Below are 48,242 nucleotides of genomic sequence, written 5' to 3'. Positions count from 1 at the left end.
TCAAAAGTCCCCCCCCCGCCCCCCCCCCTCCGCCCCCCTCGCGCGCGGCGCCGGTCCGGGCCGGGCGAGGGGGTGTCAGCGGTCGACGGTGCCCAGGGTGACCGGCAGGGACAGCGGGCCGATCGTGAAGAAGGACGGCGAGTACGGAATGGCATCCGGGTCGATCGTCAGGCCGAGCTCCGGGAACCGCCGGTAGAGCGAGGCGAGCGCCAGCCGGCTCTCCAGCCGGGCCAGCGGCGCGCCGATGCAGTACCGCGGGCCGTGCCCGAACCCGAGGTGCCCGGCCTTCTGCTCCCGGGTGAGGTCGAACCGGTACGCGGTCTCGCCGTACTCCTCCGGGTCGAGGCCGGCCGCCTGAAAGACCACCCCGACCGCCTTGCCCTTGGGGATGTCCACCCCCGCGATGGTCACGTCCTCCGCGGTGAACCGGTAGCTGGTCATCATGACCGAGTGGCGGTAGCGCAGCGTCTCGTCGACCACGTCGGACCACCGGTCCCCGGCCTTGGCCAGCGCGAGCTGGTCGGGGTTCTGCGCGAGCGCCACGATGGCGTGCCCGAGGAGGTGGACGGTGGTCTCGTGGCCGGCGACCAGCATCAGCCACAGCAGGCCGACCAGTTCCTCGGTCGTGAGCCTGTCGCCCTCGTCACGGACCTGGACCAGGCCGGAGGTGAGGTCGTCACCCGGCTCCCGCTGCTTGCGCACCACCAGTTCGTGCAGGTAGGCCTGCAGGCTGTTCTGGGTCGCGAACGCCACGTCCGGCGGAGTGGTGTGCGCCAGCAGCGTGGCGGTCCAGTCCCGTAGGCGGTGCCGCTCGTCGGCCGGTATGCCGAACAGCTCGCAGATCACCCACATCGGCAGCGCCTCGGTGAAGGTGGGGACCAGGTCGACGCCGTCACCGGCGGCCGCGACGTCGTCCAGCAGGCTGTCGACGATCTGCTGGATCCGCGGCTCCAGCGCCTGCACCCGTGCCGGGGTGAACGCCTTGCCGACCAGGCCGCGCAGGCGCCGGTGGTCGCCGCCGTCCTTGGTCGACAGGTGACCGCCCTGAACGATGGCGCGCAGCGGCCAGTCCTCGGGGATCGTTCCGTCGTACAGGGCGGGCCAGTGCTCGGGCTCCCGGAGGAAGGTCTTGTTGTCCCCCGCGAGGATCTCCCGTACGGCGTCGTGGGTCAGGGCCAGGTAGGCGGCCACGCCTCCGGGGAACTCCACCTCGACCACGGGAGCGATCTCCCGGAGCCGGAGGCAGGTGTCGAGTGGCCTTTCGTCCGCGGCGGGGAACGAAGGGAGGGTTGTCGCCATGTAACGCCCTTTGTCAAAGAAGTCGGCCAGAGATCGTTACCGAGATACCCGTTCGGAACCCCGAGGGCACGGAGCCGAGCCATCGGTTCACCCGATCGTTACACGGCGCGCCGCGCCGGATCGGCCGCCGGCCACGGCCCGGACGGCCGGGCCGGCGGGAAACACGAAGGTCAGGAGCGGTGGAACACCTTCACCGAGTCCACCAGCATCTGAGCCGAGTCCACGTCCGGGGGCGGCGCGTCGTGATAGGCCCCGTCGGCGACGGCCAGGTCCACAATCAGGTACGCGCCGTCACTGGCGAAGCCGCGCTCGTCGGAGTAGACGAGCCTGCCGTCGTAGTACCAGTCCACGCTCGACGCGCCGAGGTAGGCGCCGAGGTGGTGCCAGCCCGCCGACACGTCGGAGCCGGTCTCGTAGTACTTGGCGGCGCCGCCTCCGGTGTGGTTGGTCAACTCCAGGAGCCCGGCGTGGTCCGGGTGGTACTCGAAGACGTCCACCTCGTTGCCGCCCGCGTTCCAGGTCCAGAACGCCGGCCACATGCCGAGCCGGCCCGGGAGCCTGGTGTGGATCTGGATGTAGTCCCCCTGCTTGACGAAGGCGCCCGCCGAGGGACCATGGCCGCACGAGTCCCCGGTCGCGATGAGACCCGACGTCCAGTCGTACGACGTGCCGTCCGGCGAGGTGTGCGACTGCCGCCGCGCCGTGATCGTCAGCCGGCCGTTCCCCACGGACAGGTTCCCGGGCAGGTTGTACTCGAGCTTGTGATCGGGCTTGTTCCCCCGGCAGGCGTCGGAGTACGACGCGCTCCAGGTGGTCCACTTCGACCCGTCCAGCGCGGAGCCGTCGAAGTCGTCCTGCCAGGTGGTCGACCAGTGTCCGGGGGGCAGCGGATCGGCGGCCCGCGCCGACGCGGGGGCGGCCGCCAGCGTCGCGCCCGCCAGGGCGATGACGCAGCCGGCGGCACGGAGAGTACGCGGCATTCAGTTGTCCTTTCCGACGAGTCGGGTCCGCTCCCCTGACCGGGTGTCCCGTGCCGACCATGATCGCAGCCCGTTGTGGTTCCGCGACTACTTTCCGCGAAGTTCCGGTCGGCGCGGTGCCGCGCACGGCCGCGTCGCCGATCGGAGAGGGCGACCTACCGGTGCGCCGCCGGGGGGACGCGCCAGTCCAGGACGGTGCCGCCGCCGTCGCGAGAGTGGATCTCGAAGGTGCCGCCGAGGGACTGGGCGCGTTCGGCCATGTTCCGCAGGCCGCTGCGGCGGCCGTCCTCGGAGATGCCGACGCCGTCGTCCTCGACGCGCAGCACGAGTTCGTCTCCCACCATGAGGGAGACGCCGACGTGCCGGGCCCCGGAATGCCGCGCCGCGTTGGACAGGGCCTCCTGCAGGACCGCGATGACCTGATCCCCCGTCGCCTCGTCGACCACGATGTCCAGCAGGCCGTCCAGCCGGACGGCGGGGGCGAAGCCCAGGGTCTCGGCGGCACTGTCGATGATGCCGTGCACGCGCGTCCGGAGGGTCTGCTCCATCGTGCTCTGCAACGCGAAGATCGTCGAGCGGATCTGCCGGATCGTGTTGTCGAGGTCGTCGACCGCCCGCTGGACGCGGTGGGCGACCTCCGGCTTCTCGGTGATCTTGATGGCGCTCATCAGCGTCATGGCGGTCGCGAACAACCGCTGGATGACCGTGTCGTGCAGGTCCTTGGCGATCCGGTCGCGGTCCTCCAGGACGACGAGACGCTCCGCGTCCCGGCGGCGGCCCGCCAGCTCCAGCCCGACGGCGGCCTGGGCCGCGAACGGCTCCAGCAGCCGGCGCGCCGGTTCGCCGAAGACGGGCTTGCCGGGGGCGTTCGCCACGGACAACACCCCCCGGGCGCCGCTGCCCACGCCCAGCGGCACGATGAGCGCCGGGCCGACCGGCACCGCCTCGGGAACGCCGACGCGGCGCTCCGCGCCGCTCGCGTCGGCGAGCACGAGCGGCTCACCGCTGCGGAACACCCGGCCGGCCAGGGACTCTTCGATGGGCACCCGGAGACCGTGCAGCTCCTCGGCGTGCTCACCGGCGACCGTCTCGACGACCAGTTCGCCGCCCGCGACGAGCGCGACCATGGCCATGTCCGCGTCGCAGATCTCGCGGGCGCGCTCGGCCACCAGCTCGATCACGTCGCCGGCCTCCGTGCCGGACAGCAGCGTCGTCGACACCTCCGCCGACGCCTGCAGCCACCGCTCCCGGCGCCGGGCCTCCTGGTAGAGCCGGGCGTTCTCGATCGCGACGCCGGCCGCGGTGGCGAGCGCGGTCACGACGCTCTCGTCGTCCTCGTCGAACTCCCCGCCGCCGGCCTTCTCGGTGAGGTACAGGTTTCCGAAGATCTCCTCGCGGACCCGGATCGGCACGCCCAGGAAGCGGCGCATCGGCGGGTGGCCGACCGGGAAGCCGGCCGACTCCGGGTGCGCGGCCAGGTCCGGCAGCCGCAGGGGATGCGGCTCCTTGATCAGCAGGCCGAGGATGCCCTCGCCGTGGGGCCAGTGGCCGATCTCGGCGATTCCCTCCTCGCCGACCCCGACGGTGATGAACTGCACGAGCCGGCCGCCGTCGCCGATGACGCCGAGCGCGCCGTACCGGGCCTCCACGAGCGTGGTCGCGGCCTCGACGATGCGGCGCAGGACCGTCTCCAGCTCCAGGTCACTGCCGATCGACACGACCGCCTCGAGCAGCGCGTGCACCCGGTCCCGCGTGGCCAGGACGGCGTCCAGCCGGGACTGCAGCTCGCCGAGGAGATCGTCCAGGCGAAGCTGCGGCAGCGACAGACGGGCGTGCTCTTCCTCGGGCGGATCCTGGGGCACGTGGACGTCCTCTCTCGAAGGAGCCGGCGGCTCTCTCCATCATCGGCGCCCTGCCGGCGACCCGCCACTCCGGTCCGGAAATGGCGAAGGTCCGCGGGAACGCCGCGAGCCCCGGCCGGGGCCGGGGCTCGCGCGGTCGGGGCGCCCAGGTGGCGCTTGAGGTCTCAGATGCTCCCGGAGAAGGTGTCGCAGCGCGGCGGCTCGCCGGTGTCGTACCCGGTGGAGAACCAGTGCCGGCGCTGCGCGGCCGTGCCGTGGGTGAAGCTCTCCGGGTCGACGCGTCCCCGCGCCCGCTGCTGGATGCGGTCGTCGCCGACCGCCCCGGCGGCGTCGAGGGCCTCGGCGATGTCGCCGTCGGTGAACGGCTTGCTGAAGAAGCCGGTCTGCACGGCGTGCTTGGCCCACACGCCGGCGTAACAGTCCGCCTGCAGCTCCAGGCGGACCGAGGCGCTGGTCGCGCCCTGACGGTCGTTCCCGACCCGGTCCATGGTGCCGAGCAGGTCCTGCACGTGGTGGCCGTACTCGTGCGCGACGACGTACGCCTGCGCGAAGGGCCCGCCCTTGGCCCCGAACTTGTCGTGCAGTTCCTGGAAGAAGCCCAGGTCGAGGTAGACCCGCTTGTCGCCGGGGCAGTAGAAGGGGCCGACCGCCGAGCTGGCGGTGCCGCACGCCGTGGCCGTCGAGCCGCTGAACAGCCGGGTGCGCGCCACCGTGTAGGTCTTGTCCCGGCCGGTGAACTCCTTCTTCCAGTACGCCTGGACGCTGTTGACGACGCCGACGATCCGGCAGTCGTCGGACTGGTCGGCGTCGGCGCCCGTACGGCACTTCGACGACAGGCTGCCGGCGGGCGGCGCGCCGCCGCCGCCGCTGCCGCCGCCACCACCGAGGATGTTGCCCGGGTTGACCCCGAAGAGCACGGCGGCGACCAGGGCGATCAGGCCGATCGCGCCACCGCCGATGGCCATGCCGCCGAAGGGCATGCCGCGCGCGTCCTCGACCTGGGACGCGTCGAGCCCGGCATCGTCGTCGAAGTCCACCAGAAACCTCCCGTGCGTGATCCGACGGGTCGATCCCCCGTGGAGAGAGAATTTAACAACGTTTCACCATGCCATTACGGCGGACGCGAGACGGCGCACGAGATCCTCGTTCACCTCGTGGCCCAGGCCGGGGCCCGGCGGCACCGGGACGAGCCCGTCGGCGGCCCGGATCGGCGGCTCGACGACGTCGCGCTCGTAGTACTTGTCCGAGCCGGACACGTCGCTCGGCAGGGTGAACCCGGGCAGTGACGCGATCGCGACGTTGGCGGCGCGCCCGACGCCGAACTCGTGCATGCCGCCGCACCAGACCTGCCAGCCGGCCGCGACGGCGCGGTCGTGCGCGGCGCGGGCCGGCCCGAGGCCGCCCATCCGCGAGACCTTGATGTTGAGGATCCGGCCGGCCTCGAGGGTGATCGCCGTGTCGAGCCGGTCCAGGTCCTCCACCGACTCGTCCAGGCACAGCGGGGTGGCGATCCGGGCCTGCAGCCGGGCGTGCGCGGCGAGGGCGCCGGGGGCGTACGGCTGTTCGATCATCGTCAGGCCGAAGTCGTCGAGTTCGGTGAACACCGCGCTCTGGTCCTCGGTGTACGCGCCGTTGGCGTCGACGTGCAGGGGCAGTCCGGGCCGTGCCGTGCGGACCGCGCGCACGGGTTCGACGTCCCATCCCGGCGCGATCTTCAGTTTGATCCTGCGATAGCCCTCGGCGGCGTACCGGTCGACCTGGGCCAGCAGGTCGTCGACCGTCCGCTCGATGCCGAGGCTGACGCCCGCCTCGATCGCCGGCCTGGTCCCGCCGAGCGCCCGCGCCAGCGGCAGGTCCGTCGCCCGGCACCACAGGTCCCAGCAGGCCATCTCCACGCCCGCCTTGGCGAACTCGTGGCCGCGGATCCGCGCCCAGGCCGCGCCGACGTCGGCGGGGTGCGCCCAGTCCGCGGAGAGGAGGGCGGGCGCGAGGTACCGGTCGACCATGAGCAGGCAGTCCTCCACGGTCTCCGGGCAGTAGTACGGGTCGCTCGGCGAGGCGATCTCCCCCCACCCGACCGCTCCGTCGCCGTCCTGCACCCGGACGAGGATGTGCTCCAGGTACGCCTTACGGTGTGAGCTGGTCTCGAAGACGCGCACGAGCGGTAGGCTCACCCGGAACACCTCGATCTTCGACACCTTCGGCACGATGCCTCACCTTCCCTCCGGGTCGTCCGGCCGCGCCCGGTCCGCGGGCCGGAACCGGTAGACCGCCGTGTCCGCCGTGCACGTGTTGCAGGAGGTCGCGACGTAGCCCTCGTCGATCAGCCGCCGCAGTTCGGCGGCGAGGTCGTCGCGGACCCGCAACGACGTTTCGCGGTCCCGGGCGACCAGGGCGTCCCAGTCGCGGGGCGCGCCCAGCAGCACGTCCTCGCCCTCCTGGTGGGCCTCTCCCCAGCCGGTGTCCGCGGGCATCGGGGCGGGCGACCCGGCCGGCCGGAGCAGGTCCCACTCGACGATCAGCCGGTCGGTGCGCATGCCCGGATCACGTCCGATGTCCTCGACGCCGTAGAAATCCCGTTCGAACCAGCGGCCCGTCGCACCGAGGACGTCGAGGTTGAAGTGGGCGTTGTGGGTGCGGACCGGGTCGAACGCCCAGCGCATCCGGGTGACGCCGCCGGCCAGGACGTAGTCGCGCTGGCTGAACTTGAGCGCCCGTCCCACACCGCGCCGCTGCCAGTCCGGCCGGACCGCCGCCACCTGCGAGTAGTGGTAGACGGTCCCGCCCTCCGAGCCAAGGAAGCCGTACGTGAACCCGACCAGCTCGTCCCCGGCGAAGGCGCCGATCACCGAGCCGGCGTTGCGCTGCAGCGCGGCGAGCAGGCGGGGGCTGACGGCCGGGTCCGTGGGAGTCAGCGCGAAGGCGGCGCGGTACACCTCCACCCCGGCCCGCATCTCGGCGGAGGTGGTGAGCGGCCGCACCGTCAACTGCGGCGAGAGGGGCTGCACGATGTGCTCATGGGTACGCTCAGTGCAGGGCTGCCACCTGCGGCTTCCTGACTTCATCCATTATCGACGGGCCGCTCACGGGAGGTGAGATGACCCCCGACCTGGCCACCGCCCTGGCCGACGAGACCGCCCGGCTGCTCGATTTCGGGCGCCGGCGGCTCCGGGAGTACGCGCTGGCCGAGTCGCCGTCCGGCGACTCCGCCGCGCTGGCCCGCTGCGCCGGGCTGATCGAGGCCGGCCACCGGGAGGCCGGCGGCACCGTGGCCCGCGAGGGCGAGCACCTGGTGTCGCGGTTCGGCCCGGAGGAGGGCCCGCATCTGCTCCTCGTCGGCCACTACGACACCGTCTGGCCGGTGGGCCGGCTCGACACCATGCCGTACACCGACGACGGCACGACGATCACCGGCCCCGGCACGTACGACATGAAGGGCGGCCTGGTCGCCGTCGAGATGGCGCTGCGCGCACTGCGGGCCGCCGGGACGGCGCCCGCCCGGCAGGTGCGCCTGGTCGTCGTCGCCGACGAGGAGGTCGGCAGTCCCACGGGACGCGCGGCCGTCGAACGTCACCTCGACGGCGCGGTGGCCGTCCTCGGCCTGGAGTCGCCGCACCCAGACGGCGCGCTGAAGAACGCGCGCCGGGGCAGCGTCCGCGTCCGGCTCGGCGTCCAGGGCCGCGAGGCACACGCCGCGCTGGATCCCGGCAAGGGCGTGTCCGCCATCGACGAGCTCATCGACCAGCTCGCCGTGGTCCGCGGCGTCGTGCCGGCCGACGGCACCACCCTCTGCAACGTCGGACGGATCGAGGGCGGCCGACGCGCCAACGTCATCGCCGGCGAGGCGTCCGCCGAGATCGGCCTGCGGTTCGCCTCGGCGGACGCCGAGCGTACGGTGCTGGACGCCCTGGCCGCGCTGCGCCCCGTACGGGCGGGCGCCGCCGTCGAGGCCTCCGTGCTGTCCGCGCGGCCGACCTGGCCGGAGCGGTCCGTGGATCCGCTGCTCGATCACATCGCCGGCCTCGGGGGGCTGCTGGGCCAGCGGATCACCGGCCGGCCCGCCGCCGGTGCCGGGGACACCAACCTGCCCGGGTCGCGCGGGCTGCCCACGCTGGACGGGTTCGGCCCGCCGGGCCGGGGGGCGCACGCCGCGGACGAGGCGATCAGCGTGGCCGGTCTCGCCGACCGGGCCGCTCTCCTCGCGGGGATCATGGCCTGGCCGCCGCCGACGGCGGCGGGTTCCGGAAGCGCCTCGGAGGATCTCCGGTGACCCCCCTACCGCCGCTATACGGCACTATTGCCGCATGTCGGCTCTAACCCGCGCGGAGGCGCAGGCGCGCGCTCGTCTGCTGGACATCCGCACCTACTCGATCCACCTCGATCTGACGCGTGGGGACGAGGTGTTCCACTCCGACGCCGTCGTCCGGTTCGGCGCGGAGCCCGGCAGCGAGACCTTCGTCGAGGTACGGCCCGCGCGCCTGCACCGGGCCCTGCTGAACGGGCGGGAGCTCGATCCGGCGTCCCTGCGGGACGGCCGGCTGCCGCTGACCGGCCTGGCGGCCGACAATGAGCTGCGCGTCGAGGCCGACATGCCGTACTCCCGGACCGGCGAGGGCCTGCACCGGTTCACCGATCCGGCCGACGGCGAGGCGTACGTCGCGTCACAGTGCGCTCCGGACGACGCCCCGCGGCTGTTCGCCTGCTTCGACCAGCCGGACCTGAAGGCGCCGATCGAGTTCGCCGTCACCGCTCCGCCGCACTGGACGGTGCTGAGCAACGGCGCGGGCGCGAAGGACGAGGACGGCCGCTGGCGCTTCGCCCCGACCGTGCCGATCAGCACCTACCTCGCCGCCGTCGTCGGCGGCCCCCTCCACTCGGTCCACGCCGAGCACGACGCGATCCCGCTCGGCGTCCACTGCCGGCGCTCCCTCGCCCCGTACCTGGACGCCGATGAGATCCTCGAGCTCACCCGGCGCTCCCTGGACCGGTACCACGAGCTGTTCGCGGACCGGTACCCGTTCGGGAAGTACGACCAGGTCTTCGTGCCCGAACTGAACTTCGGCGCGATGGAGAACCCCGGCTGCGTCACCTTCCGCGACGAGTTCCTCTTCCGCTCCGCCGTCACCGACGCCGAACGGGAGACCCGCGCCATCGTCATCGCGCACGAGATGGCGCACATGTGGTTCGGGAACCTCGTCACGATGCGCTGGTGGGACGACCTGTGGCTCAACGAGTCGTTCGCCGAGTACATGGGCTACCAGGTCGTGACCGAGACGACCCGCTTCACCACCGCATGGACCGGCTTCACGATCGCCCGCAAGCCGAGCGGCTACGACGCCGACCAGCGCCGTTCGACGCATCCCGTCGCGGCCGAGGGCATCGACGACACCGCCGCCGCGCAGACGAACTTCGACGGGATCTCCTACTCCAAGGGCGCGTCCGTGCTGCGGCAACTGGTCGCCTGGCTCGGTCCCGACGCGTTCTTCGCCGGGATCAACGCCCATTTCGCCGAGCACCGGTTCGGCAACGCCGCCATGGCCGACCTGCTGGACGCCCTCACCGCCGCGAGCGGCCGGGACGTGCACGGCTGGGCCGAACGCTGGCTGCGCACGAGCGGGGTGGACACGCTCCGCCTGGAGCTCACCGAGGCGGACGGCACGCTGACGTCCGCGACCGTCGTCCACACGGGGACGCCGGGTGATCCGTCGGCGCTGCGCCCGCACCGGATCACGGTCGCGACGTACGACCTGGTCGACCGTGCCGAGGGCGGCCGGCGGCTGACGCCGCGGGAGCGCTTCCCGATCGACCTGCCCGCGGACGCGGAGGCGGACGGCACCGCCCGCGTGCCGCTGGAGCGCCTGGCCGGGACGGCCCGGCCCGACCTCATCGTGCTGGACGACGGCGACCTCAGCTACGCCAAGCTCCGGCTGGACGAGCGATCCCGGCGGGCGGCCGCCGAGGCCCTGAACACGATCGACGACGGGCTCACCCGGGCCGTCATCTGGGACACCGCGCGCGACATGGTGCGCGACGGCGAGCTGCCCGCCGTCGAGTTCCTGGCCCTGGTCGAAGCCCATCTGCCCACCGAACCGGACGTCAGTGTGGTCGAGGCCATGCTCGCCTTCGGGCGGCGGCGGGTCGCCGACCGCTACACGCCGCCCACCGCACGGCCGGCGGCCGTGGCGACGCTCGCCGGCGCCTGCCGGGAGATCCTCGCGCGCACGGCGGACGGCTCCGCGCCGACCCTGCGCCTCGCCGCCGTCCGGGAACTCATCCACTGCGCCGAGACCCCGGAGGCGCTCGCCGAGCTCCAGGAGTGGCTGCGGGGCGGGCGCGTCCCGGGCGGCCCCGCGCTCGACCCGGACCTGCGCTGGAGCGTGCTGGCGCAGCTGTCCGCGCACGGCGCGGCGGGCGAGTCCGACATCGGGGCCGAGGTCGCCCGCGATCCCAGCGCCACGGGCCAGGAGGGTGCCGCCCGGTGCCGCGCCGCGCTCCCCGACCCGGCGGCGAAGGAAGCGGCGTGGCAGCGGCTCTTCACCGACGGCGCCCTGTCCAACCGCCTGCTGACCGCGACCGCCCAGGGCTTCTGGCGGCCGGCGCAGGCGGAGCTCACCGCCGGATTCGTCGAACGCTACTTCGCGGACGTGCCGGCGGCGGGCCCGCGCGGTCCGGCGGTGGCCAGGGCGCTCGGCCGGGAGCTGTTCCCCGCCCACGCCGCGACGCCGGCCACCGTACGAGCCGCCGAGGAGTGCCTGGAGCACGCGGACCTGACGACCGCGCTGCGCCGGGCACTCGATGACGAACTCGACGACCTGCGCCGCGCGCTGCGGGTACGCGGCGGCTGACCCGCGGCGCGGCGGATTCCCTACTCGTCCTTGGCGCCCGCGGTCTGCTTGGCCGTCGACCGCCGCGTGCCCGAGGAGGAGCCGGAACCGGACGAGGAGGAGCCGGAGGAGGAGCGTCCGGACGCCGAGGACTTCTTGGCGTCGGAGGACCGCCCGTTACCGGAGGACCGCCGGGTGCCCGAGGACTTCGTCCCGGAGGACTTGACCGACGACTTCGTCCCGGACGAGCTCGCGGACGACTTCGTCCCGGACGACTTGGTCTCGGACGACTTGGTCTCGGACGACTTGGTCGACGACTTCGCGGACGACGACTTCTCGTCGCCGGACTTGGCCACCTCGCCGTCGTGGATCTCGCCACGCCAGCCCTCGGCGTCATCATCCGGGTGGAGCAGCGCCTGCGACATCACGTGCCGCCGGAAGTGCTTGAGCTCGAGCCGGGCCCGCCGTCCCTGCGCGCGCCAGAGGTTGCCGGTCTTCTCCATGAAGCCCTGGGGGTGGTACTCGAGGACGAGCAGCACCCGGGTCAGGTCCGAGGCGAGCTCGTGGAAGGTCACCGCCCCGTCCACGTAGCCCTTCTGGCCGGTGGAGCGCCAGACGATCCGCTCGTCGGGGACCTGCTCGACGATGGTCGACTCCCAGGTGCGGGTGGACCAGAAGATCTTCGCCTTCCAGCGCAGCTTCTCGTCGCCGAGCTGGTCGGTGCCCTGGACCTTCTTCATGAAGGTCGGGAAGTCCTGGAACCGTGTCCACCGGTCGTAGACCAGCCGCCGGGGCGCGCCGATGTCGATCTCTTCGATGATGTTGGTGACCTTCACCTTGGCGGAACCGTCCTTGCCGTTCTTGTCGTTCTTGCCGAGCACCTGCCCACCGACCTCCTTCAACGCGGCGACCCCTCCGGCGACCGCCGCCTTCGCCGACGTCCCACCGGCCTTGCCGATGGACTTGGCCGCGCCGGACGCGACCTTCGGCCCCAGACCACCGCCGCGCCGGGCCTCCTTGGCGACCGTCTTGACGGTGCTCTCGATCTGCTTCGTCACCGGCTTGGCGATGCCCGTCGCATGTTTCACCAGAAAGTTCCCCGGCCGCTCGGCCATCTTCGTACCCTCTCGTTCGAATCCCTGCGTCTTTGCTTGCTTTGACCGGCTTGCTTACCCGGGAAAAGGCGACACATTCGCATTGGCCGCCGATCGTCGGTGAATCACGGCGAGCGCATCGCCGAACACGGCGCGTCAACGAATATCGGCAGCACGGCTACCTGCGGAGGAATAGGTCGCGCTGTCTGGGTAGGACGGTGTTACGTAACGGTTGTCCCCCGAATAGGAGAGGCGCTCCATGCGCAAGAACATTGCCGGTGCGGCGGTGCACAAGACCGCCGAGTCCCGTCCGGACAAGAAGGTCACGCAATCCGCCGGCGCGCTGAAGAACGCGCCGAAGAAAGCGGCTCAGGAAACGGTGATGAAGGGTCTGCGAGCCCCGATCGTCGGAAAGGTGCTGCAGTCGTTCGCGCTGGCCCGGCTGATGCGGGTGCTGGGCGCGGTCATCCGCTTCATCGGGCCGCGCGCCCTGCCGGTGGCCCTCGTGGTCCTCGCGGGCTGGTTCGTCCGCCGCCTGCGGAGGAAGTGACCCGCTCCGCCCGCCGGTGGGAGGGCGGCGCTCCCCGTCGCCGCCCTCCCACCGGCGGACGCTTGTCGCATGCGGCCCGGTCCGGTGTCGGACGGCCGGCGTCGGACCGCTCAGCCCTCGGGCAGGAGCGTCCCGAGCGGGCCCAGGTCGAGGTTGAGATCCTCGGCCGTCAGCCCGAAGTGGTCCTTCAGCCGTTCCATCGCCTCGTCGAGCCGCATCAGCGCCAGACCGAGCTGCTCGACCTGCTCGTCGGTGAGGTTCTCGTCCTCCTCGACCCGCCGCAGGGCCTGTTTCTCCATCAGTTGCCGGATCAGCTCGATCACGGTGAGGACCAGCGCCGCGAGGTCGTGCTCCACGGTCTCCGGGTCCGTCCGCAGTCGCTCAGTGAGGGACGATGTCATCGCATTCCTCTCGCACGGCGGTGATCAGGGCTCGCAGCGACACCCGGACGAGATCGATCTCCGCGATCGAGATGACGAGGTCACCGGCGATCACGACGCCGCCCGCCAGGAGCCGGTCGAGCAGGTCGACGAGGGCGACGCGCTCGGACGGCAGGACCCGCGGGTCCTGCCGTACCGCCACGGCGCGCTCGACGTCCGCGCCTACCGTCATGTCGCGTCCAGTTCGGTGAAGGAGTACGCGGGCCAGGGACCGGTGAGCTCGATCCGTACGCCGGGCATCCGGGTCGCCAGCTCGTCGGCCGCGGCGGCCAGGGCGTCGGTCCGATCCTCGTCGAGCAGGTACGCCACGTTGAGGATCATCGTGCCCTCGTGCCCGGACAGACGGGGGTCCTGCGGCGGATGCTGCCGGCTCGCCACCGCGTGATCGGACAGGGTGGTGTGGATCTCCTGGGCCTGCTCGGCCAGCCGCCGGGACGCGTCCTCCCGGCTCTGCCGCTGGACCCGCCGGCGTCGCAGGTAGGCCATGCCGGGACGCTCGTCCGCGGCGTCGTCCGCGTCGGGCGTCTCCCGCGCCGCAGAGTCCGCGGTCCCGTACGCCTTGACGCCCCACTCGACCCGGCCGACGACGCGCCCGAGGACCTCGGTGAGTTCGTCCCGCCGGTCCCGCAGCAGCTCCCGGACCCGGTCGTCGTCCCGGTAGACCGTCGCGATCCGCACGGGGGCGGTGGGCGCCGACCGCGCCACCGTGTCGACGACGTCGTGGTGGGCCCGCGCCGTCGCCTCCAGCCACCGCAGGTTCTCCAGGTTGCGCCGCAGCCCCGCCTCCCCGAACTCCTCCAGGTCGACGGTGCTCACGAGCGCCGTGAACGCGCCGTCCGCGACGGCGCGCACGGGTGTGCCGGCCACGCCGGAGAGGTCGCGGACGGCGTCGGGAGCAGGGTCCTGCGCCACTCCGTACAGGTAGACGCCGACGTCAGCCACGATCCGCCTCCGCGTCCTCGCCCGTCGTCCGGCTCCGGCCTCTCCTGGTCGTCTTGCGGCCGCCCGCCGTGGTCTTCCGCGAACCGCCGGTGGTCTTGCGACCGCCGGACGACTCCAGGGCGGGGGCCTCCTCCTCCGCGGACGCGCCGTCGCCGCCCTCGAGGGCGGCGAGGCGCTCACGCAGCCGGCGGTTCTCCTCGAGCACCTCGCTCTGCTTACCCGAGAGCGTCGGGTCGTGCTCCCACCAGTCGATCCCCATCTCCTTCGCACGGTCCACGGACGCGACCAGCAGCCGGATCTTGATCGTGAGCAGCTCGATGTCGAGCAGGTTCACGCGGATGTCGCCGACGACGACGATCCCCTTGTCGAGGATCCGCTCGAGGATGTCGGCGAGGTTGGCCGACGACGGCCCGCTCCCGCTCCGCTGGGGAGCGGCGGAGCGGGAGTCGCCGGCCCATGTGACTTCGGTCATCTCTTGTCCCTATCGAACCGACCGCGGAAGTAGCGGTCGGTCCTCCGGTATGAGAGCAGGTTGCCCTCGTCGTCGAGTTCCGCCTCGTACACGGCGAGGATGTCGTTGGTGTCCGGGATGCGGCCGGACTCCACGACCTCCACGCCGACCTTCCAGCCGTCGTCGGTCCGTTCCAGCGCGATCACGCCCTCGCTGTCCCGGCCCGTCATCTCGGCGACGTGCTCGACGGCCTTCCGGGCTATCTCCTCCGGGGAGAGGCCGTCCCTGCTCCGGCCGTTCTCACTCTGGCCGCCTCTCTTCTGGCCGCCTTCGTTCTGGGCGCTTCTACTCCGGGTGCTTCTGCTCTGGGCCACGGTCACCTACCTCCGGCGGGACCCCTCTGCCAGCAGGTTCACCAGTTCGTCCTCCTGGCGGGCGGCCTCTTCCTCGCTGATCTCGCCAGCGTCACGAGCCTCGGCCACCTCTTCCAGGAGGCGGACGATGCGCTGGGGGTCGTACAGCTGGCGTTCGGCCTGTTCCTGTACCTGTTCGGCGAGCCATACGACCCCCCGTACCGGAGCCAGCGGCAACAGCACCAGCCCGGTGAAGAGTCCCATGTCAGCTCTCCTGGCCCACGAAGTCGTAGGGCGGCAGGGGGCCGGCGACGCGGACGCGGATGCGTCCCTCGTTGTCCTTGCCGACCTCGTCGACGAGCTTCTGGAACGCCTCGCGCTCCTTCCGGTCGATCAGGAAGCCGGCGTCGAGCACGTCGTCCTCGCGGGACAGCTCGCGCTGCGCGACCGCCGTCGCCCGGGGCGCCAGGGCGTCGAGCAGGCCCTGCCCGTCATTCTGCCGGCGGCGGGTGAAGGCCTGCGCGATGAGCTCGCCGAGCCGTACCCGGTCGTAGTAGGCCGCGTCCTCGGGAAGCTCGCGGACCCGCTGGTTGAGCTCGGCGATCTCCGGCTCCTCCTGGACCATCTCGCGCAGCACGGCGTCCTCCTCGTACCGTGCCTTGATCCGCACCTCGATCTGCCCGCGCAGGGGTTCGAGCTGCTCGACGAACGTGTCCTCGTGGGGGCTCAGGAGCTCCTCGACGACCGCGTCCCGGTCCGCCAGGGCGCCGCCGAAGCGGAAGGGCAGGATGGTCCCGCCGGCCTCGACGATCGCCTGGAGGACACCCTGGTGGGCCATGAGGTCGTCACGCGTGCCGAGGGGCCGGTCGGCGGCCAGGTCGCTCACCAGGGCGGCGCAGCGTCCGTGGGAGACCAGGGACACCTCCTGGCCGTCGATCCCCTTCAGCGTCCCGGGGATCTCCACGTCGGCGTCGGTGACGCCGTAGACGTACTGCACGGTCACTGCTCCTCCTCGTCGTCTTCGTCCTTCTTCCTGCGGGATCCGGCCTTCTCCTTGTCCTGGCCCCGGCCGAGGGAGTCGCGGAGCGTCTCACCGGCGCCCTGCAGCGCGCCCCTCGTCTTGCGCTTGGCGCCGCTCTCCGTCATCTGGCCGATCATCTGGGGGAGGCCCGCGCTGGAGCCGTCGTTGGCGATGTCGAGGCGGTTGCAGGCCTCGGCGAAGCGCAGATAGGTGTCGACGCTGGCGATGACGACCCGCGCGTCGATGCGGAGGATCTCGATGCCGATGAGGGAGACCCGGACGAAGGCGTCGATGACCAGGCCCTTGTCGAGGATCAGCTCGACGACGTCGGCGAGACCGCCGCCGCCACCACCGGAGGACTGTTGTACCGGAGCGCCACGCTGGGCTATCTGCCCGCTGCCCATGGTTCATTCCTTTCTTCGACGGTCCGGCCGGAACCGGTACCCGCGGTTCGGCCGATGGTCCAGCGGCTACCCGCACAAATCGCCTCCAAACAGACATGGGCTCTGCGGCGTCCGTAACCAACGCCCGAGGTCACCGGCATATCCCCGCCGTGCTCGACGGAGCGAGAGCGACCCCGTACGAGGCGTAGGAAGGGAGGCCGGAAAACCGCAGAAATGTCACTCAGCGTTGACACGCGGGCACGATCCGGCAGATCTTCCGGTCCTCGTGAATACCGGTGGGTTCCGCTGCGGCGGCGGCTCGGGAGAAGATGTCGGACAGTGCTCGCCATTCTCGGATGGAGTGACGGATGACCGCCCTGCTGATCCTGCACCAGGACGACGACGTGGCACTGGCCACCGAGGATCTCGCGGCCGGCACGCCGGTCCGCGCCGGACTGGTCACCCGGGACGGCGTGCCGCGCGGCCACAAGGTCGCCCTGCGCGACCTGCCCGCCGAAGCCCAGGTGCGCAAGTACGGCCAGGTCATCGGCTTCACGACGCGTCCGGTGGCCGCCGGGGAGCACGTGCACACCCACAACCTCGGCTTCCAGATGTTCGACCGGGAGTACGAGCACGGCGTCGCCGTCCGGCCGCAGGAGACGCTGCCCGCCGCGGAGCGGGCGACCTTCGACGGGATCCTCCGGCCCGACGGCCGGGTCGCCACCCGCAACCACATCGGGATCCTCGCCACGGCGGACCACTCGGTCGCGACCGCCCGGCGGATCGCCGAGCGGTTCCGCCGGCAGGAGGGGCCGCCCGGCCCCCTGGACGCCTACCCGGCGGTGGACGGGGTGGTGGCGCTGCCCCACGGCCTCGGACGCGGGACGGCAGGTGCGGGCGGCGAAGAGGCCGCCGTGCTGCGGCGCACCCTCACCGGGTACGCGTGCCATCCGAACTTCGCCGGCTTCCTCGTGCTCGGCCTCGGCGGCGAGCTCGACGAGGTCCGGTCCCTCGCCGAGGAGTGGGGGATCGGCGCGGACACGCCCGTGGTGCCGATGGCGGTCCAGGCGCTCGGCGCCACCCGGGCGGCGGTCGCCGAAGGGGTCGCCCGGATCACGGAGCTGCTGCCCGCCGCGAACGCCGTGCGCCGGCGGCCCGTGCCCGCCTCCGAGCTCATCCTGGCGATGGAGTGCGGCGGCTCGGACGGCTACTCCGGCATCACCGCGAACCCGGCCCTCGGCGCGGCCGCGGACCTGCTCATCCGGCACGGCGGCACGGCGGTGTTCGGCGAGACGCCGGAGATCTACGGCGCCGAGCACCTGCTCGTCCGGCGGGCGGTCAGCCGGGAGGTCGGGGAAAAGCTTATCCGCCGGATCCGCTGGTGGGAGGAGTACACCGCCGGGCACGGCGGCTCCATGGACAACAACCCCTCCCCCGGCAACAAGGCCGGCGGCCTGACCACCATCCTGGAGAAGTCGCTGGGCGCGGCCGCCAAGGGCGGTCAGTCCAACCTGGCCGACGTCGTGGAGTACGCCGAGCCCGTCACCGCCAAGGGCCTGGTGTTCATGGACACGCCGGGCTACGACCCGGTCAACGCGACCGGGATGGTGGCCGGCGGCGCGCACGTCCTGTGCTTCACGACGGGCCGCGGGTCGGTGTTCGGGTGCAAGCCGACGCCCAGCCTCAAGCTCGCGACGAACACGCCGCTGTACGAGCGGATGACCGACGACATGGACATCAACTGCGGCCTGATCGCCGACGGCGAGTGCGACGTCGCCGAGATGGGCCGGCGGATCTTCGACCTCATCCTGGACACCGCGTCCGGCCGCCGCACGCGCAGCGAGGAGCTCGGCTTCGGCGACGAGGAGTTCGTGCCCTGGCAGCTCGGCGCGGTAGTGTGACGCGACCGAGGTCAGGTCTCGTTTTCGCCACTGATCGCGCGAGCGTCTTGGTGTGCTCTTTACCTTTTCTGTAGCTTTGCTCCCTCGATCGACCGTGTCACGAGACGGGGACAGATGGACTTCCAGACTTTCCAGGCGCAGCGGCGGCTGCTCATCCGCCAGCGCGTCCGGCTGATGGTGAACCAGTACGAGGTGCACGCCGAGAACCCGGACGGCTCCGAGGGCGAGCTCATCGCCTTCGCCCAGCAGAAGCGCCTGGCGTTCAAGGAGCAGGTCACCTTCTACAGCGACGACCGCAAGGAGCACCCGCTCTTCGGATTCAAGGCCCGCCAGCGCCTCGACCTCGGCGCGACCTACGACGTCACCGACCCGGGCGGGCAGCCGATCGGCAACTTCCGCAAGGACTTCAAGGCCTCGCTGCTGGCCTCCACCTGGCACCTGGAGCAGCCGGGCCTCGGCGTGACCACCGGGACGGAGCGCAGCAAGTTCGTCGCGATCCTGCGCCGCGTCTGGGACTTCATCCCCTACGTCGACAGCCTCCCGTTCGCCTGGCCGTACCACTTCGACTTCACCGCGAACGAGCAGGAGACGTTCTTGGTGGACAAGAAGTTCGCGCTGCGCGACAAGTACGTCGTCGACATCAAGGACCCGCGTCTGGACCGCCGGCTGGTCATCGCCCAGGCGGTCGCGCTGGACGCGCTGCAGCACCGCTGATCCGTTCGTCGAGCGGCCCGGAGGCCGCCGGGCCGCTCGACGTACGGGGTCCGGCCGGCCGGGCCCGCGGTCAGCGGACGCGGACCGGCGCCGACAGCGGCAGGTTCCGCGAGGAGTCCCCGACCGCGACGACGTGGCGGCCGCCGACGGTCGTCCACCGCTGCGACGCGGTGTCCCAGACGGAGAACGCCCGCGCGTCCAGCCGTACCGTCACCCGCCTGGTCTGTCCGGGCCGCAGCGTCACCTTCGCGAAGCCCTTGAGCTGCTTGGGCGGCTCACCGGCCGACGGCGGCGCCGTGACGTAGACCTGGGCGACCTCGGCACCCGTACGGGATCCGGTGTTGCGGACGTCCACGCTCACCGTCACCCGCCCGTGCCGGTCCGCCACCGGCGAGACCTTCAGCCGGCCGAACGCGAAACCCGTGTACGACAGGCCGTACCCGAAGGGGAACAACGGCTGCTCGCCCTGCGTGTCGTACCAGCGGTAGCCGACCTCCAGCCGCTCGGAGTAGTTCACGGTGCCGTTGACGCCCGGGTACCGGTCCGGCGTGCTCGTCGGCGTCTGCTCCTCGCCGCGCGGGAAGGTCACCGGCAGCTTGCCCGAGGGGTTCACGTCGCCGAACAGCAGCGCCGCGAGCGCGTTGCCGTCCTCCTCGCCCGGATACCAGGTCTCCAGCACGGCGGGGACGTCGTCGATCCACGGCATCAGCACGGGCGCGCCGCTGTTGAGGACGACGATCGTGCGCGGATTGGCGGCGACGACGGAGCGGACCAGCTGATCCTGGCCGGCGGACAGCGACAGGCTCGTACGGTCCGTGCCCTCCTTCTCCAGGTCGCCCACGATGACGACGGCGACGTCCGAGGAACCGGCCAGCTTCGCCGCCGCGGCCGCGTCGGAGCCGTCCGAGCTCTGGACGGTGACGCCCGCGCCGACCCGCTTCTGGATGCCCGCGACCGGGCTGACGGTGTACAGCGGGTCGACATGCGCGCTGCCGCCGCCGCCCGGGTGCGCGACCTGGGCGTACGGCCCGACCACCGCGATCGAGTGCAGGCCGGTCGCGGGGAGCGGCAGGGCCGCGCCGGAGTTCTTCAGCAGCACGGCGGTCTGCTCGGCCACCGACCGCGCCACCGCTCCCCCGGCCGCCGCGTCGATGGGCGTGACCGTCCGCGGGTGGTCGAACAGCCCGGCGCGGATCTCGATGGCGAGCCGGCGCACGATCATGGTGTCGAGCCGCGCCATGCTCACCTCGCCGTCGAGGACGGCCTGCTTGAGCTCCTGGTCGTACGGGCCGTTGTCCCGCAGTTCGAGGTCCTGCCCCGCGGCCGCGGCGCCGACCGCGGTGTGCGTGGCGCTGGCGTCGGACTGGACGAAGCCGCGGAAGCCCCACTGGCCGCGCAGCACGTCCGTGAGCAGGTGCGGGTTCTCGCACATGAACGAGCCGTTGACCGACGGGTAGGCGCACATCACCGAGGCGGCGTGGCCCTCCTTCACCGCCGCCTCGAACGCCGGCAGGTGGATCTCGTGGAGCGTACGGTCGTCGATCCGCTCGTCGATGGTCCGGCGGTTCGTCTCCTGGTCGTTGGCCGCGTAGTGCTTCACCTCGGCCAGCACGCCCTGGCTCTGGATCCCCTGGATGTCGGCCGCCGCGAGCCGCCCCGCGAGGTAGGGGTCCTCGCCGTAGTTCTCGAACGCCCGGCCGTTCCGGTAGACGCGGACCATGTTGACGTCGGGCGCCTCGAGCAGGCTGTGGCCGACGTTCGCCGTCTCCCGGCCCTCGACGACGCCGTACCGCCGGGCCAGCTCCGGGTCGAACCCGGCGGCGAGGGCGACGGGCGCGGGCAGTGCCGTGGCGTCGGGCTGGGTCCCCACCGCGCCGGTGCCGACGCCCGCGGGGCCGTTGCTGATGAGGAAGTCGGGGATGCCGAGCCGGGGAATGCCGGGCACCAGCCGCGAGACCCCGCCGGCGCCCTTCCCGGTGGTGTGCGTCTGGGTGATCTTCTCGTCCAGCGTCATCTGGGCGACGAGCGCCGCGGCACGCTGCTCCGGCGTCGGGGCGGGGGCCGGTCCGGCCACGGCGGCCGGTACGACGGCGAGCGGCCCGATCAGGGCGACGGCCGCCGCGATCGCGGTGGGCAGGCGTCTCAATGGTCCTCCTCGGAGGTCAGGGGCTCGGCAACACCAAAACACCCGGACATCCGATGGTCAAGGAACCTTACAATCGATGTTAGCCGGTCGACCGGCCGGAAATCGCCGCGTACCAGCGGATTCGTTGGATGTATTACTGTCTGCCGGTGCTCTCCAGGTAGCGCAGGACGGCGGCGACGCGGCGGTCGGTGTGCTCGGTCGGGCGCAGGTCGAGCTTGGCGAAGATGTTGCGGATGTGCTTGTGCACCGCGCCCTCGGTCACGACCAGGCGCTGGGCGATGGCGACGTTGCCGAGCCCCTCGGCCATGAGCGCCAGCACGTCGCGTTCGCGCGGCGTGAGCCGGTCCAGCGGATCGTCGGCGCGCCGGTGCGCGAACAACTGGGCCACGAGCTCCGGGTCGATGGCCGTTCCCCCTTCGGCGACCCGGCCCAGGGCCTCGAGGAACCGCTCGACCCGCCCGACCCGCTCCTTGAGCAGGTAGCCGATGCCGGCCGTGCCCTCGGCGAGCAGGTCGGTCGCGAAGCTCTCCTCGACGTACGCCGACAGCACGAGAACGGCGAGCTCCGGGTGACGCCGCCGGGCCGCCACCGCCGCCTTGATGCCCTCGTCGGTGTGGGTGGGCGGCATGCGCACGTCGACGATGGCGATGTCGGGCGGATCCTCGTCGACGGCGGCGAGGAAGGCGTCCGGCGTCGCGACCGCGGCGACGACCTCGAACCCCTCTCCGCGCAGCAGCAGCTCGAGCCCGGCGCGGAGCAGGGCGTCGTCCTCCGCGATCACAACACGCACGGCAACTCCACGTCGAGAATGGTCGGCCCGCCCGGCGGGCTGGACAGGGTCACGCGTCCGTCATGCGCCTCGACCCGGCGGCGGATGCCGACGAGGCCGCTCCCGGACTCCTCGTCGGCACCGCCGCGCCCGTCGTCCTCGATGCGCAGGCGCAGCCGGTCCCGGGTCTGGCGCACGTCGACGGTCGCGCGCCGGGCGTGACTGTGCTTGGAGATGTTGGTGAGCGCCTCGGCGACGACGAAGTAGGCGGTCGCGTCGACGGACGCCGGCCGGGAGCCCGGCACGTCGGCCGACACCCGGCAGGGCACGGCGCACCCGGCCGCCAGCGCGGCCAGCGCGCCGCCGAGACCGCGCTGCTCGAGCACGGGCGGGAGGATGGCGCGGACCACGGCGCGCAGTTCGGCGAGCGCCTGCTCGGCCGCCGACTGCGCCTGCTCCAGGGCACCGTCCGCGCCGGCCGGGTCGTTCCTCAGCGCCCGCCGCGCGGCGCCCAGCAGGACGACCACTCCGACGAGGCGGTTCTGCGTGCCGTCGTGCAGGGAGCGCTCGATCCGCCGCAGTTCGGCGGTGTGGGCGTCCAGGGCGGCGGCGCGCGTCGCGGTCAGCTCCGCGACCCGCGCGGACAGGTCGACGCCGGGATGCGGCCGGAGCAGGCGCCTCCCGGGCCGGGCCTGGAGCCGGGCCATCCTCGGGCCCAACCCGACGGCGATCGCCACCCAGCCGACGCCCAGGAGGACGCTCGCCGCCGCCCCGGTCCATCCGTCGGCCGGGAGACCGACCGAGGTGGTGGCCTCGCCCGGTGGCAGCGCCCACGAGTAGAGCGGGAAGGTGAGGTCCCGCACCGCGAGCAGCGGCAGCATCGAGCCGAACAGGCCGAGGACGAACCCGAACAGGGCGTGGGTGGCCAGCCACCGAAGGTCGCGCGCCGTCGCCGGGTCGGCCGCGGCGGCGCGGAGGCGCGCGGACCAGCCGCTCGGCCACGGCGCGTACGGGCTGATGACCTCCTCGCCCCACCGGCTCAGCCGCCCGCGCTCCCGGTCGGCGACCGCCCGCACGGTCGCGAGCGCCCCCGGCAGCAGCGGCAGCCCGACGCCGACGAGGCAGAGGACGCCGACGACGACCAGTCCCATCGCGGTGAGCAGGGCGAGGGTCGCGGTACCCAGACCGCCGACCAGCCGCCGGAGCGCGTCGATCGGGTCGCGCAGCGCGCGTCCGATCACGCCGTCGTTCCCGCCTCGCATCCGTTCCTCCCCCCGACCAGTGGCCACCTTATGGCGGATCGCGAGGGTCCGGGGCATATCGCGCGAAGAGTGGTGCCTGCTGTACCACGACTGGGTAGCACGCGGGATCGTCGCAGGTCACAGCCGTCCGTAGCGTCGGGGTCCTACCGAGGAGGACCCATGACGAACGACCCCTTTCAGCTCGGCCCGCCCGGAGCGGAGCCCGGCGACCCCGACCGGACCGGCGGCGGCCTGAACGCGCGCCGCGCGGTCCTCTGGACGGTCCTGGTGGTCAGCGCCGCCGGGAACGCGGTGACCTCGATGAGCGGACTCCCGATCGCGGTGAGCCTGTCGTGCGGCATCGTGACGGTGCTGTGCATCGCGGGGCTGCTCGCCGACTGGTTCCGGCGGGGGCGGGCATGAGGCGCCGTGGATCGGCCGACACGCGGCCCGCGCCGCCGGGTCAGGTCATCGGCCTCGACGGGGTCACCAAGGTGCACCGCACCGGCACTGTGGCGGTGACCGCGCTGGACGACGTGTCGCTCACCGTCCCCCGCGGGGCGTTCCTCGCGGTGATGGGGCCGTCGGGGTCGGGCAAGAGCACGTTGCTGCAGGTCGCGGCCGGGCTCGACACCCCGACGTCGGGAACGGTCACGGTCGGGGGCACGGACATCTCCCGGCTCGACGAGGCCCGGCGCACCGTGCTGCGCCGCGACCGGATCGGCTTCGTGTTCCAGGGCTACAACCTGCTCCCGGCGCTCACCGTCGAGCAGAACGTCACCCTCCCGCTGCGGCTCGCCGGCCGCGCCCCGGACCGGGAGTGGATCCGCGTGCTGGTCGACCGCACGGGCCTGGACGGGGTCCTGCACCGCCGCCCCGCGGAGCTGTCCGGCGGCCAGCAGCAGCGGGTCGCGATCGTCCGGGCGCTGGCCGCCCGGCCCGACATCGTGTTCGCCGACGAGCCGACCGGTGCGCTGGACGTCCGCAGTTCCGGGGACGTCCTCACGCTCCTGCGGCAGATCGTCGACGAACTGGGCCAGACCATCGTGATGGTGACCCATGACCCGGCCGCGGCGGCCCGCTCCCACGAGGCCCTCATCATGGCGGACGGCCGCATCGTCGACGCGATCCGTGAGCCCGACGCGTCGACGCTCGCCGCCCGGCTCACCTCGCTGGGAGGCCGATGATGCTCCGGATCTCGCTTCTGCTCACCCGCGGCCGGACCGGCGCGCTGGTCGCGATCGTCTGCGCGGTGCTGGGCGGGTCCGCGTTCCTGACCGCCACGGGCGTGCTGGCGGAGTCCGGCCTGCGCTCCCACCTGCCCGTCGAACGGCTCGCCGGAACGGACGTCGTCGTCGCCGCCCGGCAGTCGGTCGCGCAGGACGAGGACCTGGCCGAGCCGCTGCCGGAGCGGGCGCCGGTCCCCGCGCGGCTCGTCGCCCTGCTGGCCGCGCTGCCCGGCGTCGCCTCCTCGGCCGGCGACGTCGGCCTGCCCGCGGCCGTCATCGGACGGGACGGCACGGTGATCGATGCCGGGGATCCGCGGACCGCCGGGCACGGCTGGTCGTCCAGGACGCTGCCCGGCCCCGCCTCCGTCCACGGCGTTCCCCCGGCCGGTCCCGGGGACGTGGCGCTCGACGCGGCCACCGCCGCGCGCGCCGGCGTGCGTCCCGGTGACCGGGTGACGGTCGTGGCCGCCGGCCGGCGGGCCGGATACCGGGTGTCGGCCGTCGTCGGCGGCCGGCCCGGCGTCTACTTCGGCGACGCCGTCGCGGCCCGCCTGGCCGGCCGGGACACCGGCCCGAAGCGCGGGACGGTCGACCTGATCGCGCTGCGCGCCGCGCCGGGCACCGATCCGGGAGCCCTGGCCGGGCGCGTCCGCCGGGCACTCCGGGCGGACGGCCATGGAGACCTCACGGTGGCGACGGGCGGGGCGCGGGGCGACGTGGAGGAGCCGGGCGCGGCGACGGGCCGTACGGTGCTGTTCGCGCTGGCCGGGTCGATCGCCGGGGTCGTCCTGATGATCGTCGGTTTCGTCGTCGCGGGCGCGCTGTCGGTGTCGATCGCGGGACAGCGCCGCGACCTCGCGCTCCTGCGGGCCGTCGGCGCCACGCCGCGGCAGGTCCGCCGGCTCATCGCCGCCCAGACCGGCGTGGTGGCGCTGCTCCCCCTGCCCTTCGGCGTGGCGCTCGGCTACGTCCTCGCCGGCCGGTTCGGCGGCCTGCTGGCCGCCCACGGTGTGATCCCGGACGGCCTGCCGCTCTCCTGGAGCCCGCTCCCGGCCGTCGCGGCGTTCCTGCTGCTGTCGCTCGCGGTGCGCGTGTCCGCGCTGAGCGCCGCGTTCCGTATGTCACGGATGCCGGCGACCGAGGCCGTCGCCGAGTCGCGGGCCGAGCCGCGTGAGCCGTCGGCCGTGCGCAGCGGGATCGGGCTGCTGCTCATCGCCGCCGCGATGACGATGGGGGCGGTGCCGCTGTTCCTGCGCACCGCCGAGGCGACGGTCGCGACCGGCTCGGCCGGTCTCCTGGCGGTCATCGGGCTCGGCCTCGCGGGCCCGAACCTCGTCCGGCACGGCAGCGGCGCGCTGCTGCGGCGGCTGCCGCGCCGTACGTCGCCGACGACCTGGCTGGCCGTGAGCAACGGCCACGGCTACGCCCTCCGGGTCGGCGGCGCGGTGACGGCGCTCGGGATGGCCGTCGCGTTCACGCTGAGCTACGCGCTGACGCAGACGACGCTGATGGCCGCCACCACCCGTCAGGCGAAGGATGCGACGCGCGCCGACGCCACGGTCACCGCGCCCGCCCTCGGCGGGGTCTCATCGGGCCTGGCCGACGAGATCCGTGCGACACCCGGCGTCGCCGCCGCCGTGCCGGTGGACACGACGACCGTCCTGTGGCCGCACCTGGAGGACGGCGCGAAGACGGTCGCCTCGTACCGGGCGCTCGTCACCGGGCCGGACGCCCCGGCCGTCCTGGACCTGGGGCGGCGCGGCGGCGACCTGAGCCGCCTGACCGGTGCGGCGATCGCGGTGAGCACGATCACCGCCCGGGTGCGGGGCGCCGGGGTCGGCGACCGCGTCACCGTGATCCTGGGTGACGGGACGCGGGCCGCCGCCCAGGTGGTGGCCACGTACGACCGCAGCCTCGGCTTCGGGGACGTCGTCGTCTCGCGCGACCTGGCCGCCGGCCACACGACGACCGGCCTGGCGGGCCGGGTGCTGGTCCGCGCCGCGCCGGGGCAGGACGCGACGGTACGGCGCTCGCTCGCCGCGCTCGCCGCGCGGGAACCGGGCGTCCAGGTGGACGACGTGCGCGGCGGCGTCGAGAAGACGCCGGCACCCCCGGAGGTCTGGGTGAACGTCGTCGTGCTCGCCGTGCTCCTGGGGTACGTCCTGCTCGCGGTGGCCAACCGGCTGGCGGCGGCCGCGGCGCAGCGGCGCGACGAGTTCACCGCGCTCCGGCTGGTCGGCGCCACCCCGCGGCAGATCGTCGCGATGGTACGGCGCGAGGCCGCGCTGGTCGCAGTCGCGGCCATCGGCGCGGGGGTCGCGTTGTCCGCGGTGCCGCTGGCGCTGCTGGGCGTGGGCTTCCTCGGCCGGCCCTGGGCCGCCGGGCCGCTCTGGCTGCTCCCGGCGGCCGCCGGCACGGTCGTGCTGATCGCCTGGCTCGCCACCGAGCTCCCGGTCCGCGGCGCGCTGCGGGCCGCGCCCGCCGACGTCCTCGCCCAGCGGACCTGAGGCGCCGGGTCGGGAAACCCGCCGATCCGGCGAACCATCCGTAACGGGACATCGTTGACGGGGAAACGGTGCCGCTCCTAACCTGCTACCGACCGGTCGGTATGTCCGTCGGAAGGGCCGTGATGTTCGCCAGCACGATGCAGGAGTTCCCTCTCACCGTTCCCGCGATCCTGCGGCACGGCGCCCGCGTGTACGGCGGGAGCGAATGCGTGACCTGGACCGGCGGCGAACCGCGCCGGGCGTCGTACCGGCAGGTGGCGGAGAACGCCGAGCGGCTCGCCGCCGCCCTGACCCGGCTGGGCGTCGGCGCGGGCGACCGGGTGGCGACCTTCTGCTGGAACAACCAGGAGCACCTCGAGGCGTACTTCGCCGTCCCGGGGATGGGCGCGGTGCTGCACACCCTGAACATCCGGCTGTTCCCCGACCAGCTCGCGCACATCATCGGGCACGCCGAGGACCGGTTCATCCTCGTCGACGACACCCTCGTCCCCCTGCTCGCCCGCGTCGCCGACCGGCTGCCGTCCGTCGAGGCGTTCATCGTCGTGGGCGACGGCGACGCGTCCGCGCTGGGCGACGCCCGCGTGCTGCGCTACCACGAGCTGCTGGCGGCCGAGGAGCCCGGCTTCGCCTGGCCCGAGCTCGACGAGCGGGCCGCCGCGTCGATGTGCTACACCAGCGGCACGACGGGCGACCCGAAGGGTGTCGTCTACTCCCACCGCTCGACGTTCCTGCACGCGATGGTGGCGATCTCGGCGTCGCTGATGGGCCTCACCGAGACGGACCGCGTGCTCACCATCGTCCCGATGTTCCACGTCAACGCCTGGGGCCTGCCGTACGCCGCGTTCCTGTCCGGCGCCACGCTGCACATGCCCGGCCCGTTCCTCCAGCCGGAGCACCTGACCAGGTTCATCGCCGCGGAGCGGAGCACCCTCTCCTCCGCGGTGCCGACCATCTGGAGCGCGATCCTCAACTACGGCGCCGACCACGAGCTCGACCTGTCCTCGCTGCGGGCCGGCACCTCCGGCGGCGCCGCCGCGCCCCGCGCGCTCCTGGAGCGCTTCGAGGCCGAGTACGGGCTGCGCATCATCCAGGGCTGGGGCATGACGGAGACCAGCCCGCTCGGCGGCATGGCCTTCCCGCCGCCCGGCGTCGAGCCGGGCACCACCGAGGACGTCGACTGGCGCCTGAAGTCGGGCCGCGTGGCGGCGGGCGTGGAGATGCGGATCGTCGACGCGGCGGGCGAGGAGCTGCCCTGGGACGGCGAGTCCGTCGGCGAGATCGAGGTGCGCGGGCCGTGGATCACCGGCTCGTACCACCGCGACCCGGCCCCGGAGAAGTTCCACGACGGGTGGCTGCGCACCGGCGACATCGGCACGATCGACGACCGCGGCTTCTTCCAGATCACCGACCGGGCCAAGGACGTCATCAAGTCCGGCGGCGAGTGGATCTCCTCGGTCGAACTGGAGAACCACCTCGTCTCGCACCCCGCGGTGCTCGAGGCGGCGGTGATCGGCATCCCGGATCCGCGCTGGGACGAGCGTCCGCTCGCCTTCGTCGTCCTGCGCGACGGCGCGTCGGCGAGCGCGGCGGAGCTGGCCGGCTTCCTGTCCGGCAAGGTCGCGCGCTGGCAGGTCCCGGAGAACTGGGCGTTCGTGGCGGAGATCCCCAAGACGACGGTCGGCAAGTTCGACAAGAAGCCGCTGCGCGCCCGCTACCGCGCGGATGAGGTCAAGATCGAACGCCTCTGACGCCTGCCCCCGACCGGCTCACCCGCCGCGCAAGCGTTTGCCGATCTTCCACACAATCCAGATTGACTTAATAGGGAATTGTCGCCATGCTCGATCCATGCACTCTGAGGGATGGGTGAACCTGCACGTCGATCTGCGACGGCAGGCGAGCGCGCTGTGTACCACGGCCGTACCCGCGTGAACCGAACGGCCCTCAGAGTGAACAGGAGCAGCAGTACATGCCCGCGAGCACATCCGCGCCCGCCCGGACCCGCCTGGCCGACGTCGCCCGGCGGTTGGCGACCGCACCCGACGAATGGATCCACCGCGTACGCCTGAACGCCGAGGAGCGCTGGTACGAACGCCTCCACCAGGACGACGATCACGAGATCTGGCTGCTCAGCTGGCTGCCGGGCCAGTCGACCGGCTTCCACGACCACGGGGGTTCCCGAGGAGCCTTCGCCGTCGCCCTCGGGAGCCTGCGCGAACACGACCTGGCCATCGAACGCGACCTCGCGCCCGGCGACGTCCGGGAGTTCGGGCCGGACTACATCCATTCGGTGACCAACGTCTCGTCCGCCCCGGCGATCAGCGTTCACGTGTACTCCCCCCGGCTCACCGTGATGAACCGCTACGACCTCGTCGACGGCGACCTGATCAAGCTGGTCGAGGAGAGCGCGGACGACTGGTGACCCGCCGGGACCGCCGGCCGGGGAATCCTCCTGACGGACGTCAGGGGCGCGCGGGAGTGAGCGGGCGCCAGGCGATGGGCGTGGACAGGACCATCGCGGAGCTCGTCTCGCCGTGCGAGGCGAGGCGCACGAGGATGCGCTCGAGCTCGGCGACCGAGGTCGTGGCGACCAGGACCATCGAGCACACGTCCCCCGTGAGCCGGGAGACCTCGAGCACCTCCGGGATGTCGTCGAGCAGCTCGGGGTGCACGGTGATGCACCGGGCGCCGTAGCACTTCATCCGGACCTGGGCGACGACGGAGAACCCGGCGGCCGCCGGATCCACCCGGGCGTGGTAGCCGGTGATCACCCCGGCGTCCTCCAGGCGGCGCACCCGCTGGGCGACCGTCGGCGCGGACAGGTGCACCCGGCGGGCGAGCTCGTTGTACGAGAGCCGGGCGTCCTCCTGGAGCGCCCCCAGGAGAGCCCAGTCCACGGCGTCGAAGTCGGGTTTCATGGTCGTAAGCCTAACCGCCACATCGCCTTGCGTTCATAAGAAAAGAACGGCGGAACTCCCTCCATCGGCCCTTTGATGTCTGATTCCTCCCTCACAGAATGGTTCGGTGCCCATTCGTGACGAAGGGAGGAGGTCCGAAGTGACGACCGAAACACGGTCCGGCTGCCCGATCCAGCACTCCGCGGACGAGCCGAAGCTCGACTTCGGCGGCACCACGCCGTACGAGGACTACGTCCACGCCGCCACGCTGCACGAACTCCAGTGGCCGGTCACCGACGAGCCGCTGGAGCGGTCGTTCCTCGTGGTCACGCAGGTCATGGAGCTGTACTTCGGCCTGCTGGCGTTCGACCTGAGGTACGCCCGCGACCGCCTGGCCGCCGACGACGTCCGCGCGGGCACCGCCGCGCTGTACCGCTGCGTCCTGCACGTGAAGGCGCTGCGGGCCGCCTGGCTGCCGATCGCGCGGATGACCCCACGGGAGTTCAACGCCTTCCGTGACGCGCTCGGCGAGGGCTCCGGGTTCCAGTCGGCGGCGTACCGGCAGGTGGAGTTCCTGCTCGGGGAGAAGTCCGCGTCGATGCTCGTGCCCCACCGGTCGGTCCCCGCCCAGCACGCCGAACTGTCGCGGGCGCTCGGCGAGCCCGGCGTGTACGACGCGGCGCTCGCGCTGCTGGCCCGGCGCGGCCACGCCGTACCGGACGACGTGCTGAACCGCGACCTCACCCGGCCGTACGCCCCCTCCCCCTCCGTCGAGGAGGTCTGGGCGAAGATCTACGCCACCGACGACGGCGAACCGCTCCGGCTCGGTGAGGCGCTCACCGACGTCGCCGAGGAGTTCACCGGCTGGCGGCACGACCACCTGATGGCCACCCGCCGCGCGATGGGCGCCAAACCCGGGACCGGCGGCTCGGCCGGTGTCTCCTGGCTGGAGAAGCGAGCACGCCGGGAGCTGTTCCCGGAGCTGTGGACCGCCCGTTCCCACGTCTGAAGGATCACGCCGATGGACCTGACCGCACGCGCCGCCAAACTCGACGCCGAGGACCCCCTCGCGCACCTGCGCGCCGCGTTCGACCTGCCGCCCGGCACCGTCTACCTCGACGGCAACTCCCTCGGCGCCCCGCTCCGGCGGGTCGCCGACCAGATGCAGCGGGTGGTCCGCGAGCAGTGGGGCGGCCGGCTGATCCGGTCCTGGTCGGAGGGCTGGTGGGAGGCGCCCCGCCGGGTGGGCGAGCGGATCGCGCCGCTGCTCGGCGCCGCGCCCGGCCAGGTCGTCGTCGCCGACTCGACCAGCGTGAACGTCTTCAAGGCGCTGGTCGCCGCCGTCCGGCTCGCGCCCGGCAGGCGCGAGATCGTCGTCGACGCCGCGACCTTCCCGACCGACGGGTACATCGCGACGTCGGTCGCGGAGCTGACCGGCCGCGTCCTGCGCACCGCGGACGTCGACGAGCTTCCGGCGGTCCTCGGCGACGAAACCGCCGTGGTGCTGCTGAACCACGTGGACTACCGCACGGGCCGGTTGCACGACATGGCCGCCCTGACCGCGCGCGTGCACGCGGCCGGCGCGCGCGTCGTGTGGGACCTGTGCCACAGCGTGGGCGTGCTCCCGCTCGCCCTGGACGCGCTGGGCGTCGACCTCGCGGTCGGCTGCACCTACAAGTTCCTGAACGGCGGCCCGGGCGCGCCGGCCTTCCTGTACGTGCGGCGCGACCTGCAAGAGGCGTTCGACCAGCCGCTGTCCGGCTGGGGCGGCCACCGGGAGCCGTTCGCCATGGCCCCGGACTACGTCCCCGCCGAGGGCATCGAGCGCGGCCGCTGCGGGACCCCGGACATCCTGTCCCTGCTCGCCCTGGAGTCCGCCCTGGAGGTGTGGGACGACGTGGCCCTGGCCGACGTGCGCGCCAAGGGCCTGTCGCTGACCGACTTCTTCGTCGCGTGCGTGACGGAGCTCCTGCCGCCGGGCGCGGTGGAGGTGCTGACCCCCCGCGACGAGCGGCGCGGCCACCAGGTCTCCCTTCGCCACCCCGACGCCGAGGCGGTCATGACGGAGCTGATCGCCCGGGAGGTCATCGGCGACTTCCGCAGCCCCGACGTCCTGCGCTTCGGCTTCGCCCCGCTCTACGTCACCCACGCCGACGCCCTCCACGCCGCCCGCACCCTGGCGGACGTCCTCGCGGCATAGGGCGTGTGCGTTGGATCCGCCGCCCGGCCGCGCCGCGAGCGCATCCGCCGGCAGGTCCCCGAGCGGGGTCAGATGATGGCGGTCGTCACCTCGTCGTCGATGAGGCGCAGCCAGCGGTAGCCGTAGCCGGCCAGCTCGATCTCCCGGCCCAGCTCGGTCGCCGGCGCGTCGCCGAACATCTGGCGGATCTGCTCCACACCGGTCAGGTCCAGGTCGTCCGGCAGCCGGACGCGTACCGGGTCGGCGGACACGTTGTGCAGGGTGACGACGCGGCCGTCCCGCCACCGGTACGCGAGGCCGAGCACGCGCGTGTCGCCGACGTCGAGGATGTCCCAGTCGCCCCAGCCGAACTCCGGGCACTCGCGGCGGACGCGGATCGCCCGCGTCATCCACGAGCTGAGGGATTCGGGGTCGTGGCGCTGGGCGACGACGTTGACCTCGCGGAAGCCGTACTCGCCGTCGGCCAGGGCCGGGCGGTAGACCTCCTCGACCCGGGAGAAGCCGCCGTTCGGGCGGGCGGACCACTGCATGGGCGTACGGACGGCGAGCCGGCCGGGCAGGGACAGGTCCTCCCCCATGCCGATCTCGTCGCCGTACAGGATGACCGGCGTGCCCGGCAGCGCGAGGGTGAGCGCCAGGACGAGCCGGATCCGGCGGGGGTCGTTGCCGAGCATGGGCGCGAGCCGGCGGCGGATGCCGCGCCCGTACACGCGGTGGGTCTCCTCGGGGGCGAAGGCGGCGAAGATCTCATCGCGTTCGGACTCGGCGAGCAGGCCGAGGTTGAGTTCGTCGTGGTGGCGGCAGAAGTTGGCGAACTGACCGCCGATCGGATGGGCCGGGCGGTTCCGCAGCGCCTCCGCGAGCGGGCGCGCGTCGCCGCGGGCGTGCGACAGCCACTGCGCGGCGCAGCCGCGGAAGTCGAACAGCATCTGCACGCCCTCGCCGCCGTCGAGGCCGAAGTACCGCTGCTGCTCCTCCGGGGAGACGTTCGCCTCGCCGAGGAAGATGGCGTCACCGCGCCGCCGTTCGAGGAACTCGACCATCGACCGCAGGAAGCTGACCGGGTTGTCCCGGCAGTCGGTGCCGACCGTCTCGATCATGAACGGCAGCGAGTCGACCCGGAAGCCGGAGATGCCCAGCTCCAGCCAGAAGCCGAGGATCTTGTTCATCTCGTCGCGGACCTCGGGCTTGGTGATGTCCAGGTCCGGCATGAAGTCGTAATAGCGATGCATGTACCACTTGCCGACCTCCTCGTCGTAGGACCAGGTGCCGTCCTGTTCACCCGGGAAGGCGACCTCGCTGGGCTCCTTTCGGGGGTGGTCGCTCCAGACGTAGTAGTCGGGACGGTCCCGGAACCAGCGGTGCTCGATGCTCGTGTGGTTCAGCACGAGGTCCACGAGCACCCGGATGCCGAGGTCGTCGGCGGTGCGGAGCATCTCCACGAAGTCGCCCAGGCTGCCGAACCGCTGGTCGACCGCGTAATAGTCGGTGATGTCGTACCCGTCGTCGCGCAGCGGCGACGGGTAGAACGGCATCAGCCACAGGCAGTTCACGCCGAGGCCGCCGAGGTAGTCGAGCCGCCGGGTGAGGCCGGACAGGTCGCCGACGCCGTCGTCGTCGGTGTCCAGCCAGGTCGCCACGTCCACGCAGTACACGACCGCGTTCTTCCACCACAGGTCACTGGTCGCCTTGTCCGTCATGGGCGGCTCTTTACCCTGCTTTACCCGCAGTGCACGTGCGCCGGAGCCGACGTGGCAGGGGAACGGGAGATCCCGCCGAGGAGCGCCAGGTGGTGCGGCTCGGCGGGACCGGCCGTTCCCGAGTGGGAACGGGCCGTCGGGAGGGTCAGGAGGTCTGCAGAACGGCTTCGATCTCCAGGACGATCTGGACCTTCTCGCCGAGGGCGACGCCGCCGCCGGGGATGGGGCCGTTGTAAGTGACGCCGAACTCCGTGCGGTCGATCTCGCCGGTGGCGGTGAAGCCGGCGCGGGCGCCCTTGGCGGGGTCGGACGCGAACGGGTCGGGGCCGAAGCCGTTGAGCTCCAGCTTCAGGGGAACGGGGCGGGTCACGCCTTTCAGCGTCAGCTCGCCGTCGACGACGTAATCGTCGCCGTCGCGGCGGACGCCGGTGGACTGGTACGTCATGGTGGGGTACTTCTCGACCTCGAAGAAGTCGGCCGAGCGGATGTGGTCGTCGCGCTGCGCGTTGTTGGTGTCGATCGAGGCGAGATCGATGGTCGCGGTCACGCTGGAGTCCAGCGGGTCGGCGCCGGTGACGATCCGCCCTTCGAACGAGCCGAAGCGGCCGCGAGCCTTGCTGACCATCAGATGCCGGACGGCGAAGCTCACGTCCGAATGCACCGGGTCGATGGTCCAGGTGCCGGCGACATAGCCCGGGATCTCGACAACCTCGGCTGTCATGGTGTCTCCTTGGTTCCTGCAGGTAAGGCGGTTCTCTTTGATGTGTTGGTTCCGTTCAGGAACCGCTCTCATCCTGGGGCGACCGCCCCAACCGGCACAAGAACGCACTTTTTTCTTACTAGGTCACCTGGAGAGAACCATGGACACCGGGCTGGGCGACTGTCGGGCACGTGAGAACCTCGACCGCATCGGGGACAAGTGGTCCCTGTACCTGATCGCCCTGCTCGCCGAGGGCACCAAGCGCTTCAGCGTGCTCAAGCGCGAGGCCGAGGGCATCAGCCAGCGGATGCTCACCGTCACCCTCCGCGGGCTGGAACGGGACGGGATCGTGACCCGGACCATGTATCCGGTGATGCCGCCGCGCGTGGAGTACGCCCTCACCGACCTGGGGCGGGATCTGCTGGCCGCCGTGATGCCCTTCATCGCCTGGTGTGAGGCGCACGTGCCGGAGATCGAGGCGGCGCGCGAGGAGTACGACACCCGGACCGAGCAGGAGGCCGCCGCCTTCGAGTGACCTGCCGGCCCGCACACCGCCCGGCGCCCCTGGGCGGACCTTCTCGGTCGCCTGCCACATCGGCCCCGAGCCCGGGACGGGCCTGGTCCGGCAGGCCCGTCCCGGACGGCTGGGGGCGTCGCTACTTACGGCGCAGGACGCTGCTCGGCAGGTTGAAGGGGAGCCGCTTCACGACCTTGGACCGGGCCTTCTTGCGCAGCGCCGGGTACAGGTCGGTGTAGGCCTTGCTCGCCAGGTACGTCCGCATACTCGCGGTGTTCTGGCCGGCGGCGGAGGGCAGGCCGCCGCGGAGGTTCGCGACGGGCCCGAGGACGCCGCAGCCGCTCGTGCCCGGAACGCTGTAGGCGTCGTCGTTCAGCGTGAGGCCGAAGACGTCGTTGTCGTACGGCGTGAGGCTGGTCGGGTCGACCGTCGTGTTGAGCTTGATGGGCGCCTTGGTCGTGCCGATGTAGCACTTGTCGCCCATCAGCGCGTTGATCAGCTTGATCCGCAGGTCGAGGGCGGAGTGCAGGTTCCCGCTGTCGTCGATGCTCAGCCCGAAGTTCCCGACGTACTTCGGCTGGGCCTGCAGCGTCATGCCGGGCAGGTTCTCGGTGCCGGGGATGCCCAGCGCTCCGCCGGGCACGGTCATCGGCTTGCTCTTCAGGGTCACGATCTGGGCCGGGTTGCCGGCCCGGTCCGGGCCGGACGCCATGCTGATCGTCATCGGCTCGGTGAGCGGCTGGGTGATCGAGCCGAGCTTCATCGAGCCGCCGCCGATGACGAAGATGTTGCAGAACCACTGGGCCGGGTCGGCCCCGACGGGGAGCCGGTCGGCGCATCCGGAGAAGTCGATCTTGACCGGCGCGGGCTCGGCGGAGGCGGCGGGGGCGGTCAGGGCGAGGACGATGGGGGCGGCCGTGGCCGCGGCGAGGATCCGGCGCGTGGTCGACTTCATGGAGGCACCGCTTTCTCTAGTGGCAGAGGAGCAAGATCCTCAACGGCGAATCCCACCAGGTCAACCGGTCAGTAGCGATCTTGGCCGTACCTGGCCAGCCGGCCATCCCGGCCGGGTTGAGCGGTGCGTGATCACACGTGCGCGACATTCCGCTAAAAAGCCGTCTAGCAGGCTTTTCGCCAGATATGCGCTCATATCGCTGCACGGCGGAAGCGGGCTGGCTACGCTCGCGCGGGGCTCTCAGCCAAGATCATCCGAAGACGAGCGGAGGAACACCGACTTGCACTGGCAGCGACTCGTGGTGGCCGTGGCCGAGACCGTCGCCGCACTGGCGACGGGATTCGGCCTGCGCGCGCTCCTGGGCCGATTGGCGAACCGCGCGGGCAACACCCGGTGGGCCTGGGACGACCTGTTCGTCAGGCTGCTGCGCGACCTCGCGGTGGTGCCGTGCACGGTCCTCGGCCTGTGGATCTCGGTGCTGACGCTGCACCTGAGACCGGGCATCCGGACGACGACGGGCCACACCCTCGTGGCCGTCCTCATTCTTACGATCTCCATCGCGATCGCCCGCTTCGCCGCCGGTGTCGTCTCCTCGGTCGCGCTCGCCCGGTCGGGCGTCGCGCAGTCCGCGACGATCTTCGTCAACATCGTCCGCGTCGTGATCGTCGGGATCGGCGCGCTCATCCTCCTGCAGAGCCTCGGGGTCTCGATCACCCCGCTGCTGACCGCCCTGGGCGTCGGCGGCCTGGCGGTCGCGCTGGCGCTCCAGGACACGCTGGCCAACCTGTTCGCCGGGGTGCACATCCTCGCGTCGAGGAAGGTGCAGCCGGGTGACTTCGTACGGCTGGACAGCGGCCAGGAGGGCTACATCGTCGACATCAACTGGCGGAACACGACGATCCGCCAGCTTCCCGACAACCTGGTGGTCGTGCCGAACTCCCGCTTCGCCGATGCGATCGTGACGAACTACCACCGGCCGGCGCAGGACATGTCGATCTCGGTCAAAGTCGTCATCGGTTACCACAGCGATCTGGAGCACGTGGAGAAGGTGACCCTCGACGTGGCCGAGGAGGTCATGGCCACCGTGGACGGCGGCGTGTCCGACTACGAGCCCTCGGTCCGGTTCAACACCCTGGGCGAGACGAGCATCGGCTTCTCGGTCAACCTCCGGACCCGGGAGTTCACCGACCAGTACGTCGTCATCCACGAGTTCATCAAGCGGCTCCATCGCAGGTACCGCGCCGAGGGGATCGACCTCCCGTTCCCCCAGGCCGGCTTCCTTCTCGCGGGTGCGGCCCAGTCCCGCTGACGGCGTCACCGGCCGGCCGTACCGAGCCGACCGTGGCACCGACCGGTTCAGACGAGCCGGTCGGTGATGGCGGACAGCCGGCGGACGAGGGACACGGCGTGTTCCCGTTCGCCGGCGGGCAGGTCCGCCCAGAGCTCGGCGAAGCGGCCGACGATCTCCTGTCTCTTCTCCTCGAGCACCGCCCGGCCCGCGGCGGTCAGCGCGACGCACGTGCTCCGGCCGTCGCTGGCGTGCGGGGTGCGCTCGACCATTCTTCTGCGCTCCAGCGCGGCCAGGGCGCGGGTCACCGTGGGCTGGGCCAGCCCCGCGTGCTCCGCCACCGCCGACACTCCGCGGTCCCCCGCGGCGTCGATCGCTCCCAGGACCACGAGCTGCGGCACCGAGATGGCGTCTCCCTGGACCGTGTTGGCCGCGCCGCCCGTACGCCGGGCCGCGCGGAGGAGGTCCAGCACCGCGTCGACGAAGGCCTGAAAAAGGTCGGCCGATTCGTCACTTCCGGTCGTTACAGGACCCCGATCCGTCATGTATATAGCGTACTATGGAGTCAGATTGAGGAGACGGCCACCATGGACGAGTCATTCATTCCGGGTCCCGACGGCACCGAGCGGGACGCATGGCACAGACCTCTGTTCGTCGTGGGCGTGGACGGATCCGACTCCGGCCGGGCCGCGCTGTGCCAGGCCGCCGGGGAGGCGACCCGGGCCGGCGCCCGGGTCCTCTGCGTGCACGTCCGCTGCCAGCCGAGCGTGGGCGAGATGGCCGCGCTCGTCGCCCCCGGCGCCGCGCTGGCCAGCCGGGACTGCCGGGATCTCCTGGAGATGCAGGCGTGGCTGGACTGCGTGCAGATCCTGGACCCGCTCGACTGCCCCTGGGAGTTCCAGGTCGTCATGGGCCGTCCGGACAAGAGCCTGCGCGAGGTCATGATGGCGCGGCACGGCGACGCGCTGTTCGTCGGCCAGTCGCCCCGCACCGGCTGGTGGGCCCGGCTGTTCCACCGCTGTCCCGCGCGCCGGCTCGCCCGGGCGCAGGAGTACTCCGTCCATCTCGCGATCACGCCGTGACGGACCGTCCCCACCGCCGTCCGGAAGCGCCGTTTTAGTCCTTCCGTGCCAAAGCGCCGCCCCGTTTTCGTGCCGAACGCGCGCAGCGAACGGACGGTGATTCCGCAAGGGTGATGACTCCTCGTCGAGCATGGAGAGCGGGAGTCGTCGCATGGTCGCCAGCGCCGTCACGCGTAGCCTCACCGGAGTCCTCCTGGCGGTCGCCGCCTCGGTGGGCGCCCTCTCCGGTACGGCGGACGGCGCCGTGCAGCGGGTGGCGGCCGACGACGGCGCGAAGATAACCGCCGAGCACTGGATCGACGCGCACACCGTCGACCTGACCGTCCGCTCCCCGGCGCTGGGCGCCTCGGTGCCGGTCCGTGTGCTGGTGCCACGCACGTGGAAACGGGCCACCAAGGCGTCCTGGCCGGTCGTGTACGCCTACCACGGTGGCCGGGACACCTACGTCTCGTGGACCCGCAGCACCGACATCGCGAAGGCCGCCGCGGCGTACGACGTCATGGTGGTGATGCCCGACACCGGCTGGGCGGGCTGGTTCACCGACTGGTGGAACGGCGGCAGGCGCGGCACCCCCAAGTGGGAGACCTTCCACACGAAGGAGCTCCTCCAGCTGATGGAGCGCAACTACCACGCGGGCACGCACCGCGCCACGATGGGCGTGTCGTCCAGCGGGTACGGCGCGGTGAAGTACGCCGCGCGGCACCCCGGCATGTTCGCGTACGCGGTCTCGCTCAGCGGCATCCTCCATCTGACCCAGACCGGCGTGCCCGCCCTGGTGATGTTCGAGGCGAGTGAGAAGTACGACCCGTTCCGGATCTGGGGGATCCCGGGCATCGACGACAAGAACTGGAAGGCCAACGACCCGTACGAGCTGGCGGCGAAGCTCAAGGGGACCGGGCTGTACCTCGCCAGCGGCCGCACCGGCCTGCCCGGCGCGCACGACCCGGCGGGCGGCGAGCCGGTCGAACTGCAGGAGGTCGTGTGCGGGGCGACGACGGTCGCGATGGTCGACCGGCTCCGCAAGCTGCACATCCCGGTCACCGCGCACATCTACCAGAAGGGCTACCACGACTGGTCGACCTGGCAGCCGGAGATGCACACCGCGTGGCCGCTGATGATGAAGGCGATCAAGGCGAAGAAGCTCTCCTGAGCCAAGGCCGGGGACTCCCCCGGGCGGTCGATGCCTTGACCTCCGCGTCCCGTTAACCGGTGCGACTCGCGGGTAGGGGCGGAGCGTTGCGACGCCGGGCCCGATGACCCGGTCCGGCGTTTACCTGGAACGCTCATGAGGGGTGAGGGGATGACGGACCGCAGCAGGCCCCGCGTCGTCGTGGTGACCGGCGCCAGTGGGGGCATCGGACGGGCGACGGCACGGTTGTTCGGCGCGCGCGGCGACAAAGTGGCCCTGCTGGCCCGCGGCGAGACCGGGCTGCGGGCCGCGGCGGAGGAGATCCGTGACGCCGGCGGGCAGGCCCTGCCGATCCCCACCGACGTGGCCGACTGGGAGCAGGTACGCGACGCCGCGAACCGTACCGAGGAGGAGCTCGGCCCGATCGACGTGTGGGTGAACGTCGCGTTCAGCTCGGTGTTCGCCGAGTTCAAGGACATCGACCCGGCGGAGTTCAAGCGCACCACCGAGGTGACCTACCTGGGGTACGTGTACGGGACCAAGGCGGCGCTCGAGCGGATGCTGCCGCGCGACCGCGGCGCCATCGTGCAGACCGGGTCGGCGCTGGCCAAGCGCGGGATCCCCCTGCAGTCGGCGTACTGCGGCGCCAAGCACGCGATCCAGGGTTTCCACGAGTCGCTGCGGACCGAGCTGCTGCACCGGAAGAGCAACGTCCACGCGACGATCGTGCACATGCCCGCGGTCAACACCCCGCAGTTCGACTGGGTGGAGAACAAGCTGCCCATGCACGCGCAGCCGGTGCCGCCGATCTACCAGCCGGAAGTCGCCGCACGCGCGCTGGTGTACGCCGCGGACCACCCGAAGCGCCGGGAGTACTGGGTGGGCGGCAGCACGGTGGCGACGCTGCTGGCCAACCGCGTCGCCCCGAGTCTGCTCGACCGCTACCTCGCGCGGACCGGGTACGCGTCGCAGCAGACCGACCGGCCGCGCGACCCGCACCAGCCGGCGAACTTGTGGAAGCCGGCCGACGGCTCCGACGGCCACGACTTCGGCGCGCACGGCGGTTTCGATGACAAGGCGCACGCGCGCAGCGTCCAGGCCTGGGCGGCGGAGCACCGTGGCCTGCTGGCGGCCGGCGCGGGAGCCGCGCTGGGCCTGACCGGGATCGGGCTCCTGCGGAACGGCCGATGAGGGCGCAGCCGATCGCGCGGCTGACCTGGGGCACCCTCCTGATCACGGCGCCGGGCGCGGTCCTGGAGACGATCACCGGCCGGCCCGCCACCACCTCCCAGCGCTGGGTCCTGCGCGTGCTCGGGAGCAGGCACGCCCTGCAGGCCGGGATCGACCTGGCCAGGCCGACCCCGGCCGTGCTGCGGTGCGGCGCCGCCGTCGACCTGCTGCACGCGGCCACCTGCGCGGGCGCGGTGGCGTTCCTGCCGCTGTGGCGGCGCCCCGCCGCGGTGGACGGCGTCGGCGCGCTGGCACTCGCGGCCGGCGCGCTGGCCCACGCCCGGACGCGCTGACCGCTCGGCCGCCTGCTCACGGCCGGCGCGCCGACCGCTCAGCCGCTGCGTACGGCGCGGAGGGTCTCCTTCAGCGAGGACAGGGTGGCGAAGACGGCCGTGGGCTCGTACCCGCAGTGCGCCATGCAGTTCGCGCAGCGGGGGTCGCGCCCACGGCCGTAGGAGTCCCAGTCGGTCTCCTCGACCAGTTCCCGGTAGGTGCGGGCGTACCCGTCGGCCATCAGGTAGCACGGCCGCTGCCAGCCGAACAGCGAGTAGGACGGGATCGCCCAGGCCGTGCACGGGAAGTCGATCCGGCCTTCGAGGAAGTCGAGGAACATCGGTGAGTGGTTGAACCGCCAGCGCCGCCGGTTGCCGTCCCCGAACGCCTCCCGGAACAGCCTCGTCGTCTCCTCGACGCCCAGGAAGTGCTCCTGGTCGGGGGCCTTCTCGTAGGCGTACGCCGGGGAGATCATCATCTGGTCGACGGCCAGGTCGTCGTTCAGGTAGTTCAGCACGTCGACGACCGTCCGCGGGCTGTCGGTGCTGAAGAAGGTCGTGTTCGTGGTGACCCGGAACCCGCGGCGCCGGCACTCCTTGACGGCCGCGACGGCCTGGTCGAACACGCCCTTCCTGCACACCGAGGCGTCGTGGCGTTCACGCAGGCCGTCGATGTGCACGGTCCACGCGAAGTACGGCGACGGCTCGAACTGGTCGATCTTCCTGGGGATGAGCAGCGCGTTCGTGCAGAGGAAGACGTACTTCTTGCGGGCGACGAGTTCGCGGACCATCCGCCCGATCTGCGGGTGCAGGAGCGGTTCACCGCCCGCGATCGACACCATGGGCGCGCCGCACTCCTCGACGGCGGCCACCGCCTGTTCGACGGGCATGCGCCGGCGCAGCACGTCGGCGGGGTGCTGGATCTTTCCGCAGCCCGCGCAGGCCAGGTTGCACGCGAACAGCGGTTCCAGCTCCACCAGCAGCGGGAACCGCCGGACGCGCCGCAGCCTGCGACCCAGGATGTAGGCGCCGATACGAATGCTTTGGCGAAGCGGCATAGTCATCGTTCAACCTCCGGAGGGTCGGCCCAGGCGACGAGGACCGGGGCGACGCGGCGCAGCCGGCTGCGGGCGATCAGGACGCGGCGTACGGTGCCGGGCCGCAGCAGCGGCACGGCGGGGGTGTCGACGATGACGCGCACCGCCACGAACGGCGTGCCGGTCGCGACCACGGCGAGCGGCCCGGTCTCCATGTCGACGGCGCGCACGCCGGCCGCCGCGAGCCGTAGCCGCTCCCCGCCCGTGACCAGGCGCGGGGAGGTGAACAGCGGCCCGGTCCGCGTGGCGAGCCCCGCGAGCGCCAGCCGCTCGGCGATCGGCCGGGCCGCCGCGCACGGGAAGACCCGCTCGCCGAAGCGCACCTCGGTCGCCACTAGCACGTCGCCGGGGCGCAGCCCGATATCGAGCGCGCCGCCGAACCCGGTGACGGCCAGCGCGGCGTGCTCGGGCAGCCGGGCGGCGGCGCGGGCGGCGCGCCGCGGCCCGAGGCCGGTCCGGACGACGCGGACGTCCCGGGCGGACGACGGCAGCCCGCGGCGTACCGCCCGCCGCTCGATGCGGAGCGCCGTGCAGATCACGAGCTCGGTCATGGCGGGCACTCCGCGGAGCGCAGGTAGCGGCCGAGGGCGCTGATCGGGAAGACGAGGCGGTACAGGTGGTAGTTGATGTAGAAGTCGCCGGGGAAGCCGGTCCCGGTGAAGTAGGGCTCGTCCCAGGTGCCGTCCGCGCGCTGTGCGCCGACGAGCCACTCCACGCCCCGGTCGACCGCCGTGGAGCGCTCCCCCGCCGCCAGGAGCCCCAGGAGCGCCCAGGCGGTCTGGGAGGGAGTGGAGTGGCCGCGCCCGACCCAGGCCGGGTCGCGGTACGACCGCAGGTCCTCGCCCCAGCCGCCGTCGTCGTTCTGGTGGCGCTCGAGCCAGGTGACGGCCCGCCGGACGCACGGCCGCTCCGGGCGCACGCCGGCCGCGACCAGGGCGGGCAGCACGGCCCCGGTGCCGTACACGTGGTTGGCGCCCCAGCGGCCGAACCACGAGCCGTCCGGCTCCTGTTCCTCGAGCAGCCAGCCGACCGCCCGGCGCAGGACGTCCTCGTGGGCGGTCGGGCGCTCGTGCGCCAGTGCCTCGACGACGTGCGCGGTGACGTCGGCGGACGGCGGGTCGATGACCGCGCCGAAGTCGCAGAACGGCAGCCGGGTGCACAGGACGCGCGTGTTGTCGGCGTCGAACGCCGCGAACCCGCCGTCGCGGGACGCCATGCCGGCCATCCAGCGCAACCCCCGGTCGATCGCCGGCCCGACATCCGGGTGCTCGACCCGGCGCAGGGCGAGGATCACCTCGGCGGTGTCGTCGGTGTCCGGGTAGCCGTCGTTGTCGAACTCGAACGCCCACCCGCCCGGCGGCAGCGACGGCCGCCGTACGGCCCAGTCGCCGGGGCCCTTGACCTCCTCGTCGAGCAGCCATCCGGCGGCCCGTACGAGCGCGGGGTGGTCGCCGGGCACATCCGCGTCGCGCAGCGCGTTGACGGCGAGCGCGGTGTCCCACACCGGCGACTGGCAGGCCTCCAGGCGGCGGCCCCGCTCGTCGCGGACCGTGAACCGGTCGAGCCCGGCCAGGCCCCGGCGCATCACGGGATGGTCCAGGCCGTAGCCCGACAGGTGGAGGGCGATGAGCGAGTACACCCAGGGCGGCTGGATGCCGCCCCAGGAGCCGTCCGGCTCCTGCCGGGCGACGATCCACTCGGCGGCGCGGCGCAGGGCCGCGCGGCGCAGGCCGGGCACGGGCCGCCGCTGGTAGCGGTGCAGCACGCGGTCGAGGGCGCCGAAGAACCCGTCCCAGCCGAGGCGGGACCCGCGGCGCGGCCGGCGGCCGGTGCGCAGCTCGTCCAGGTCGAACGGCAGCGGCCGGACCGGGCGCCGCGCGCTCACGACGGTCAGCGGCACGACCGTCTGCCGGGCCCAGCACGCCCAGTCGTAGACGTTCAGCGGGAACCACGGCGGCAGGAAGATCAGCTCCGGCGGCATGACCGGCAGGTCGGCCCACGGCCACTGCCCGAACAGCGCCAGCCAGACGCGGGTGAAGACCCGGCTCTCCTCGATCCCGCCGTGCCGGCGCGTGAAGGCGGCGGCGGCCCGCATGTGCGGGGCGTCGGCGGAATCCCCGGCCAGGCGCAGCGCCGTGTACGCCTCGATCGTGGTGGACAGGTCGCCGGGGCCCGCGTGGAAGTTCGCCCACGAGCCGTCCGCGTGCTGTTCGGAGCGGATCCAGCGGGCGGCCTCGGCGGTGTCCTCCGGGTCGCGGACGCCGAGGAACTCCCGCAGCAGCAGGTCCTCGGCGTCCATCGTGACGTTGGTCTGCAGCTCGGCCTTCCACCATCCGTCCTCGGCCTGCAGGCCGAGGAGGTGGTCGCAGGCCGCCTTGAGAGCGACGTCGGCGCCGGCGACGGCCGTACGGGTGTCTGTGCTCACTAGTGGTCCCGGGATGCGATGAAACGGATGATCTCCCCGAACTCCTCGCGGACGCCCGGGGGCAGGTCCAGTGCGGCGAGCTGCCGCTCGGCCGCGTCGAGCCGGTGCTCGGCCTCCGCCTCGGCCCACGCGCGGCCGCCCGCCTCCTCGACCAGCCGGGCGGCCTCGGCCAGCTCGACCTCCGACAGCGGGTCCGGCTGGGCGAGGAGCTTCGCGAGGCGCTCACCGGCGGTCGTGCCGCTGGTGAGCGCGGCGACGACCGGCAGGCTCTTCTTGCGCGCCCGCAGGTCGGCCAGGACGGGTTTGCCGGTGATCTCCGGGGCTCCCCAGATGCCGAGCAGGTCGTCGGCCAGCTGGAAGGCCAGGCCCGCCTGCGCGCCGAACGCCGCCAGCGCCGCGACGAGGTGGGCGGGCCCCTCGGCGACCATCGCGCCGATCGAGCAGGAGCAGGCCAGCAGCGAGCCCGTCTTGTCCGCCGACATCCGCCGGCACTCATCCAGGCTCACGTCGGGCCGCCCCTCGAACTCCAGGTCCGAGGCCTGTCCGGCGATGAGGCGCTGAGTGGCCGCGGCGAGCCCGCGCGCGGCCCACACCCCGCCCCGCGTGCCCTGTTCGAGGAGGAGCTCCCCGGCCAGGACGAGCAGCGCGTCGCCGGCGAGCATGGCGGCCGACCGGCCGAAGACGGTCCAGGCGGCGGGCCGGTGCCGGCGGGTGCGGTCGCCGTCCATGATGTCGTCGTGCAGCAGCGAGAACGCGTGCACGAGCTCCACCGCGGCGGCGGCCGGCAGACACGATCCGACGTCCGCTCCCGCCGCGCGGGCCGACAGGATGGCCAGGGCGGGCCGCAGCGTCTTGCCGCCCGGCGTGGCCGGCCGGCCGTACGGGTCGCTCCAGCCCAGGTGATACCCGGCGACCTGGGCGGTCAGCGGGTCGAGCCGTGCGACGGCGTCGCGCAGCACCGGTTCGACTTGCGAGCGGGCGCCGGCGACGGACGGCGGGGCGATCGCCGTCATGAGGCGCCCCCCGTCAGCCGGCTCCGGACGAGACGGGCGGCGGTGAGTCCGCTGCGCACGGCTCCCTCCATCGTGTCGGGCCAGCCCGTGTCGGTCCACGAGCCGGCGAGGTACAGCCCGGGCCACCGCGTGGCCGGGCCGGGCCGGAGTGCGCCGCTGCCGGGCGCCTGGCGGAAGGTCGCACGGCGTTCCCGGGTGACGAAGAAGTCGCACAGCCGGGCGTGGCGGGTCGCGGGGAACAACTGCTCCATCGCCGGGACGAACTCGGCGCGGAGTTTGGCGGTCGGCTCGTCGATCCAGCGGTCCGCCGCCGACACCGAGACGGCGAGGTACTGGCCGGCACGGACGCCGGCGGCGTGGGTGCGGTCGAAGACCCACTGCACGGGCGAGTCGACGACGGCCGCGAACGGCAGGTCGGTGACCGGCCGGTCGTAGTGGAGGTGGACGTTCACGATCGGGCTCTCGCCGAGGCCGGCCCAGCGTTGCCGGTCGGGGACGGCGTCCCACGGGACGAGGTGCGCGGCCTGCCGGTGCGGGGTCGCGACGATGACGGCCGGCGCGTCGATCCGCTCGCCGTCCACCACGACCACCGGGCCGGGCTCGATGGCGGTGACCTTCGTCGCCAGCCGTACGCGGCCGCCCCGCTCCTTGATGGCCTGCTGGGCGGCGGTGCCGTGCAGGTCGCCGAGGGGCACGGCGGGCACGCCGATGTCTGCGGCGTCCGACCGGCCCAGGAGGGCGGTGCGGAAGACCATCGCCGCCGGTCCCAGCGCCGCCTCCTCCACGCCGATGTTGAGGGCGGCGACGGCGAACAGCTCCCACAGGGCGCGCCGTGCCGTGTCCCGCTGCCCGTGGACGGCCAGCCAGTCCCCCAGGCCGATCCCGTCGAGGCCCGGATCGGCCGGGTTCAGGCGGCGCAGCGCGAGCGCGCAGCGTACGGCCCGCAGCCGGTCGGCCGGCCGGAGCAGGGAGTAGGCGGCGAGGGCCGGCATCAGGTGCAGCGGCCCCGGCAGCGCCGCGCGCCGCAGCCGGCCGGGCCGCCCGGCGGGCGTGAGCACCCGCAGGTCGAACCGCTCCTGCAGCCGGACCCGGTCCGCGACGCCGAGCCGGTCGAGCAGGCCGCGGTAGGCCGTGCAGCAGCGCAGGAAGACGTGCTGGCCGTTGTCCACGACCAGCCCGTCCCGTTCGAAGGAGTGGGTGGCGCCGCCCAGCCGGGGGCGCGCCTCGTACACCGTGACCGGGAGACCGGCCTCCCCGAGCGCGAGCGCGGCGGTGATGCCCGCCAGGCCGCCTCCCACAACCGCGACCGGCGCCATCGGGCCACGCCGGCCCGGCGGACGCACCGGCCGCCGGACGCTCGACGGATCCGGCCGGCCGGGACCCGGCACGGCCGGCCGCCCGTTGGGACTCGGCGTGTCCGGCCGCCCGTCCAGGACCGGCGCGTTCACCGGCCCGCCCCGACCAGGGCGCGGGCCGCGACCATCGCCTTCTCCCACGTCGGCAGCGCCGAGCGGGCGGTCAGCGCGGCCGTCGGATCGGTGGCGATCCGCTCGAGCAGCGACTGGTAGATGCCGGCCATCGCCGCCGTGCAGGCCGCGCTGCGCCGGTCGAGCAGCGGCAGCAGCCGCAGGCCGCGGAGGTACCAGCCGCGGGCCCGGTCGGCCTCGAACCGGACCAGCGCGGCGAGGCGGTCCGGTGGGTCGGTGAAGGCGCCCTCGCGGTCGAGATTCAGGGTGCAGCCGAAGCGGGCCAGGTCCTCGGCCGGCAGGTAGCTCCGCCCGATCAGGCGGTCCTCGCGGATGTCCCGGAGGATGTTCGTGAGCTGCAGGGCGATGCCGAGAGAGTCCGCGAGCGGCGTGGCGGCCTCGACGTCGTCGGCGCCGAAGACGCCGAGGGAGAGGCGTCCCACCGACCCGGCGACGCTGCGGCAGTAGGTGACGACGTCCTCGGCGCGGGCGTAGGTCGCGCCGCGCACGTCGGACGCGCACCCGTCGATGAGCTCGTCGAACGCTGTCAGGGGGATGGGCAGGCGGCGGGCCGCGTCGCGGAGGGCGACCAGCACGGGGTCCCCGGGATCGGGCGTGCGGCGGTGCAGGGCGGCCCGTTCCTCCTCCAGGCGGGCCAGCCGCCGGTCCGCGGGCCCGTCTCCGTCCCCGATGTCGTCGATCCGGCGGGCGAAAGCGTAGACGGCGCTGAGCGCGCGGCGTTTCGGCCCCGGCAGCAGCCGGATGCCGTAGGAGAAGTTCCGCGCCTCCGTGCGGACGATCTGCTCACAGTTTCGATAGGCGTCGGATACGCTCACCGGCTCACCTTCCTGTCGCGAGGACGCGCAGCCACGTCGTCAGCAGCCGCGTCCGCCGGGGGCGGACGGCCCGGCCGAGGACGTCGTGATCCGCGGCCGTGAGCGCGGCGATCGTGGCGCGGCCGCCCGCGATGTAGCCCGCCACGGCGACCCGTGCCGGGCCGGTCAGCGCCGGAACCAGGGCGGTCCCGGCGTCCAGGAGCGCGGTGGCCCGCGTGGTCTGCAGGGCGACCGCGCGCCGCAGCCGGTCCGGGGTCGTCGCGCGGGCGAAGTCGTCGTCCGTGCAGCCGAATCGGCGCAGGTCGGCGCCTGGCACGTAGACGCGGCCCCGGGTGTAGTCCTCTCCGACGTCCTGGCAGTGCTCGATCACCTGCAGCGCCGAGCACACCTGGTCGGAGAGGGCGCAGCGCCGCTGGTCGGCGACGCCGAACACGTGCAGCACGATGTGGCCGACCGGGTTCGCGGACAGCTCGCAGTAGGCGAGCAGTTCCTCGAAGCTCTCGTAACGGGTGACCGCCTGGTCGCGCCGCCCGGCCCGGATGAGCCGCCGGAACGGCTCGGCCGGGATCGCGTACTCGCTGACGGTCCGCTTCAGCGCCCCGACGGCCGGTACCTGCGCGGTGCGCCCGGCGTAGAGGCGTGTGAGGTCGTCCTCGACGACGTCCAGCAGGCGGAGCCGGTCGGCGGGCGGCGCCTCATCTCCGATGTCGTCGATGAACCGGGCGAAGCCGT

At 72.8% G+C, this 48,242-nt stretch carries 48 protein-coding genes (1 of these 48 cut by a window edge); 18 read left to right on the top strand and 30 right to left on the bottom strand.

Going from position 1 to position 48,242, the window contains the following annotated elements; translation table 11 throughout:
• Positions 1 to 75 precede the first annotated feature (75 nt).
• The 6 genes from AB0L00_RS27820 to AB0L00_RS27795 all read right to left on the bottom strand — a co-directional run bounded on the left by AB0L00_RS27820 (position 76) and on the right by AB0L00_RS27795 (position 7,149).
• A complete protein-coding gene (locus AB0L00_RS27820; RefSeq protein ID WP_364440042.1) occupies positions 76 to 1,299 on the bottom strand; it encodes a cytochrome P450 in 1,224 nt (407 codons plus the stop codon).
• 170 nt (positions 1,300 to 1,469) lie between these two features.
• Positions 1,470 to 2,279 carry a glycoside hydrolase family 16 protein gene (locus AB0L00_RS27815; RefSeq protein ID WP_364440041.1) on the bottom strand — a complete coding sequence of 270 codons (810 nt, stop codon included), beginning with the start codon at positions 2,277 to 2,279 and terminating at the stop codon, positions 1,470 to 1,472.
• Positions 2,280 to 2,434: 155 nt separating this feature from the next.
• On the bottom strand, positions 2,435 to 4,141 hold the full coding sequence (locus tag AB0L00_RS27810; RefSeq protein WP_364440039.1) for a GAF domain-containing protein: 1,707 nt from the start codon (positions 4,139 to 4,141) through the stop codon (positions 2,435 to 2,437).
• A 164-nt stretch (positions 4,142 to 4,305) separates the two neighbouring features.
• Positions 4,306 to 5,178: a neutral zinc metallopeptidase gene (locus AB0L00_RS27805; RefSeq protein ID WP_364440037.1), complete on the bottom strand. Its 873-nt coding sequence runs from the start codon at positions 5,176 to 5,178 to the stop codon at positions 4,306 to 4,308.
• Between the two features lie 63 nt (positions 5,179 to 5,241).
• On the bottom strand, positions 5,242 to 6,348 hold the full coding sequence (gene menC, locus AB0L00_RS27800; RefSeq protein ID WP_364440035.1) for an o-succinylbenzoate synthase: 1,107 nt from the start codon (positions 6,346 to 6,348) through the stop codon (positions 5,242 to 5,244).
• Between the two features lie 6 nt (positions 6,349 to 6,354).
• A complete protein-coding gene (locus tag AB0L00_RS27795; RefSeq protein WP_364440033.1) occupies positions 6,355 to 7,149 on the bottom strand; it encodes a GNAT family N-acetyltransferase in 795 nt (264 codons plus the stop codon).
• Between the two features lie 89 nt (positions 7,150 to 7,238).
• Here AB0L00_RS27795 and AB0L00_RS27790 point away from each other — a divergent pair, with 89 nt between their 5' ends.
• Together AB0L00_RS27790 and pepN are read left to right on the top strand one after the other, a co-directional pair.
• Positions 7,239 to 8,411: a M20/M25/M40 family metallo-hydrolase gene (locus tag AB0L00_RS27790; RefSeq protein WP_364440031.1), complete on the top strand. Its 1,173-nt coding sequence runs from the start codon at positions 7,239 to 7,241 to the stop codon at positions 8,409 to 8,411.
• Between the two features lie 34 nt (positions 8,412 to 8,445).
• Entirely contained in the window at positions 8,446 to 10,986 is a 2,541-nt protein-coding gene (pepN, locus tag AB0L00_RS27785; RefSeq protein ID WP_364440029.1) for an aminopeptidase N, read from the top strand.
• Positions 10,987 to 11,006: 20 nt separating this feature from the next.
• On the opposite strand, the gene AB0L00_RS27780 is transcribed toward pepN, so the two are convergent.
• Positions 11,007 to 12,053: an SRPBCC family protein gene (locus AB0L00_RS27780; RefSeq protein ID WP_364440027.1), complete on the bottom strand. Its 1,047-nt coding sequence runs from the start codon at positions 12,051 to 12,053 to the stop codon at positions 11,007 to 11,009.
• Positions 12,054 to 12,318: 265 nt separating this feature from the next.
• Between AB0L00_RS27780 and AB0L00_RS27775 the strand changes: the two genes are divergently transcribed.
• A complete protein-coding gene (locus AB0L00_RS27775) occupies positions 12,319 to 12,609 on the top strand; it encodes a hypothetical protein (protein WP_345363288.1) in 291 nt (96 codons plus the stop codon).
• 110 nt (positions 12,610 to 12,719) lie between these two features.
• Here AB0L00_RS27775 and AB0L00_RS27770 read toward each other — a convergent pair whose 3' ends face one another.
• From AB0L00_RS27770 to gvpJ, 8 genes are read right to left on the bottom strand one after another with little or no spacing between them, the layout of a single operon-like run.
• On the bottom strand, positions 12,720 to 13,010 hold the full coding sequence (locus tag AB0L00_RS27770) for a gas vesicle protein K (protein WP_345363290.1): 291 nt from the start codon (positions 13,008 to 13,010) through the stop codon (positions 12,720 to 12,722).
• Positions 12,991 to 13,221 (bottom strand): gas vesicle protein, encoded by a 231-nt coding sequence (locus tag AB0L00_RS27765; protein ID WP_364440025.1) that lies wholly within the window; start codon positions 13,219 to 13,221, stop codon positions 12,991 to 12,993. Before AB0L00_RS27765 ends, AB0L00_RS27770 begins: the two co-directional genes overlap by 20 nt.
• Complete coding sequence (locus tag AB0L00_RS27760; RefSeq protein ID WP_364440023.1) at positions 13,218 to 13,991, bottom strand: GvpL/GvpF family gas vesicle protein; 774 nt, start codon at positions 13,989 to 13,991, stop codon at positions 13,218 to 13,220. The genes AB0L00_RS27765 and AB0L00_RS27760 overlap by 4 nt, the downstream gene beginning before the upstream one ends.
• Positions 13,984 to 14,463, bottom strand: a complete 480-nt coding sequence (locus AB0L00_RS27755; RefSeq protein ID WP_364440022.1) for a gas vesicle protein — start codon at positions 14,461 to 14,463, stop codon at positions 13,984 to 13,986. The genes AB0L00_RS27760 and AB0L00_RS27755 overlap by 8 nt, the downstream gene beginning before the upstream one ends.
• Positions 14,460 to 14,822: a gas vesicle protein gene (locus AB0L00_RS27750; protein WP_364440020.1), complete on the bottom strand. Its 363-nt coding sequence runs from the start codon at positions 14,820 to 14,822 to the stop codon at positions 14,460 to 14,462. The genes AB0L00_RS27755 and AB0L00_RS27750 overlap by 4 nt, the downstream gene beginning before the upstream one ends.
• Positions 14,823 to 15,059: a gas vesicle protein GvpG gene (locus tag AB0L00_RS27745; RefSeq protein WP_345363300.1), complete on the bottom strand. Its 237-nt coding sequence runs from the start codon at positions 15,057 to 15,059 to the stop codon at positions 14,823 to 14,825. It lies immediately after the preceding gene.
• Between the two features lies 1 nt (position 15,060).
• Positions 15,061 to 15,798, bottom strand: coding sequence for a GvpL/GvpF family gas vesicle protein (locus AB0L00_RS27740; protein WP_364440018.1), 738 nt, complete (start codon positions 15,796 to 15,798; stop codon positions 15,061 to 15,063).
• On the bottom strand, positions 15,795 to 16,205 hold the full coding sequence (gene gvpJ, locus AB0L00_RS27735; protein WP_345363717.1) for a gas vesicle protein GvpJ: 411 nt from the start codon (positions 16,203 to 16,205) through the stop codon (positions 15,795 to 15,797). Before gvpJ ends, AB0L00_RS27740 begins: the two co-directional genes overlap by 4 nt.
• A gap of 362 nt (positions 16,206 to 16,567) precedes the next feature.
• Here gvpJ and AB0L00_RS27730 point away from each other — a divergent pair, with 362 nt between their 5' ends.
• Both AB0L00_RS27730 and AB0L00_RS27725 read left to right on the top strand, forming a co-directional pair.
• On the top strand, positions 16,568 to 18,100 hold the full coding sequence (locus tag AB0L00_RS27730) for an altronate dehydratase family protein (protein WP_364440016.1): 1,533 nt from the start codon (positions 16,568 to 16,570) through the stop codon (positions 18,098 to 18,100).
• A gap of 114 nt (positions 18,101 to 18,214) precedes the next feature.
• Positions 18,215 to 18,814 carry a hypothetical protein gene (locus AB0L00_RS27725; RefSeq protein ID WP_364440014.1) on the top strand — a complete coding sequence of 200 codons (600 nt, stop codon included), beginning with the start codon at positions 18,215 to 18,217 and terminating at the stop codon, positions 18,812 to 18,814.
• Positions 18,815 to 18,884: 70 nt separating this feature from the next.
• Here the strand turns inward: AB0L00_RS27725 and AB0L00_RS27720 are convergent, their stop codons facing one another.
• The 3 genes from AB0L00_RS27720 to AB0L00_RS27710 form a co-directional block, all read right to left on the bottom strand.
• Positions 18,885 to 20,960 carry a glycoside hydrolase family 3 C-terminal domain-containing protein gene (locus AB0L00_RS27720; RefSeq protein WP_364440012.1) on the bottom strand — a complete coding sequence of 692 codons (2,076 nt, stop codon included), beginning with the start codon at positions 20,958 to 20,960 and terminating at the stop codon, positions 18,885 to 18,887.
• A gap of 133 nt (positions 20,961 to 21,093) precedes the next feature.
• A complete protein-coding gene (locus AB0L00_RS27715) occupies positions 21,094 to 21,750 on the bottom strand; it encodes a response regulator transcription factor (RefSeq protein ID WP_364440010.1) in 657 nt (218 codons plus the stop codon).
• Positions 21,738 to 22,991 carry a sensor domain-containing protein gene (locus tag AB0L00_RS27710; protein ID WP_364440008.1) on the bottom strand — a complete coding sequence of 418 codons (1,254 nt, stop codon included), beginning with the start codon at positions 22,989 to 22,991 and terminating at the stop codon, positions 21,738 to 21,740. Before AB0L00_RS27710 ends, AB0L00_RS27715 begins: the two co-directional genes overlap by 13 nt.
• A gap of 159 nt (positions 22,992 to 23,150) precedes the next feature.
• Here AB0L00_RS27710 and AB0L00_RS27705 point away from each other — a divergent pair, with 159 nt between their 5' ends.
• The 5 genes from AB0L00_RS27705 (at position 23,151) to AB0L00_RS27685 (ending at position 29,125) form a co-directional block, all read left to right on the top strand.
• On the top strand, positions 23,151 to 23,393 hold the full coding sequence (locus AB0L00_RS27705; protein WP_364440006.1) for a hypothetical protein: 243 nt from the start codon (positions 23,151 to 23,153) through the stop codon (positions 23,391 to 23,393).
• Entirely contained in the window at positions 23,390 to 24,157 is a 768-nt protein-coding gene (locus tag AB0L00_RS27700; protein ID WP_364440004.1) for an ABC transporter ATP-binding protein, read from the top strand. Before AB0L00_RS27705 ends, AB0L00_RS27700 begins: the two co-directional genes overlap by 4 nt.
• Complete coding sequence (locus AB0L00_RS27695) at positions 24,157 to 26,706, top strand: FtsX-like permease family protein (protein WP_364440002.1); 2,550 nt, start codon at positions 24,157 to 24,159, stop codon at positions 26,704 to 26,706. The genes AB0L00_RS27700 and AB0L00_RS27695 overlap by 1 nt, the downstream gene beginning before the upstream one ends.
• A 101-nt stretch (positions 26,707 to 26,807) precedes the next feature.
• Positions 26,808 to 28,454 (top strand): long-chain fatty acid--CoA ligase, encoded by a 1,647-nt coding sequence (locus tag AB0L00_RS27690; RefSeq protein ID WP_364440000.1) that lies wholly within the window; start codon positions 26,808 to 26,810, stop codon positions 28,452 to 28,454.
• A 218-nt stretch (positions 28,455 to 28,672) separates the two neighbouring features.
• Complete coding sequence (locus AB0L00_RS27685; protein ID WP_364439998.1) at positions 28,673 to 29,125, top strand: cysteine dioxygenase family protein; 453 nt, start codon at positions 28,673 to 28,675, stop codon at positions 29,123 to 29,125.
• Between the two features lie 40 nt (positions 29,126 to 29,165).
• Here the strand turns inward: AB0L00_RS27685 and AB0L00_RS27680 are convergent, their stop codons facing one another.
• Complete coding sequence (locus tag AB0L00_RS27680) at positions 29,166 to 29,621, bottom strand: Lrp/AsnC family transcriptional regulator (protein ID WP_364439996.1); 456 nt, start codon at positions 29,619 to 29,621, stop codon at positions 29,166 to 29,168.
• A gap of 139 nt (positions 29,622 to 29,760) precedes the next feature.
• On the opposite strand from AB0L00_RS27680, the gene AB0L00_RS27675 reads away from it, so the two are divergent.
• On the top strand, positions 29,761 to 30,609 hold the full coding sequence (locus tag AB0L00_RS27675; protein WP_364439994.1) for a tryptophan 2,3-dioxygenase family protein: 849 nt from the start codon (positions 29,761 to 29,763) through the stop codon (positions 30,607 to 30,609).
• Between the two features lie 12 nt (positions 30,610 to 30,621).
• The gene (gene kynU, locus AB0L00_RS27670; RefSeq protein ID WP_364439992.1) at positions 30,622 to 31,800 is read left to right on the top strand and encodes a kynureninase; all 1,179 of its coding nucleotides are present in this window, start codon (positions 30,622 to 30,624) and stop codon (positions 31,798 to 31,800) included.
• Between the two features lie 68 nt (positions 31,801 to 31,868).
• Here the strand turns inward: kynU and AB0L00_RS27665 are convergent, their stop codons facing one another.
• Positions 31,869 to 33,500 (bottom strand): alpha-amylase family protein, encoded by a 1,632-nt coding sequence (locus AB0L00_RS27665; RefSeq protein ID WP_364439990.1) that lies wholly within the window; start codon positions 33,498 to 33,500, stop codon positions 31,869 to 31,871.
• 145 nt (positions 33,501 to 33,645) lie between these two features.
• Positions 33,646 to 34,221 (bottom strand): YceI family protein, encoded by a 576-nt coding sequence (locus AB0L00_RS27660; protein WP_364439988.1) that lies wholly within the window; start codon positions 34,219 to 34,221, stop codon positions 33,646 to 33,648.
• A 139-nt stretch (positions 34,222 to 34,360) separates the two neighbouring features.
• Here AB0L00_RS27660 and AB0L00_RS27655 point away from each other — a divergent pair, with 139 nt between their 5' ends.
• On the top strand, positions 34,361 to 34,735 hold the full coding sequence (locus AB0L00_RS27655; RefSeq protein WP_364439986.1) for a helix-turn-helix domain-containing protein: 375 nt from the start codon (positions 34,361 to 34,363) through the stop codon (positions 34,733 to 34,735).
• Between the two features lie 121 nt (positions 34,736 to 34,856).
• On the opposite strand, the gene AB0L00_RS27650 is transcribed toward AB0L00_RS27655, so the two are convergent.
• Positions 34,857 to 35,672 carry a hypothetical protein gene (locus tag AB0L00_RS27650; RefSeq protein WP_364439984.1) on the bottom strand — a complete coding sequence of 272 codons (816 nt, stop codon included), beginning with the start codon at positions 35,670 to 35,672 and terminating at the stop codon, positions 34,857 to 34,859.
• Between the two features lie 280 nt (positions 35,673 to 35,952).
• On the opposite strand from AB0L00_RS27650, the gene AB0L00_RS27645 reads away from it, so the two are divergent.
• Positions 35,953 to 36,981 carry a mechanosensitive ion channel family protein gene (locus AB0L00_RS27645; RefSeq protein WP_364439982.1) on the top strand — a complete coding sequence of 343 codons (1,029 nt, stop codon included), beginning with the start codon at positions 35,953 to 35,955 and terminating at the stop codon, positions 36,979 to 36,981.
• A 47-nt stretch (positions 36,982 to 37,028) separates the two neighbouring features.
• On the opposite strand, the gene AB0L00_RS27640 is transcribed toward AB0L00_RS27645, so the two are convergent.
• Complete coding sequence (locus AB0L00_RS27640) at positions 37,029 to 37,505, bottom strand: MarR family transcriptional regulator (RefSeq protein WP_364439980.1); 477 nt, start codon at positions 37,503 to 37,505, stop codon at positions 37,029 to 37,031.
• Between the two features lie 42 nt (positions 37,506 to 37,547).
• Between AB0L00_RS27640 and AB0L00_RS27635 the strand changes: the two genes are divergently transcribed.
• The 4 genes from AB0L00_RS27635 (at position 37,548) to AB0L00_RS27620 (ending at position 40,694) form a co-directional block, all read left to right on the top strand.
• Entirely contained in the window at positions 37,548 to 38,042 is a 495-nt protein-coding gene (locus AB0L00_RS27635; protein ID WP_364439979.1) for a universal stress protein, read from the top strand.
• Between the two features lie 151 nt (positions 38,043 to 38,193).
• Positions 38,194 to 39,192 carry an alpha/beta hydrolase family protein gene (locus AB0L00_RS27630; RefSeq protein WP_364439977.1) on the top strand — a complete coding sequence of 333 codons (999 nt, stop codon included), beginning with the start codon at positions 38,194 to 38,196 and terminating at the stop codon, positions 39,190 to 39,192.
• A gap of 150 nt (positions 39,193 to 39,342) precedes the next feature.
• Complete coding sequence (locus tag AB0L00_RS27625) at positions 39,343 to 40,362, top strand: SDR family oxidoreductase (RefSeq protein WP_364439975.1); 1,020 nt, start codon at positions 39,343 to 39,345, stop codon at positions 40,360 to 40,362.
• A complete protein-coding gene (locus tag AB0L00_RS27620; RefSeq protein WP_364439973.1) occupies positions 40,359 to 40,694 on the top strand; it encodes a hypothetical protein in 336 nt (111 codons plus the stop codon). Before AB0L00_RS27625 ends, AB0L00_RS27620 begins: the two co-directional genes overlap by 4 nt.
• 38 nt (positions 40,695 to 40,732) lie before the next feature.
• Here the strand turns inward: AB0L00_RS27620 and hpnH are convergent, their stop codons facing one another.
• The 7 genes in view from hpnH to hpnC are tightly spaced (at most 4 nt apart) and all read right to left on the bottom strand, a layout consistent with a single transcriptional unit that may run on beyond the window.
• The gene (hpnH, locus tag AB0L00_RS27615; RefSeq protein ID WP_364439971.1) at positions 40,733 to 41,737 is read right to left on the bottom strand and encodes an adenosyl-hopene transferase HpnH; all 1,005 of its coding nucleotides are present in this window, start codon (positions 41,735 to 41,737) and stop codon (positions 40,733 to 40,735) included.
• Positions 41,734 to 42,321: a hypothetical protein gene (locus AB0L00_RS27610; RefSeq protein ID WP_364439969.1), complete on the bottom strand. Its 588-nt coding sequence runs from the start codon at positions 42,319 to 42,321 to the stop codon at positions 41,734 to 41,736. Before AB0L00_RS27610 ends, hpnH begins: the two co-directional genes overlap by 4 nt.
• Positions 42,318 to 44,195, bottom strand: a complete 1,878-nt coding sequence (gene shc / locus AB0L00_RS27605) for a squalene--hopene cyclase (RefSeq protein ID WP_364439967.1) — start codon at positions 44,193 to 44,195, stop codon at positions 42,318 to 42,320. Before shc ends, AB0L00_RS27610 begins: the two co-directional genes overlap by 4 nt.
• Positions 44,195 to 45,208 (bottom strand): polyprenyl synthetase family protein, encoded by a 1,014-nt coding sequence (locus tag AB0L00_RS27600; protein WP_364439965.1) that lies wholly within the window; start codon positions 45,206 to 45,208, stop codon positions 44,195 to 44,197. The genes shc and AB0L00_RS27600 overlap by 1 nt, the downstream gene beginning before the upstream one ends.
• Entirely contained in the window at positions 45,205 to 46,656 is a 1,452-nt protein-coding gene (gene hpnE / locus AB0L00_RS27595; RefSeq protein WP_364439963.1) for a hydroxysqualene dehydroxylase HpnE, read from the bottom strand. The genes AB0L00_RS27600 and hpnE overlap by 4 nt, the downstream gene beginning before the upstream one ends.
• Positions 46,653 to 47,510: a presqualene diphosphate synthase HpnD gene (gene hpnD / locus AB0L00_RS27590; protein ID WP_364439961.1), complete on the bottom strand. Its 858-nt coding sequence runs from the start codon at positions 47,508 to 47,510 to the stop codon at positions 46,653 to 46,655. Before hpnD ends, hpnE begins: the two co-directional genes overlap by 4 nt.
• 4 nt (positions 47,511 to 47,514) lie before the next feature.
• A protein-coding gene (gene hpnC, locus AB0L00_RS27585; RefSeq protein ID WP_345363360.1) for a squalene synthase HpnC crosses the window boundary here: on the bottom strand, positions 47,515 to 48,242 show its 3' portion. 103 nt of this gene lie beyond the right edge of the window; the window shows 728 of its 831 coding nt (coding positions 104-831); its start codon lies off the right edge, out of view; the stop codon is at positions 47,515 to 47,517.

The sequence above is a fragment of the Actinoallomurus sp. NPDC052308 genome (assembly GCF_040679195.1).
In the GTDB taxonomy this organism is placed as follows: domain Bacteria; phylum Actinomycetota; class Actinomycetes; order Streptosporangiales; family Streptosporangiaceae; genus Actinoallomurus; species Actinoallomurus liliacearum.
This window is presented reverse-complemented; position numbering and strand designations above follow the sequence as displayed.

Bases quoted from the DNA above. Each gene is read 5' to 3' on its own strand.
- AB0L00_RS27775 (WP_345363288.1), top strand. From the start codon at position 12,319: ATGCGCAAGAACATTGCCGGTGCGGCGGTGCACAAGACCGCCGAGTCC.
- AB0L00_RS27790 (WP_364440031.1), top strand. From the start codon at position 7,239: ATGACCCCCGACCTGGCCACCGCCCTGGCCGACGAGACCGCCCGGCTG.
- AB0L00_RS27620 (WP_364439973.1), top strand. From the start codon at position 40,359: ATGAGGGCGCAGCCGATCGCGCGGCTGACCTGGGGCACCCTCCTGATC.
- AB0L00_RS27770 (WP_345363290.1), bottom strand. From the start codon at position 13,010: ATGACATCGTCCCTCACTGAGCGACTGCGGACGGACCCGGAGACCGTG.
- AB0L00_RS27820 (WP_364440042.1), bottom strand. From the start codon at position 1,299: ATGGCGACAACCCTCCCTTCGTTCCCCGCCGCGGACGAAAGGCCACTC.
- AB0L00_RS27635 (WP_364439979.1), top strand. From the start codon at position 37,548: ATGGACGAGTCATTCATTCCGGGTCCCGACGGCACCGAGCGGGACGCA.
- AB0L00_RS27630 (WP_364439977.1), top strand. From the start codon at position 38,194: ATGGTCGCCAGCGCCGTCACGCGTAGCCTCACCGGAGTCCTCCTGGCG.
- AB0L00_RS27690 (WP_364440000.1), top strand. From the start codon at position 26,808: ATGTCCGTCGGAAGGGCCGTGATGTTCGCCAGCACGATGCAGGAGTTC.
- AB0L00_RS27650 (WP_364439984.1), bottom strand. From the start codon at position 35,672: ATGAAGTCGACCACGCGCCGGATCCTCGCCGCGGCCACGGCCGCCCCC.
- AB0L00_RS27755 (WP_364440022.1), bottom strand. From the start codon at position 14,463: ATGACCGAAGTCACATGGGCCGGCGACTCCCGCTCCGCCGCTCCCCAG.
- AB0L00_RS27680 (WP_364439996.1), bottom strand. From the start codon at position 29,621: ATGAAACCCGACTTCGACGCCGTGGACTGGGCTCTCCTGGGGGCGCTC.
- hpnH (WP_364439971.1), bottom strand. From the start codon at position 41,737: ATGACTATGCCGCTTCGCCAAAGCATTCGTATCGGCGCCTACATCCTG.
- AB0L00_RS27730 (WP_364440016.1), top strand. From the start codon at position 16,568: ATGACCGCCCTGCTGATCCTGCACCAGGACGACGACGTGGCACTGGCC.
- AB0L00_RS27625 (WP_364439975.1), top strand. From the start codon at position 39,343: ATGACGGACCGCAGCAGGCCCCGCGTCGTCGTGGTGACCGGCGCCAGT.
- AB0L00_RS27815 (WP_364440041.1), bottom strand. From the start codon at position 2,279: ATGCCGCGTACTCTCCGTGCCGCCGGCTGCGTCATCGCCCTGGCGGGC.
- AB0L00_RS27610 (WP_364439969.1), bottom strand. From the start codon at position 42,321: ATGACCGAGCTCGTGATCTGCACGGCGCTCCGCATCGAGCGGCGGGCG.
- AB0L00_RS27665 (WP_364439990.1), bottom strand. From the start codon at position 33,500: ATGACGGACAAGGCGACCAGTGACCTGTGGTGGAAGAACGCGGTCGTG.
- AB0L00_RS27710 (WP_364440008.1), bottom strand. From the start codon at position 22,991: ATGCGAGGCGGGAACGACGGCGTGATCGGACGCGCGCTGCGCGACCCG.
- AB0L00_RS27685 (WP_364439998.1), top strand. From the start codon at position 28,673: ATGCCCGCGAGCACATCCGCGCCCGCCCGGACCCGCCTGGCCGACGTC.
- pepN (WP_364440029.1), top strand. From the start codon at position 8,446: ATGTCGGCTCTAACCCGCGCGGAGGCGCAGGCGCGCGCTCGTCTGCTG.
- AB0L00_RS27640 (WP_364439980.1), bottom strand. From the start codon at position 37,505: ATGACGGATCGGGGTCCTGTAACGACCGGAAGTGACGAATCGGCCGAC.
- AB0L00_RS27695 (WP_364440002.1), top strand. From the start codon at position 24,157: ATGCTCCGGATCTCGCTTCTGCTCACCCGCGGCCGGACCGGCGCGCTG.
- AB0L00_RS27655 (WP_364439986.1), top strand. From the start codon at position 34,361: ATGGACACCGGGCTGGGCGACTGTCGGGCACGTGAGAACCTCGACCGC.
- AB0L00_RS27705 (WP_364440006.1), top strand. From the start codon at position 23,151: ATGACGAACGACCCCTTTCAGCTCGGCCCGCCCGGAGCGGAGCCCGGC.
- AB0L00_RS27700 (WP_364440004.1), top strand. From the start codon at position 23,390: ATGAGGCGCCGTGGATCGGCCGACACGCGGCCCGCGCCGCCGGGTCAG.
- AB0L00_RS27660 (WP_364439988.1), bottom strand. From the start codon at position 34,221: ATGACAGCCGAGGTTGTCGAGATCCCGGGCTATGTCGCCGGCACCTGG.
- AB0L00_RS27765 (WP_364440025.1), bottom strand. From the start codon at position 13,221: ATGACGGTAGGCGCGGACGTCGAGCGCGCCGTGGCGGTACGGCAGGAC.
- AB0L00_RS27725 (WP_364440014.1), top strand. From the start codon at position 18,215: ATGGACTTCCAGACTTTCCAGGCGCAGCGGCGGCTGCTCATCCGCCAG.
- AB0L00_RS27745 (WP_345363300.1), bottom strand. From the start codon at position 15,059: ATGGGACTCTTCACCGGGCTGGTGCTGTTGCCGCTGGCTCCGGTACGG.
- AB0L00_RS27600 (WP_364439965.1), bottom strand. From the start codon at position 45,208: ATGACGGCGATCGCCCCGCCGTCCGTCGCCGGCGCCCGCTCGCAAGTC.
- kynU (WP_364439992.1), top strand. From the start codon at position 30,622: ATGGACCTGACCGCACGCGCCGCCAAACTCGACGCCGAGGACCCCCTC.